The 57,471-nt window shown below is 42.6% G+C and carries 52 protein-coding genes, 2 rRNA genes and 3 pseudogenes; 47 read left to right on the top strand and 10 right to left on the bottom strand.

Annotated elements, in window-relative coordinates:
• The first annotated feature begins 19 nt into the window (after positions 1-19).
• The 4 genes from F986_RS11035 to F986_RS11020 all read left to right on the top strand — a co-directional run bounded on the left by F986_RS11035 (position 20) and on the right by F986_RS11020 (position 4,817).
• Positions 20-2,913 (top strand): 23S ribosomal RNA (locus F986_RS11035).
• Between the two features lie 218 nt (positions 2,914-3,131).
• Positions 3,132-3,246: ribosomal RNA gene (rrf, locus tag F986_RS11030) — 5S ribosomal RNA — on the top strand.
• A 245-nt stretch (positions 3,247-3,491) separates the two neighbouring features.
• Positions 3,492-4,424 carry an IS5-like element ISAha2 family transposase gene (locus F986_RS11025; protein WP_001040037.1) on the top strand — a complete coding sequence of 311 codons (933 nt, stop codon included), beginning with the start codon at positions 3,492-3,494 and terminating at the stop codon, positions 4,422-4,424.
• Positions 4,425-4,505: 81 nt separating this feature from the next.
• Positions 4,506-4,817 (top strand): ankyrin repeat domain-containing protein, encoded by a 312-nt coding sequence (locus tag F986_RS11020; RefSeq protein ID WP_004695027.1) that lies wholly within the window; start codon positions 4,506-4,508, stop codon positions 4,815-4,817.
• Positions 4,818-4,876: 59 nt separating this feature from the next.
• Here F986_RS11020 and F986_RS11015 read toward each other — a convergent pair.
• Positions 4,877-5,432 (bottom strand): annotated as a pseudogene (locus tag F986_RS11015) (DJ-1/PfpI family protein).
• Between the two features lie 325 nt (positions 5,433-5,757).
• On the opposite strand from F986_RS11015, the gene F986_RS11010 reads away from it, so the two are divergent.
• From F986_RS11010 to hisG, 5 genes are all read left to right on the top strand, one after another.
• Positions 5,758-7,212, top strand: coding sequence for an RNA polymerase factor sigma-54 (locus tag F986_RS11010; RefSeq protein WP_004695022.1), 1,455 nt, complete (start codon positions 5,758-5,760; stop codon positions 7,210-7,212).
• A gap of 171 nt (positions 7,213-7,383) precedes the next feature.
• Entirely contained in the window at positions 7,384-7,716 is a 333-nt protein-coding gene (gene hpf, locus F986_RS11005; RefSeq protein WP_004695021.1) for a ribosome hibernation-promoting factor, HPF/YfiA family, read from the top strand.
• A 136-nt stretch (positions 7,717-7,852) separates the two neighbouring features.
• The gene (gene ibaG, locus F986_RS11000) at positions 7,853-8,104 is read left to right on the top strand and encodes a BolA family iron metabolism protein IbaG (protein WP_004695019.1); all 252 of its coding nucleotides are present in this window, start codon (positions 7,853-7,855) and stop codon (positions 8,102-8,104) included.
• Positions 8,105-8,110: 6 nt separating this feature from the next.
• Entirely contained in the window at positions 8,111-9,370 is a 1,260-nt protein-coding gene (murA, locus tag F986_RS10995; RefSeq protein WP_004695018.1) for a UDP-N-acetylglucosamine 1-carboxyvinyltransferase, read from the top strand.
• Complete coding sequence (gene hisG / locus F986_RS10990) at positions 9,367-10,068, top strand: ATP phosphoribosyltransferase (protein WP_004695017.1); 702 nt, start codon at positions 9,367-9,369, stop codon at positions 10,066-10,068. The genes murA and hisG overlap by 4 nt, the downstream gene beginning before the upstream one ends.
• A 73-nt stretch (positions 10,069-10,141) precedes the next feature.
• Here the strand turns inward: hisG and F986_RS10985 are convergent, their stop codons facing one another.
• Entirely contained in the window at positions 10,142-10,486 is a 345-nt protein-coding gene (locus F986_RS10985) for a nuclear transport factor 2 family protein (RefSeq protein WP_004695014.1), read from the bottom strand.
• 175 nt (positions 10,487-10,661) lie between these two features.
• Here F986_RS10985 and hisD point away from each other — a divergent pair, with 175 nt between their 5' ends.
• Both hisD and hisC read left to right on the top strand, forming a co-directional pair.
• Complete coding sequence (gene hisD / locus F986_RS10980) at positions 10,662-11,963, top strand: histidinol dehydrogenase (protein ID WP_162182432.1); 1,302 nt, start codon at positions 10,662-10,664, stop codon at positions 11,961-11,963.
• Positions 11,964-12,137: 174 nt separating this feature from the next.
• Positions 12,138-13,229 (top strand): histidinol-phosphate transaminase, encoded by a 1,092-nt coding sequence (gene hisC, locus F986_RS10975; RefSeq protein ID WP_004695010.1) that lies wholly within the window; start codon positions 12,138-12,140, stop codon positions 13,227-13,229.
• Between the two features lie 71 nt (positions 13,230-13,300).
• Here hisC and pabB read toward each other — a convergent pair whose 3' ends face one another.
• The gene (gene pabB / locus F986_RS10970; protein ID WP_004695008.1) at positions 13,301-14,650 is read right to left on the bottom strand and encodes an aminodeoxychorismate synthase component I; all 1,350 of its coding nucleotides are present in this window, start codon (positions 14,648-14,650) and stop codon (positions 13,301-13,303) included.
• Positions 14,651-14,903: 253 nt separating this feature from the next.
• On the opposite strand from pabB, the gene filA reads away from it, so the two are divergent.
• From filA to filF, 6 genes are all read left to right on the top strand, one after another.
• Complete coding sequence (gene filA / locus F986_RS10965) at positions 14,904-15,872, top strand: putative pilus system protein FilA (RefSeq protein WP_004695005.1); 969 nt, start codon at positions 14,904-14,906, stop codon at positions 15,870-15,872.
• Positions 15,873-16,058: 186 nt separating this feature from the next.
• Positions 16,059-16,892 (top strand): putative pilus system C39 family peptidase FilB, encoded by an 834-nt coding sequence (filB, locus tag F986_RS10960; protein WP_004695004.1) that lies wholly within the window; start codon positions 16,059-16,061, stop codon positions 16,890-16,892.
• Positions 16,893-16,954: 62 nt separating this feature from the next.
• Positions 16,955-18,079, top strand: coding sequence for a putative pilus system protein FilC (gene filC, locus F986_RS10955; protein WP_017396879.1), 1,125 nt, complete (start codon positions 16,955-16,957; stop codon positions 18,077-18,079).
• 12 nt (positions 18,080-18,091) lie between these two features.
• Complete coding sequence (gene filD / locus F986_RS10950) at positions 18,092-19,756, top strand: putative pilus system OmpP1/FadL family transporter FilD (protein WP_004695001.1); 1,665 nt, start codon at positions 18,092-18,094, stop codon at positions 19,754-19,756.
• Between the two features lie 29 nt (positions 19,757-19,785).
• On the top strand, positions 19,786-21,003 hold the full coding sequence (gene filE, locus F986_RS10945) for a putative pilus assembly protein FilE (protein ID WP_004695000.1): 1,218 nt from the start codon (positions 19,786-19,788) through the stop codon (positions 21,001-21,003).
• A gap of 19 nt (positions 21,004-21,022) precedes the next feature.
• On the top strand, positions 21,023-22,942 hold the full coding sequence (gene filF / locus F986_RS10940; RefSeq protein WP_004694998.1) for a putative pilus system protein FilF: 1,920 nt from the start codon (positions 21,023-21,025) through the stop codon (positions 22,940-22,942).
• A gap of 57 nt (positions 22,943-22,999) precedes the next feature.
• Here the strand turns inward: filF and F986_RS10935 are convergent, their stop codons facing one another.
• Entirely contained in the window at positions 23,000-23,548 is a 549-nt protein-coding gene (locus tag F986_RS10935; protein WP_017396881.1) for an NUDIX hydrolase, read from the bottom strand.
• Between the two features lie 123 nt (positions 23,549-23,671).
• On the opposite strand from F986_RS10935, the gene F986_RS10930 reads away from it, so the two are divergent.
• From F986_RS10930 to F986_RS10890, 9 genes are all read left to right on the top strand, one after another.
• Positions 23,672-24,274: an NUDIX hydrolase gene (locus F986_RS10930; protein ID WP_004694996.1), complete on the top strand. Its 603-nt coding sequence runs from the start codon at positions 23,672-23,674 to the stop codon at positions 24,272-24,274.
• Between the two features lie 23 nt (positions 24,275-24,297).
• Entirely contained in the window at positions 24,298-24,828 is a 531-nt protein-coding gene (locus F986_RS10925; RefSeq protein WP_004694995.1) for a gamma carbonic anhydrase family protein, read from the top strand.
• Between the two features lie 129 nt (positions 24,829-24,957).
• Positions 24,958-25,623, top strand: coding sequence for a tRNA (adenosine(37)-N6)-threonylcarbamoyltransferase complex dimerization subunit type 1 TsaB (tsaB, locus tag F986_RS10920; RefSeq protein WP_004694994.1), 666 nt, complete (start codon positions 24,958-24,960; stop codon positions 25,621-25,623).
• A 12-nt stretch (positions 25,624-25,635) separates the two neighbouring features.
• Positions 25,636-26,460: an undecaprenyl-diphosphate phosphatase gene (locus F986_RS10915; protein WP_004694991.1), complete on the top strand. Its 825-nt coding sequence runs from the start codon at positions 25,636-25,638 to the stop codon at positions 26,458-26,460.
• Complete coding sequence (locus F986_RS10910) at positions 26,454-27,272, top strand: class I SAM-dependent methyltransferase (protein ID WP_017396882.1); 819 nt, start codon at positions 26,454-26,456, stop codon at positions 27,270-27,272. Before F986_RS10915 ends, F986_RS10910 begins: the two co-directional genes overlap by 7 nt.
• 123 nt (positions 27,273-27,395) lie before the next feature.
• Positions 27,396-28,772 (top strand): C13 family peptidase, encoded by a 1,377-nt coding sequence (locus F986_RS10905; protein WP_004694987.1) that lies wholly within the window; start codon positions 27,396-27,398, stop codon positions 28,770-28,772.
• Positions 28,773-28,795: 23 nt separating this feature from the next.
• Entirely contained in the window at positions 28,796-29,632 is an 837-nt protein-coding gene (fghA, locus tag F986_RS10900) for an S-formylglutathione hydrolase (protein WP_004694985.1), read from the top strand.
• Between the two features lie 126 nt (positions 29,633-29,758).
• The gene (locus F986_RS10895) at positions 29,759-30,868 is read left to right on the top strand and encodes a YjgN family protein (RefSeq protein ID WP_004694984.1); all 1,110 of its coding nucleotides are present in this window, start codon (positions 29,759-29,761) and stop codon (positions 30,866-30,868) included.
• A gap of 10 nt (positions 30,869-30,878) precedes the next feature.
• On the top strand, positions 30,879-31,934 hold the full coding sequence (locus tag F986_RS10890; protein ID WP_004694981.1) for a M48 family metallopeptidase: 1,056 nt from the start codon (positions 30,879-30,881) through the stop codon (positions 31,932-31,934).
• Between the two features lie 17 nt (positions 31,935-31,951).
• Here F986_RS10890 and F986_RS10885 read toward each other — a convergent pair whose 3' ends face one another.
• Complete coding sequence (locus F986_RS10885) at positions 31,952-32,227, bottom strand: DUF2218 domain-containing protein (protein WP_004694979.1); 276 nt, start codon at positions 32,225-32,227, stop codon at positions 31,952-31,954.
• A 178-nt stretch (positions 32,228-32,405) separates the two neighbouring features.
• Here F986_RS10885 and rpe point away from each other — a divergent pair, with 178 nt between their 5' ends.
• From rpe to F986_RS10840, 9 genes and pseudogenes are all read left to right on the top strand, one after another.
• Positions 32,406-33,092: a ribulose-phosphate 3-epimerase gene (gene rpe / locus F986_RS10880; protein ID WP_004694978.1), complete on the top strand. Its 687-nt coding sequence runs from the start codon at positions 32,406-32,408 to the stop codon at positions 33,090-33,092.
• 430 nt (positions 33,093-33,522) lie between these two features.
• Positions 33,523-33,996 carry a hypothetical protein gene (locus F986_RS10875; protein WP_004694976.1) on the top strand — a complete coding sequence of 158 codons (474 nt, stop codon included), beginning with the start codon at positions 33,523-33,525 and terminating at the stop codon, positions 33,994-33,996.
• Between the two features lie 45 nt (positions 33,997-34,041).
• The gene (locus F986_RS10870) at positions 34,042-35,949 is read left to right on the top strand and encodes a copper resistance system multicopper oxidase (RefSeq protein WP_004694975.1); all 1,908 of its coding nucleotides are present in this window, start codon (positions 34,042-34,044) and stop codon (positions 35,947-35,949) included.
• Positions 35,936-36,229, top strand: a complete 294-nt coding sequence (locus tag F986_RS10865) for a hypothetical protein (protein WP_004694969.1) — start codon at positions 35,936-35,938, stop codon at positions 36,227-36,229. The genes F986_RS10870 and F986_RS10865 overlap by 14 nt, the downstream gene beginning before the upstream one ends.
• Complete coding sequence (locus F986_RS10860; RefSeq protein WP_004694968.1) at positions 36,216-37,142, top strand: copper resistance protein B; 927 nt, start codon at positions 36,216-36,218, stop codon at positions 37,140-37,142. Before F986_RS10865 ends, F986_RS10860 begins: the two co-directional genes overlap by 14 nt.
• 233 nt (positions 37,143-37,375) lie before the next feature.
• Positions 37,376-37,693, top strand: coding sequence for a quaternary ammonium compound efflux SMR transporter SugE (sugE, locus tag F986_RS10855; protein WP_004694966.1), 318 nt, complete (start codon positions 37,376-37,378; stop codon positions 37,691-37,693).
• 82 nt (positions 37,694-37,775) lie between these two features.
• A pseudogene (locus F986_RS10850) lies at positions 37,776-38,082 on the top strand (DMT family transporter).
• Between the two features lie 33 nt (positions 38,083-38,115).
• Complete coding sequence (locus F986_RS10845) at positions 38,116-38,601, top strand: methylated-DNA--[protein]-cysteine S-methyltransferase (protein ID WP_004694962.1); 486 nt, start codon at positions 38,116-38,118, stop codon at positions 38,599-38,601.
• Between the two features lie 121 nt (positions 38,602-38,722).
• Entirely contained in the window at positions 38,723-39,376 is a 654-nt protein-coding gene (locus F986_RS10840) for a nuclease-related domain-containing protein (protein ID WP_026056461.1), read from the top strand.
• Positions 39,377-39,496: 120 nt separating this feature from the next.
• Here the strand turns inward: F986_RS10840 and F986_RS10835 are convergent, their stop codons facing one another.
• Positions 39,497-40,264, bottom strand: coding sequence for a hydroxymethylpyrimidine/phosphomethylpyrimidine kinase (locus F986_RS10835; protein ID WP_004694958.1), 768 nt, complete (start codon positions 40,262-40,264; stop codon positions 39,497-39,499).
• A 93-nt stretch (positions 40,265-40,357) separates the two neighbouring features.
• On the opposite strand from F986_RS10835, the gene F986_RS10830 reads away from it, so the two are divergent.
• Positions 40,358-41,002, top strand: a complete 645-nt coding sequence (locus F986_RS10830; RefSeq protein WP_004694950.1) for an HAD-IA family hydrolase — start codon at positions 40,358-40,360, stop codon at positions 41,000-41,002.
• 98 nt (positions 41,003-41,100) lie between these two features.
• Here the strand turns inward: F986_RS10830 and F986_RS10825 are convergent, their stop codons facing one another.
• Positions 41,101-41,844 carry a sporulation protein gene (locus F986_RS10825; protein ID WP_004694949.1) on the bottom strand — a complete coding sequence of 248 codons (744 nt, stop codon included), beginning with the start codon at positions 41,842-41,844 and terminating at the stop codon, positions 41,101-41,103.
• 84 nt (positions 41,845-41,928) lie between these two features.
• Positions 41,929-42,393 (bottom strand): Lrp/AsnC ligand binding domain-containing protein, encoded by a 465-nt coding sequence (locus F986_RS10820; protein ID WP_004694947.1) that lies wholly within the window; start codon positions 42,391-42,393, stop codon positions 41,929-41,931.
• Between the two features lie 137 nt (positions 42,394-42,530).
• Between F986_RS10820 and F986_RS10815 the strand changes: the two genes are divergently transcribed.
• The 5 genes from F986_RS10815 to F986_RS10795 all read left to right on the top strand — a co-directional run bounded on the left by F986_RS10815 (position 42,531) and on the right by F986_RS10795 (position 48,504).
• Positions 42,531-43,790 (top strand): D-amino acid dehydrogenase, encoded by a 1,260-nt coding sequence (locus F986_RS10815; RefSeq protein ID WP_004694945.1) that lies wholly within the window; start codon positions 42,531-42,533, stop codon positions 43,788-43,790.
• Positions 43,791-43,826: 36 nt separating this feature from the next.
• Positions 43,827-44,924: an alanine racemase gene (alr, locus tag F986_RS10810; RefSeq protein WP_004694943.1), complete on the top strand. Its 1,098-nt coding sequence runs from the start codon at positions 43,827-43,829 to the stop codon at positions 44,922-44,924.
• 37 nt (positions 44,925-44,961) lie between these two features.
• Positions 44,962-45,321, top strand: coding sequence for a RidA family protein (locus tag F986_RS10805; RefSeq protein WP_004694941.1), 360 nt, complete (start codon positions 44,962-44,964; stop codon positions 45,319-45,321).
• Positions 45,322-45,463: 142 nt separating this feature from the next.
• The gene (locus F986_RS10800) at positions 45,464-46,906 is read left to right on the top strand and encodes an amino acid permease (protein ID WP_004694939.1); all 1,443 of its coding nucleotides are present in this window, start codon (positions 45,464-45,466) and stop codon (positions 46,904-46,906) included.
• A 491-nt stretch (positions 46,907-47,397) separates the two neighbouring features.
• Positions 47,398-48,504 (top strand): acyltransferase family protein, encoded by a 1,107-nt coding sequence (locus F986_RS10795; protein WP_004694937.1) that lies wholly within the window; start codon positions 47,398-47,400, stop codon positions 48,502-48,504.
• Between the two features lie 81 nt (positions 48,505-48,585).
• Here the strand turns inward: F986_RS10795 and hemJ are convergent, their stop codons facing one another.
• Positions 48,586-49,038 carry a protoporphyrinogen oxidase HemJ gene (hemJ, locus tag F986_RS10790; RefSeq protein WP_004694935.1) on the bottom strand — a complete coding sequence of 151 codons (453 nt, stop codon included), beginning with the start codon at positions 49,036-49,038 and terminating at the stop codon, positions 48,586-48,588.
• A 23-nt stretch (positions 49,039-49,061) separates the two neighbouring features.
• The gene (locus F986_RS10785; protein WP_004694933.1) at positions 49,062-50,291 is read right to left on the bottom strand and encodes a beta-ketoacyl synthase N-terminal-like domain-containing protein; all 1,230 of its coding nucleotides are present in this window, start codon (positions 50,289-50,291) and stop codon (positions 49,062-49,064) included.
• A gap of 278 nt (positions 50,292-50,569) precedes the next feature.
• Between F986_RS10785 and F986_RS10780 the strand changes: the two genes are divergently transcribed.
• The 6 genes and pseudogenes from F986_RS10780 to F986_RS10755 form a co-directional block, all read left to right on the top strand.
• Positions 50,570-52,027: an EcsC family protein gene (locus tag F986_RS10780; protein WP_004694931.1), complete on the top strand. Its 1,458-nt coding sequence runs from the start codon at positions 50,570-50,572 to the stop codon at positions 52,025-52,027.
• A gap of 154 nt (positions 52,028-52,181) precedes the next feature.
• Complete coding sequence (rpsL, locus tag F986_RS10775; protein WP_002050319.1) at positions 52,182-52,556, top strand: 30S ribosomal protein S12; 375 nt, start codon at positions 52,182-52,184, stop codon at positions 52,554-52,556.
• 177 nt (positions 52,557-52,733) lie between these two features.
• Positions 52,734-53,204, top strand: coding sequence for a 30S ribosomal protein S7 (gene rpsG, locus F986_RS10770; RefSeq protein ID WP_004694929.1), 471 nt, complete (start codon positions 52,734-52,736; stop codon positions 53,202-53,204).
• A gap of 130 nt (positions 53,205-53,334) precedes the next feature.
• Complete coding sequence (gene fusA, locus F986_RS10765; protein ID WP_004694927.1) at positions 53,335-55,470, top strand: elongation factor G; 2,136 nt, start codon at positions 53,335-53,337, stop codon at positions 55,468-55,470.
• Positions 55,471-55,563: 93 nt separating this feature from the next.
• Complete coding sequence (gene tuf, locus F986_RS10760; protein ID WP_004694925.1) at positions 55,564-56,754, top strand: elongation factor Tu; 1,191 nt, start codon at positions 55,564-55,566, stop codon at positions 56,752-56,754.
• 292 nt (positions 56,755-57,046) lie between these two features.
• Positions 57,047-57,376, top strand: a pseudogene (locus F986_RS10755) (metal-dependent hydrolase); the annotation flags it as partial.
• Positions 57,377-57,471 lie beyond the last annotated feature (95 nt).

Genomic DNA, 57,471 nt, shown 5'->3' with positions numbered 1-57,471 from the left:
CGACTGTTTGGGGTTGTATAGTCAAGTAATTAAGTGCATGTGGTGGATGCCTTGGCAGTCAGAGGCGATGAAAGACGTAATAGCCTGCGATAAGCTCCGGGGAGGCGGCAAATATCCTGTGATCCGGAGATTTCTGAATGGGGAAACCCACCTGTCATAAGGCAGGTATCGTATGATGAATACATAGTCATACGAGGCGAACGAGGGGAAGTGAAACATCTCAGTACCCTTAGGAAAAGAAATCAATTGAGATTCCCTCAGTAGCGGCGAGCGAACGGGGAAAAGCCCATTAAGTCATATAAGTTCTAGTGGAATGCTCTGGGAAGTGCAACCATAGTGGGTGATAGTCCTGTACACGAAAGGGCTTATATGATGATGTCGAGTAGGGCGGGGCACGTGAAACCTTGTCTGAATATGGGGGGACCATCCTCCAAGGCTAAATACTCCTGACTGACCGATAGTGAACCAGTACCGTGAGGGAAAGGCGAAAAGAACCCCTGTGAGGGGAGTGAAATAGATCCTGAAACCGCATGCATACAAGCAGTGGGAGCCGACTTGTTCGGTGACTGCGTACCTTTTGTATAATGGGTCAGCGACTTACATTCAGTAGCAAGGTTAACCGCATAGGGGAGCCGTAGAGAAATCGAGTCTTAATAGGGCGTTTAGTTGCTGGGTGTAGACCCGAAACCGGGTGATCTATCCATGAGCAGGTTGAAGGTTGGGTAACACTAACTGGAGGACCGAACCCACTGTCGTTGAAAAGCCAGGGGATGACTTGTGGATAGGGGTGAAAGGCTAATCAAACTCGGTGATAGCTGGTTCTCCCCGAAAGCTATTTAGGTAGCGCCTCGGACGAATACCATTGGGGGTAGAGCACTGTTTCGGCTAGGGGGTCATCCCGACTTACCAAACCGATGCAAACTCCGAATACCAATGAGTACTATCCGGGAGACAGACTGCGGGTGCTAACGTCCGTAGTCAAGAGGAAAACAATCCAGACCGCCAGCTAAGGCCCCAAAATTATAGTTAAGTGGGAAACGATGTGGGAAGGCATAGACAGCTAGGAGGTTGGCTTAGAAGCAGCCACCCTTTAAAGAAAGCGTAATAGCTCACTAGTCGAGTCGGCCTGCGCGGAAGATGTAACGGGGCTAAAACTATATGCCGAAGCTGCGGATTTGCAATTTATTGCAAGTGGTAGGGGAGCGTTCTGTAAGCCGATGAAGGTGTATTGAGAAGTATGCTGGAGGTATCAGAAGTGCGAATGCTGACGTGAGTAACGACAATGCGAGTGAAAAACTCGCACGCTGAAAGACCAAGGGTTCCAGTCCAACGTTAATCGGGGCTGGGTGAGTCGACCCCTAAGGCGAGGCCGAGAGGCGTAGTCGATGGGAAATTGGTTAATATTCCAATACTTCTATGTAATGCGATGAGAGGACGGAGAAGGTTAAGTCAGCCTGGCGTTGGTTGTCCAGGTGGAAGGTTGTAGGCATGTATCTTAGGCAAATCCGGGGTACTCTATGCTGAGAACTGATAGCAAGCTGTACTTGTACAGTGAAGTGGCTGATACCATGCTTCCAGGAAAAGTCTCTAAGCTTCAGTTACATAGGAATCGTACCCGAAACCGACACAGGTGGTCAGGTCGAGTAGACCAAAGCGCTTGAGAGAACTCTGCTGAAGGAACTAGGCAAAATGGTACCGTAACTTCGGGAGAAGGTACGCTGCCGACGGTGATAGGATTTACTCCTTGAGCTATTGGCAGCCACAGAAACCAGGCCCCTGCAACTGTTTATTAAAAACATAGCACTCTGCAAACACGAAAGTGGACGTATAGGGTGTGATGCCTGCCCGGTGCTGGAAGGTTAATTGATGGGGTTAGCGTAAGCGAAGCTCTTGATCGAAGCCCCAGTAAACGGCGGCCGTAACTATAACGGTCCTAAGGTAGCGAAATTCCTTGTCGGGTAAGTTCCGACCTGCACGAATGGCATAATGATGGGGGCGCTGTCTCCAGCAGAGACTCAGTGAAATCGAATTCGCCGTGAAGATGCGGTGTACCCGCGGCTAGACGGAAAGACCCCGTGAACCTTTACTGCAGCTTGACATTGAACTTTGATCTTACTTGTGTAGGATAGGTGGGAGGCTTTGAAGCCGAGACGCTAGTTTCGGTGGAGCCAATCTTGAAATACCACCCTGGTAATATTGAGGTTCTAACTCTGTCCCGTTATCCGGGACGAGGACCATGTCTGGTGGGTAGTTTGACTGGGGCGGTCTCCTCCTAAAGAGTAACGGAGGAGTACGAAGGTGCGCTCAGCGTGGTCGGAAATCACGCGTAGAGTATAAAGGCAAAAGCGCGCTTAACTGCGAGACCCACAAGTCGAGCAGGTACGAAAGTAGGTCTTAGTGATCCGGTGGTTCTGTATGGAAGGGCCATCGCTCAACGGATAAAAGGTACTCTGGGGATAACAGGCTGATACCGCCCAAGAGTTCATATCGACGGCGGTGTTTGGCACCTCGATGTCGGCTCATCTCATCCTGGGGCTGAAGCAGGTCCCAAGGGTATGGCTGTTCGCCATTTAAAGAGGTACGCGAGCTGGGTTTAGAACGTCGTGAGACAGTTCGGTCCCTATCTACCGTGGGCGTTGGAAATTTGAGAGGATCTGCTCCTAGTACGAGAGGACCAGAGTGGACGAACCTCTGGTGTACCGGTTGTGACGCCAGTCGCATCGCCGGGTAGCTATGTTCGGAAGGGATAACCGCTGAAAGCATCTAAGCGGGAAGCCTACCTCAAGATAAGATTTCCCTAGGACTTTATGTCCTCTAAAGAGCCGTTGAAGACTACGACGTTGATAGGTTGGATGTGGAAGCATAGTGATATGTGAAGCTGACCAATACTAATTGCTCGTGAGGCTTGACTATACAACACCCAAACAGTTGGTGTTGTGGTTCAAATCACTGCAAACAACTTGATTTAGTTATAAAGCTAAGTACAATGCGCAATGAGATAAGATAAAGCACTGCTTTAGATTATCGCAAGAAACTCAGATATACCTGTTAATGTATTCTATTTGGAACGAAGTAAGGCATAGACTGTAAGTACAGTTGAAATAAGACCCGAACAAGTCCATAACAGTTGTGCTGGCGACAATAGCAAGAGTGAACCACCTGATCCCTTCCCGAACTCAGAAGTGAAACCTCTTAGCGCTGATGGTAGTGTGGAGTTATCCATGTGAGAGTAAGTCATCGCCAGCTCATTCATTCAAATCCCCCTAACTTAACGGTTAGGGGGATTTTTTTATGCAAGGAATGTTAAAAGGATAATAATGAAAGATGAGGGTAGGAATCTTACGTACTTTGGCGTTTATCTTAATTAAATAAAATGCTCTAAATAGTCATAATTATTATTTAAATTAAAATTTATATTTTTTATTCCTATTTTTAATGGCTTTGTTGCACAAACCTAGCCTATAAGGTTTATTCAGTCCTATAATTTCAAAATGAATAAACCTACTCCTAAAACTTATCGTACAACCAACTGGTCTTCCTATAATCGCGCTCTCATTAATCGGGGCAACATTTCCATTTGGTTTGATCCAAACACTCAGTGGTATGCACAACCACAAAACAAGCAAGGTCGAAATCAAACTTACTCCGATACGGCTATTCAATGCTGTTTAATGATCAAATCTTTATTTAGACTCTCTTTACGCATGGTCACAGGTTTTGTTCAAAGTCTGATTAAACTTTGTGGATTAAATTGGACCGCACCAGATTACAGTACGCTTTGTCGAAGACAAAAACATATTGATATTGCGATTAGCTATCAAAAAAGTAGTGATGGGCTACATCTACTCGTCGACTCAACTGGCTTAAAGTTTCTAGGTGAAGGTGAGTGGAAACGTAAGAAACATGGACCTGAATATCGTCGCCAATGGCGTAAGCTTCATATTGGCATCGATGCTGAAACCTTGCAAATACGTGCAGTACAGCTTACTACAAATAATGTGAGCGATTCGCAAGTACTCGGTGATTTACTTGCTCAAATTCCCTTAGATGAACGAATTGATTCGGTCTATACCGATGGTGCTTATGACACGAAGCACTGCAGACAAGTCATTCTAGATCGAGATGCACATGCGCTCATTCCGCCAAGAAAAAATGCAAAACCATGGAAAGATCAGAAATTGAGATCTTTAGAGCGGAATGAGTTACTGAAAACAGTTAAACGTTTAGGAAGAACGCTTTGGAAAAAATGGTCTGGTTATCATCGTCGAAGTTTAGTTGAAACCAAGATGCATTGCATCAAACTATTAGGTGATAAATTAACAGCAAGGAGTTTTTCTAGTCAGGTGAATGAGATTCATGCACGCATAGCCGTATTGAACAAATTTACAGAATTAGGTCGTCCTCATACCCAAGTTGTCACTTGAATTCTGTTCAAATGAGCAGAGTGTTATCTTTTAAATCTTTGTGCAACAAAGCCCATCTTAATTTATTATGAGATATTTGCTATGAAACTCAACTCATTCTCCCCAATTCCTGAAAACGATGATGAACTGCACTTACCTGAACTGGTGTATTGGGCATCTTTAGGTGAACTTGCTGAAGTGGAAAAAAGTCTCGCCAATGGTGTAGATGTGAACTCTACTGATGATGAAGGTTATAGCGCCCTCCAAGCGGCGGCTGAAAATGGCTATCTAGATGTAGTGAAACTACTGGTTGAAAAAGGTGCAAATGTCCACTACAAAGGTGAATATACTGCGCTTCAACTGGCTGAAATGGCAGAACAAGTAGAAATTATTGAATACTTAAAAAGTCTGTAACTTTTAAAAATGAATAAAAGAGCCTGCTCAATATCAGGCTCTTTTTATTTTATTGCATCTTAAATGGACGAATTGGATTCAAGTTCTTTCAATATTGCTTGATTAAAAGGGGGAAGATCCTCTGAACTACGTGAACTGATGAGTGTCCAACCACCTGCATTACATGTGTGAACGGCTTCATCGACCCATATAGCACCTGCATTTTCCAGATCGAGTCGTATATTTTTATGCGAAGTCAGTTGCTCAGCTTGAATCCGTTCAGCATTAATCAAAACTAAAGGCGCATGACAAATCACAGCTATCGGTTTGGCTTGGTTGCTAAAACTTTGGATAATTTCGAGCGCTTTGGGATGGTGGCGTAATAGATCGGCATTAACTGCACCGCCGGGGATAATCAGCAAATCGTAGTCGTCATAATGAACATGATCCAAATCGACATCTGGAGGATAGCTTGCTGCCGATTCTGAGTCTATTTTAACAGTTCGAACATCGCGAGCTTCAATCGCAGCATAGAATACATTCTATGCCTTTGGACTGTAGAAAATGGAGAGGCTGAATTAGCTCATCATGCTCTACGCCTACATTTGAGGTTATGAACAATACTTTTTGGGTCATGTAAATCACCTAAAAAATGTCTATGCTTTAGCCTAACAAAGCAGAATGATACAGATGTTTTGATTTAACGGACTCTTGTAAGTAAGTGAAAGTAGCCGATGCAGTGTTTCGTGTAATTCTGGACTGTGTGAAGGTATTAATGATCCTTTTCAATAATTGATATGCATTAAGACATTCATAAAGTTCGAAATTGGATAGGAAATGAAAAACAATCTGCTCAAAAAATGTAGGTTTTTTGAATTTTCTATGCTATAAAAAATAAAACGGCACAAAAATTGCTTATAAAGCGTGCTTTAAAAATAGTTGTATTGACGAGTAGGGTTTTATGAAGTTATCGGTTGGATTGAAAGTTTCGAACTCTTTGTCGCTAACCCCCCAATTACAACAAGCTATTCGGTTGCTTCAATTGTCGAGCCTTGAACTTGAACAGGAAATTCAGATTCAACTCGACAGCAACCCGCTCCTAGAAAAAGTAGAAGAACAGTCATCTATCGAAAGCTTATCCAGTGTGCAAGAGCAAGAACAGGATAAGAAAGATTTGACCAACGAACTCAACGCCGACCATTTACCCGATGATTTACCCGTCGATACCGACTGGGATGATGTCTATACGCATCAACCAACCAGTTTGGGCGCGGCAGAATTTGAAGAGCGAGAAGATAATCGCCAAGGTCATTTGGGCTTAAAAGAGCATATGTTGGAGCAAATCAATCTGTTGCATTTTTCGCAAGTAGATATGTTGATTGCTTATTGCATTATTGACTCGTTGGACGATAAAGGTTTTTTAGACAGTGATATTTCAGAAATAACGACTTCAGTTCAACATCTTTTAACCAGCATGGACTATGACGACGAAGTCGAAGATGACGAAGTGGTTGTGGTGCTCAAGCATATTCAGCGTTTAGACCCACTTGGAGTTGGGGCGCGAAATCTTGCAGAGTGCTTAATGGTGCAGTTGGAAGCCTTGCCGATGCAGACTGCTTGTCGAAATGATGCAATGAATCTGCTGAAAAACTATGAACTATTGATCAGCAATGAACTGGCGAAACTGATTAAACAAACGGGTTTAAATCAAGAGCAGCTCAAGTGTGCGGTTGATTTATTGAAAACCCTAAAAGCGCATCCAGGGCTTGAGTTTGAAAATAAAGACTCAGATTATCAAATTCCTGATGTCGTGGTAATGAAGAAAAATGAACAATGGCAAGTGGCTTTAAATCCTGATGTGATGCCGAAACTTCGTGTGAATTCGTTTTATGCCAATATGATTAAGCGTGCTGATCAAAGTGACGATAATCAGTACTTACGTAATCAAATGTTGGATGCAAAAAATTTTATTAAAAGTGTTGATGAACGGCATAAAACTTTACTGAAAGTGGCGACTTGTATCATTGAACATCAACGTGCATTTTTAGAAATTGGTGCTGAAGGGATGAAGCCTTTGGTACTTCGAGATATTGCCGAAGAGGTAGAATTACACGAATCGACCGTTTCTCGGGTAACCACCAACAAATATATGCTGACGCCACGTGGCTTGTTCGAGTTGAAATATTTCTTTTCAAGCCATGTCGGTACAACGTCAGGCGGTGAAGCATCTTCAACAGCAATTCGCGCCAAGATTAAAAAATTGATTGCTGAAGAGAATGCACGTAAGCCTTTGTCTGATAACGCAATTGCCAATCTGTTAAAGGACGATGGAATTGATGTAGCGCGTCGGACAGTGGCAAAGTATCGCGAATCGTTACATATTCCGTCATCTTCTGAACGAAAAGTCTTGATCTAAAATTTAAAATCTGACTATTCTAGAGGTTCATTATGACAACATAATGAACCTCTTTTTTCTTTAAGGAATCGCTAAAATGATTTGATGTTTCTATGCGCGCTGGTTATTTTGCAGTCATTAAATCGTCTTGGCTTTTCCTCATTAATCCTAATGAAGGTGAGGGATAGATATATGCAAATAACAATTCGTGGACATCATTTGAGCATTACCCCAGCTATTGAAGATACCATTCGCTGCAAATTTGCAGAAATGACCAAGCATATTGATCAGGTGAACAGTATGCAGGTGAAATTAACCAAGGATCATCAGGTCGATAAGCATACTAAAAAAGGCAGTAGCAATCATATTGCAGAAGCAATTATCCGTTTACCGGGCATTGAATTTTTTGCTCAGGCTTCAGCAGATGATATGTATACGTCGATTAAAAAATTATCAGAAAAACTAAAAAGACAGCTTGATAAGCACCGTAAAATGCAGCAAGTTTACCAACCGATCGCCATTTAGTTTGATTTTTATGCAAAAAGAGGTTTTTTAAAACCTCTTTTTTTATATATAAAGTGTGCGGGTTTATGATTTATTTTTCAGATTTATAGTAAAATGGCAGGTTTTTACACCGTTGGTCCTATAAGAGGTCTTTGTGATGAATAGTGAACAGCTCACTGAAATTTTAAAAGCTGCTTTTCCTGAAGCTGAAGTTGCAGTTAGTGGGCAAGGCGGAAAGTTTGACTTACGTATTGTCGATGACCAATTCGAAGGCAAACGTCCTGTTGCACGTCAGCAAGCTGTTTATGCACCATTAAATTCTTATATCGCAAGTGGCGAAGTGCATGCGGTGACTATTCGTGCAATGACTAAAGAAGAATGGCGTAAAGCAAGCTTATTCGGAGCTTAAAATTAGATGGATAAATTTTTAATTCAAGGTGGCACTAAGCTCGAAGGCGAAGTTCGTATTTCGGGTGCTAAAAATGCTGCCTTGCCGTTGCTTGCAGCAATGATTTTGCCTGAAACCCCAACCAAGCTTACCAACGTGCCGCATTTAAAAGATGTCAATACTTTGGTGCAGTTGATTGGTGGTCTAGGCATTACCATGACCTACGAAGGCGACACGGTTACTGCGGATACCTCAACACTGGACAATCAGTTTGCACCGTATGAGTTGGTGAAAACCATGCGTGCATCTATTTTAGTGCTGGGCCCATTGGTGGCGCGCTATGGTAGTGCAAAAGTGTCTTTGCCGGGGGGCTGTGCGATTGGCTCGCGCCCAGTCGATCAACACTTAAAAGCTTTAGAAGCTTTAGGTGCAGAGATTGAAGTTGAAGCGGGTTATGTACACGCTAAAGTTGACGGCCGTCTGAAAGGTGGTGAAGTCGTTTTTGATATGGTGACCGTGGGTGGTACCGAAAATATCTTAATGGCTGCGGCATTGGCAGAAGGCGTGACTACGATTCGTAATGCGGCACGTGAACCTGAAATTACGGACCTTGCGAAAATGTTGATCGCGATGGGTGCAAAAATTGAAGGTTTAGACACAGATACCTTAGTGGTAACAGGTGTTGAAAAACTACATGGCTGTGAATACGCTGTAGTTGCTGACCGTATTGAAACGGGTTCGTATTTGGCTGCTGCGGCCATTACCGGTGGTCGTGTAAAAACTACACATACTGATCCAACTTTGATGGAATCGGTCTTAGAAAAGTTTGAAGAAATGGGCGCGGAAGTGACCCGTGGCGATGATTGGATCGAACTGGATATGATGGGTAAACGCCCGAAAGCAGTGAGTTTCCAAACGCTTCCACATCCAGATTTCCCAACCGATATGCAAGCACAGATTATGGCGGTCAATGCCATTGGTCGTGGTTTTGCCACCATTTCTGAAACGATTTTTGAAAACCGTTTTATGCATGTACCTGAATTGTCACGTATGGGTGCCAATATTCAGGTCGAAGGTAATGATGCTGTCGTGACGGGTGTAGAGAAACTTTCTGCAGCACCTGTGATGGCAACAGATTTACGTGCTTCTTTCTCTCTAGTGTTAGCTGCACTTGCTGCGGATGGTGAGACGCTGATTGATCGTATCTATCATATTGACCGCGGTTACGAAGATGTCGAAGCGAAATTACAAGGTATAGGCGCCCAAATTAAGCGAGTAAGTTCATGAGCGATATGAGAAACGATGATCCAAATTTTGACGTAATGGGCAATTTTGATCATGGTTTAACATTGGCATTGAGTAAAGGTCGTATTTTAAAAGAAACCCTGCCTTTACTTGAAACGGCTGGAATTAACTTACTGGAAGATCCCGATAAATCACGTAAGTTAATTTTCCCAACCACCCATAAACAAGTCCGTATTTTAATTTTACGTGCTTCTGACGTACCCACCTATGTGGAAAATGGTGCGGCTGATATTGGTGTTGCGGGCAAAGACGTGCTTATGGAACATGGCGCGCAAAACGTTTATGAACCGCTCGATCTAAAAATCGCAGTATGTAAACTGATGACCGCGGGCAAAGTTGGCATGGAGCGTCCCAAAGGGCGTTTAAAAATTGCCACTAAATACGTAAACTTAACCCGTCAGTACTATGCAAGCTTAGGTGAGCAAGTCGATGTGATTAAGTTGTATGGTTCAATGGAACTTGCACCGTTGGTGGGTTTGGGTGATTACATTGTTGACGTGGTCGATACTGGGAATACTTTACGTGCCAATGGTTTAGAACCTTTGGAAGAAATTTGTAAAGTGTCTTCGCGTTTAATCGTGAATAAGGCAAGTTTCAAACGTAAGCAAGCCTTGTTAAACCCAATTCTTGCACAGTTAGAAACAGCAGTTGCTGAACGTGAAGCGTTAAAAAACCAATAAGTTGATCTTTTTTGTTTAAAGAAACCGCTATCGATGATGGCGGTTTTTTTGTACCTGCTCATTTTTAATTTTTCTATTGGATTGAAATACAATAGGATTGAACCTGAACCAGTTGATTTAAAGTATTAAACGTATAGACATCACAAGCAGAAATTCGGGATGTCTGCTGGGTGTTATGAAATTGCGCTGCACCTTGAACAATCACATGATGACCCGTTTGATGAATTGCTTGAATATGGAACTCATGCGCGACCGTCGTAAAATAATGCTCGATAGACTGGCAATGCTTCAGCACTTGATCAAAACCTGAAAGCTGTTGTTCGCCCACAATTTTCCATGTAATGGTTTCTGAAAAATGCTGTTGGATTCGGCTAAATTGCCCCGTTGAAAAGTAGGTGGCTATGTCCGTGAGGGTCATCTCGTTTTGCCTGTTTTTTAGTCATGTTTAATAATTCTAGTTTAAAAATCATAATCACATTCATTTCCCGATGAAGTTAAAAGTAATTTTTCATTACACTCCGTGTTTAGCTGGAGGATTGTTGCCCACAAAATACAGGAAACAAGGTAAACTAAAGCTTCCCTTTATTTTCATTGTGGATAAATTGATGCGACGTTTATCGACTCAAGATCAGAACTTTAAACAAGTCTTTGCTGATTTGTTGGCTTTTGAAACCGTGAGTGACCCAGAACTTTTAAAAACCGTAGATCAAATCATCGCTGATGTTCGTCAGCATGGTAATGCTCATGTTCTTAAACTCACTCAACAGTTCGATCGACATCCCGCGCATCAATTCTCAGATTTAGAACTGACCCAAGAACAATTAAAAACCGCTTTTGATGGTTTGAGTACCGAAGTCCGCGAGGCGTTAGAGCTCGCTGCAAACCGTATTCGTGAGTTTCACCAAGCGCAAAAACAAGAAGGCTGGACCTATGTGGATGCCTTGGGGAACACACTTGGGCAAAAAGTAACGCCTTTAGATCGCGTTGGTATTTATGTACCTGGTGGTTTGGCATCTTATCCGTCTTCTGTGTTAATGAATGCTGTGCCTGCGCATGTGGCGGGTGTACCTGAAATTATTATGGTGGTGCCTGCACCGAATGGTGAGTTGAATCCTTTGGTATTAGCAGCCGCTTATTTGGCTGGTGTCAGCCGTGTCTTTACCATTGGTGGGGCACAAGCGGTTGCGGCTTTAGCTTATGGTACAGAAACGATTCCGGCGGTGGATAAGATTACAGGACCGGGCAACCGTTTTGTCGCGGCTGCGAAACGTGCAGTATTCGGACAAGTCGGTATCGATATGATTGCAGGGCCGTCTGAAATTTTAGTTTATGCTGAAGGCGTAAATAACGCACAATGGTTGGCAATGGATTTATTGTCCCAAGCTGAACACGATACTGTGGCACAAGCAGTGTTTATCACACCAGATGAACAGTTGTTAAATGAAGTAGAAGTGGCTATTGAAGCGCATTTGCAAGCGTTACCTAAAGCGGAGATTGCACGTACATCGATTGCCAATCGTGGCGCATTAGTGCTTGTGAAAGACCGTGCTGAAGCAGTTGAGCTGATTAATCAGGTTGCACCTGAGCATTTAGAGCTTTGCTTAGATGAAGCACAGGAAATGGCTGAAGATATTCGTCATGCAGGCGCAATCTTCATGGGGCGTTATACCCCAGAAGCGATTGGTGACTATTGTGCAGGGCCCAACCACGTTTTGCCAACTTCAGGTACCGCACGCTTTTCCTCGCCGCTGGGTGTATATGATTTCCAAAAACGTTCAAGTTTGATTATGTGCTCTGAGCAAGGTGTGAAAACTTTGGCGAAAACCGCGGATATCTTAGCGCAACAAGAAAACTTAGATGCGCATGCGCGTTCGGCACGTTATCGTTATCAATAATATAAATTTAGATCCCTCATTTGTTCAGTAATGAATGTTCCTCTCCCTCTGGGAGAGGTTAGGAGAGGGGAAAATATTTAATTCAGTTTGGGACATCATAAACCTCTCCCAAACCCTCTCCTAGAAGGAGAGGGCTTACATAAAAGTAAGTTGAGTGCATAAATGAGATAGACAATGTCTAACATTACTACAGAACAAATGCGTTTTTGGAGTCCTGAAGTACGTGAATTAGAACCGTATGTACCAGGCGAACAACCGAAAATTCAAAATTTATTGAAGCTCAATACCAATGAAAATCCATATCCACCCTCACCAAAAGTGGTGGAGGCTGTTCAAGCAGTCTTGGTAAACTCAGCAGATGTATTGCGTTTATATCCAGATCCAGATGCTTCTGCATTAAAGCAGGCGATTGCGAAACAACAAAATGTTGTGGTTGAAAATGTCTTTGTTGGCAATGGTTCAGATGAAGTCTTAGCACATATTTTTAAAGCATTTTTTGTGCAAGAGCTGCCTGTACTTTACCCCGATATTACCTATAGCTTCTATCCTGTTTATAGCCAATTCTTTGGGGTCAAAACCAAAATTTTGCCACTCAATGATGACTTTGAAATTGTGGTGGATGACTATAAACAAGCCAATGGCGGCATTATTATCACCAATCCAAATGCACCAACCAGTATTGATATTGGTTTAGCTGCAATTGAGGAAGTACTTCAAGCCAATCCAAATTCAGTGGTGGTCATTGATGAAGCTTATGTAGACTTTGGTGCTGAATCGGCAGTCAGTTTGGTGGAAAAATATGAGAACTTGGTGGTGTGCCAAACCACGTCTAAGTCTCGCTCACTGGCGGGTTTACGGGTTGGTTTTGCGATTGCTCAACCGCATTTGATTGCGGCACTTGAAACGGTGAAGAATAGTTTTAACTCTTATCCGATGGATCGTTTTGCGATAGCCGCTGCAGTCGCTTCATTTGAAGATCAAGCTTATTTCGAAGCACAAAATCAAAAAGTGATTCAAAGCCGTGAACATTTGGTTGAACAATTGACTGCACTGGGCTTTAACGTTTTACCATCAAGTGCCAACTTTATCTTTGCATCATTGCCTAGCAAAGATGCTGGTGAATTAGCGGCTGAATTACGTGAACAAGGTATTATTGTGCGTTATTTCAATAAACCGCGTATTAACCAGTTTTTACGTATCACGGTTGGAACTGATGAACAAAATCAACGTTTAGTCGATACATTGAAAAATGATATTTTAAAATAAACTTTCAACAGTTGTGATCTTTGAAAAGTGAACGTTCATTAATATGAAGGTTCACTTTTTTATTTTGGAGGCTATTCAGTGTCCGTTTGTACAAAGGTATTGAGTAAATTAAGCAGTGCTGAGACCTTGTCAAAACATTCTTGGTATTCAGCCTCACACTCTGATGCAATGGTAATTCCACCGCCAGCCCAAAGCGAAACCTCATCTTGGAATTTTTGAATAGAACGAATCAGAATGTTCCAAGAACCCGTACCATCAAAATTAAAATAACCCATTGAGCCACAGTACGCTCCGCGTGGGGCACCTTCGAGTTCTTCAATAATCTGCATCGCTCGAATTTTAGGCGCGCCTGTAATAGACCCGCCAGGTAGTGCCGAGAGTAGTACATGAAAGGGATGAATTTCTGCTTTCAGTGTGGCTTCGACTTCGCTGACCATATGATGGACTTGATTAAAGCTTTCGATATTAAACAGTTTAGGTGTTTTGACTGAGCCCGTTTCTGCATAGACACTCAAGTCATTACGCAGTAGATCGACAATCATCACATTTTCAGCTTGGTCTTTTTCCGAAGCCATTAAGCGTTGTTTCGATTGTTCATCTAAGACTGGATCTGCATAGCGCGGCATGGTGCCTTTAATCGGCTTAGTAATGATTTTTCGATGAGCTTGAAAATCAATAAACAACTCGGGTGAGCAACTTAAGAGTTCAAAATCATCGCTACGGAGATAGCCTGAGTAAGGTGCATCGGTCAATTGCCAAAATGCTTCGACTGCACTTAGGAGTTGGCCGTGTGCCTTGGTAGTGAACTCTTGTGTCAGATTGATTTGATAGCAATCCCCAGCTTTGATGTATTCCTGTACTTGCTGAAAGGCTTGTTTGTATTGGGTTTCAGTCCAGCGTGCTTGGCAGATCGATGTGAGTTGGAGTGGATGGGTTAAGGCAGATGGCTGTAATAAATACGATTCAATTTTGCGATAAATGCGTTCGGCTTGTGAATCACTACTGCAAAATAGCCAGCCTGCATCAGTCCATTGTAGATAACTGCTGTATAAACCTAAAAATAGGCTTGGCTGTGACTTAATTTGAACCGGAACGTGTTGCTGGGCGGCATAATCATAACTGACGAATCCAATGAGTCCGCCACTAAAAGATGCTTCTTTTTGTTCTGAGCTTGGCTGAATATTACTGGAAATGTCTATTTCTTCGTCATCACGGATATAACAAAAATCCTGTGTGCGTTGAAAGAAAAAGTGCTGGTTTTTTTGAAAAACTTGGTAACGTTCAGGTAAAAAAGCAATGACGGGTGCATCGACATTTTGTAAATAGACTAACTGTGTGAGCTCATTCAACGCCTGTAGTATATGAGATACAGAGAGGGTTGAATTACAAATTATCTTTTTAAATGATTGGCTTAGAGTCATGCTAACGCAAATAGGATCAAAAAATTCAGGCTATTTTACCGCATTGTACGTGTACGCATAGAGGAAATACCGTTTATCGGTAAGCTATGGATTGCGACCAACAGCAGTTGATCAAAAAATCACTCAGATATAACGTAGTTCAGGCAATAAAGTCACTCAAGGATAGGTGTTAATACTGCGACAAAATAAAAAAACAGTAACTAACACCGAGTGATCGATATCACAAAAATAAAGCTCTTAGGAGAGGAACACGATGAAAATTATTACTAAACTTGCTTTAGTTTCTTCAATGGCAATCAGTGCAAATGCAATGGCAATGCAAGCAATGGATGACGCTTCGCTCAGTGCCGCTACAGGTCAAGATGGTTTAAATATCGGCATTGGTATTTCTAAGGTCGAAATCGGTAAAGTCTTTATTCACGATAATGATGGTTTAGCTACTGCAAATGGTGGTACTGCTAAGGCTGGTGCTATTGTGATTCAAGGTAATGGGAAAGATAATGCTGATGGTACAGCGCATGTAAATAAAGTTAACGGTATTGTCATTGGTGCAAACTATGATAAAGCTGGGGCATATTTACTTCCTTCTCGTAACTTAGCTGACTTGCAAATTGACACAGATGCAAACAGTGGTAATGCATTTATTAATGTTGCAGCTCAAGTTTCAGGCCTAGATATTAATATTGGTCAAATTGGTGTCGTGGCTTCAGCTGATATGCCTGCAACTGGTGCAACCTCTATCCGTCGTGGTGGTACAGGTACGGTGAATCCGATTTTAAGTGGTTTATCACTGAAAACAGGTCCAATGTCTGCAAACATCCAACTAGGTGCTGCACCGCAAGGCGCAATGGTCCAATTAAGTGCGACTATGGTTGGTGGTTTAGAAATTAAAGATCTCGGTATCTTAGATAACTCAACTAAAACAGCAACACGTGCAGCAGGCGAAATCTTTGTTGAAAGCATTAAAGTTGCAGATGCAAATTCTCTAGATTTAACACTGAATCAAAAAATTAGTGTGATTGGTGAAGAGGGTGCGAATAAGGGCTATATTCGTATGATTAGCACAAGTGGCGCGCACGATACTTATGTTAAAGGTGTACATTTGGGTAGCCGTAATGCTGCATCCATTGGTGATGTAGAGGTTCAAGGTATGCAAACTTACTTTAGCCCAGCTGCTGGTGTATACATGCCAGGTGCTGTGATTACCATTTCTGGTCACTAAAATTAGAGTTTAAGAAAGCGCGTGAATTCACGCGCTTTTTTTCTAAAATATATTCATAAAAAATGCAAAAAAGACTATTTTTTTTAGATAAAACACAGTATCTTCTTGAATGTATGGATATAGAGTATTAACTCTAAAAACAAAAAATGGGCGGGATGCCTATATTATTAAAAAAAGTAAAAAGCTATGTTAGAGATCGCATTGGGCTCAGCAATGATGTATTACTTTGCCACCGAAGCCTTTGATATTAAGAAAAAACCAGCGGAAGCGGTTTACTATACTGAAGTTTTAGACTCTCGAAATGCATCTTTTACCAGAATGCATCATGAACCTGTCCTAATTAACCCTGCTGTAGAAGACCAATTTCGAGGCATTGTCCGTCAAGCTTATGACTATAGTTGTGGTTCAGCAGCACTGACCACCTTAATCAATGGCTATGTCGGTGCTCAACTTACAGAACAACAAACCATGGATGGCTTGCTTCGCTATGGCGAATATGAGCGAATTATTGAGCGTCGTAGTTTTTCTTTATTGGACATGAAACGCTTTGTGACTGCACTTGGTTTAGAAAGTGGAGGCTACAAGGGCGAATTTGAAGATTTGGTTAAGCAAGGTCAACCTGCCATTGTTCCAATCTCCTATGCTGGTTTTAAACATTTTGTGGTGTATAAGGGCTATAAAGATGGACGGGTCTATGTTGCCGATCCTGCCTTAGGAAATATTAGTTTTGATGAACAACGTTTCAAGGATGTTTGGGAAAATAACACGTTGTTTTTAATTAATGTTCCGACTGAAATGCGTAAAAATATGTTGGCTTTACAGGAAGCCGATCTGCGACATGTAGATGATGCTACGGTCAATCGCTATGCACTCGTCGATATTCAATATCCGCAACACTATATGGAAAAAATAGCCGATCGTGCATCTACAATTCGCCTAGAGCGTAATAAAAATAAAGAGTCGGAATATTATGGACAGCCGACATACAATTTTCTCAGGCTTTATTATAAAAACAAATAAAGTGTGAAAAAAAAATAAAACAAGAACAATGGTGTGGGTAAGGGACAATGATGAAGACATGGATGAATAAAACACTCCTCGCAGTGAGTGTGCAGATGATTCTTGGGGTGGCCTATGCTGCGGAAGAACCGAGCTTAGGAGGTTATGAAACAGTCGATGAAACTGTGACACAACAAGCACAAGTCGGATCTGATCAACCTACTGTGTTTGCGCAACCAGAAAAGCCAGCAGCTGTAAACACTGGAAGTGTTGAGCAAGCAGCGTCTTCTGCGTTGCAGCAGCAAAAGGGTGATGCAACTAAAGAGACTAACTTAGAAGAAGTTTTTACCTCAAATGAACGTCAGTATTCATTGATTAAACAAGGTGATATTTCATCTTATTACGACATCGATTATACCTATTACCGAGATACTCAACTTGATTTAGAGATGGCACAGGGTCAGCTCTATCAACTTCGGGTACAAGAGAATGCAACACACAGTCTAACCAATACCTTTACGGCACAGTATGGTTTAAGAGATAACTTGACCTTAACAGCATCATTGCCTTTAGTTGCCAAAACAGACTTATTAAAAGACACCTCTACAGCGGGTCTTGGGGACATTTCATTTGGTGCGCGTTGGGAACCTTTTCCACTCAAAGCTGGCCGTTTGCCTTTGATTTTATTTGGTAACGTTTCCACCAAAACTGGGGATAGTCCTTATGAAATTAATGCCACTTCAGACTTAGCAACAGGCAAGGGGTATTATTCAGCAGGTGTTGGGGCAAGTACGCGTAAATATATTGATCCCGTGGTGCTGTTTGCATCGGTCTCTGCAAACTATGGTTTCAAAGAATCGGGCTTAGATCAGCGCCGCGGTAGCCGTGTGATTGAAGCGTTTGAACCAGGGATTAGTGGTGGTTTTGCCTTCGGCTTTGCCTATTCCTTTAACTATGATGTCTCGATGACGATGTCATACCAACAAAGTTTCAATACTGGGGCTGAATTTACCTATAGCTCGGGGGAAAGCTACTCTCCAGCAGATCAAACCAGTTCAACTTTTGCTATTTCTTTAGGTGTACGCGTCTCACCCGAAACAATTGTGAATGGGACGGTTGGCCTTGGTTTAACAGAAGATGCACCTGATGTGTCATTAGGGTTGTCTTTCCCGTTAGATATTCTTGGTTTTGGAAAAAAGCTTAAATAATAGGGGAGTCGTATGAAAAATATCCGACTTAGCCCTTTGGTGTCTGCCATATTATTAACGGGCTATTCTAGTGTTACATTTGCTGCTTTAGGGCAAAACTTATCAGTTGATATTCGCTCTTTGGCTATGGGCAATGCAGTCACTGCTGATCCACCAGGGATCAGTGCCATTCACTTTAACCCAGCAGCACTGACCAAAATTGAAGGTTTGCAAACGGATGTGCAAGGTATTCTCGCTGATTTTAATATCGAGCGGGAGTTTTCTGTTCCTGCAGGTTATAACGTATTTGGCTATTCAGATGACCCGATTGTTTGTAATGATGGGCCTGAAGTTAATGCCGATATCTGTACCGACTTTAAAGGGCCAGTCCGCGGTGATGTTGAATACCCGAGCTTATATGTACCTGGTTTGAAGAAAATGGTGGACTTGGGTAAAGGTATGCCTGTGGCTGCCCCGACTGCGGGTATAGCATATAATCCGCCGGGGTCTAAAATGACATTTGCAACTGCCATGTATGCGCCATTAATTGCAGGGTTCGGTGCGGAAGATGGCAATCCCGGTAACTTTATGGGACAACAAGTTGCGCTAGAACGGATCACTTATTTATCACCGTCTATGGCCTACCAAATCAATGATCAGCTTTCCATTGGTGGTTCAATTGGGATGTCTTATCAAGCTTTGGCATTAAAAAATGATTTACGTTTTCCCAATGAGTTGATTGGGATGTTGCGTATGATTGATGATGTCGTTTGTACCCCGTTCAAAGAAAACTCAGATGTGATTACCGACATTCTCTTGCTGGGCATGTGTAATGCTGAAGAGGGAATGAATCCTTTTGGGCGCTTTGGTCAACTTGAACTTTCAGCAGAACAGTCTCTAAGCCCAAGCTATAACTTGGGTGTGCTGTGGGAACCGACAGAAGATTTTAGTTTTGGTGTAGTCTACCAAAGTGCTGCCAAAATGCGGATGAAAGGTAAATATCACATAGACAATGCTAAAGCTCCACAAGAACTCATTAAGGGGTTGATGTCCTCCCCAACAGGGCAGATTCTGGCTGCTGTTTTAGGTTTTCCAAGTTCTGTGCCAGCCAGTGAGTCGGGTCTGGTATCAATGGATCTAGAATATCCAGCACATTTCCAAGCCGGGATTAAGTATAAACTTTTACCCGACTTACAAGTCAATGTCGATGTAGGTTGGACCGACTATAAAGCATGGGACAAATTTAAATTTGAATTTGACCGTCAAGTTTCGGCGCTCAAAATTGCAAAATTGCTTTCAGCCAATATTTCAGATAGTAGTTTGGCTTTGCCTTTGGCATTTGAGTCACCATGGAACTACGGTATTGGGATTGAATATTCAGCAACAGATCGTTTAAAACTCCGTGCAGGCTATGAGCCACGGACCAGTGCGATCCCTGATGATAAACGGAATACGATGGTGCCGATTAACAATGCACGCTTGTTTGGTTTGGGTGTTGGTTATCGTTTTGATGCAGATACTGATTTAGATCTATCCATTGGTTTTTTGCAAAGCCGAGATAAAATTCCTGCAAATTCTAGTAGCTTAGCGAACCAAACTGGGGTAAATAATATTTTATTAAACCCGTATGCAGGTTTAAATGTAAAAACTGATACAACCATTACGATTTTAGGGTTGAACTATAGAACACGGTGGTAAGCACATTGAATACAATAAAAAGGATTTTATTGCCCTCATCACTATGCTTATTGGGTTGGATTTCGAATGCAAGTTTTGCGGGAGAGTTTTTTACGATTATTGGTCCAGATGGTAGACCGATGGTGGTACAAGGCAAAGCCAGTGAGTCCCCAGAAAAGCAAGTGAAACAGGGCCGTAAGCAGGAAGAAAAGGAAACGCATGAAGTCTCTGAGGTCAGAGTACCAGTACTAATGCCCGCTCAGGAATTTGCACCACAGCCGATACAGCCTGTAACCGAAATGAAGGCTCGTTTACCAGATACAAAGCCTGCGCCAAAAAAGAAACTTTCTGCTGAGAAGCAAGTCACTTCTTCTACAGTGATTCAGGCTGAGCGTCCATTCAGCAAAACTGAAACCAAAGTGCTGGTTCAACAAAAAGTGATTGAAACCACTCAGCAGATCCCGCAAGCCCCAGTGAGTAGTACTCAAACCATTAAGCCTGCATCAACGCCCCAAAGCATAACGCATACGGATTCGGTAAGTGCAGAGAAATCAACTGCATCCTCAAGCATGTTTAATCAAATGGATGGAACTGATTACGTTCGCAACGAATATTTAGAAGACCGTGAATTTAACTTAGAAGGCAAACGTCGTTTTTATACCATGCCTGAAGGAGTGATTGATCATAAAACTGGAGCGACTCGTTTTCAGGTCATTGAGCGAGAAAAAGGAGTGAGTAAATCTGTCCTTAACGCTATGTTTAAACCCAAGCAAAAAGAAAACTTAGCCCCGATTGCCTTAGCATCGACCTATTACCGAATGTCACAACAAGACACGATCACTAGCTTAGGACAAACTTGTTTTAAGGATAAAAAGCTGAAAAAAGCAAAAAGCTTACAAGCCAATCACGATATTAATGTTTGGCCGAAAAAGCCGATCAAAGAAAATTTTGAATTTGAAATCATCAAAGTGGACAGCAATATTCAAAATATTCAATTAAATTCGTATGCATCTACACAAAATGATCCCACATTTTATTGGCCTTTTGCTGTGTTCTTAGACCAGAATGCTTGTGTGCTTGAAGGGGTAGGAGGGTTTAAAAATGATGAAAACTCACCCTCCATGCTATCGCATGAAATGATTGCAGGTATTTTACATGTACCTGAGCAAAGTCATTATTTATTGTTAACACCACTCTCTTCCGCTGTAGATGTCGAACATAAAGTTCTAACCAATCACGGTCAGTTAAAATTAATCGCAATTCGCTAAAAATAAATAGAGTATGAAAATGAAAAAACAAATTTTATGGCCATTTACCTTGTCGACATTGGTTGTTGCCTTAGCTGGTTGTGGTGGAGAAAGTACCAATGTGAATCCGGAGCCGAATCAAGTGAATTCTGTCAACGGAAGCTGTTTGCTGAAAGATAAAAACTGTGTTGAGTTTGCCTTGGATTATCCAGTTGATGGGATTAACTTTGTCTGTAGTAGCGACCCCGATAATACGTATATGACTCTGATGGAGCCGAAAACCAATGCGGCAACAGGCCGATGCTCTGAAGGGGACAAAATTCACTTCTTGTTGACTGGAAGTTCGGATAAACAAGTCGAACTCGGTACCGTTCCTTTGTCTGAAATTGGCAATGTGAGTACGGTTTCAGCTTCACTGCCACGCCTTAGTATTTTAGATATGGCAAAAGGGTTAAATGGTGGAACGGCTGCAACCAGTTTGAGTCCAAATGATAAGACCGTAAAAATTGCGATGGCTTTGGCGAAAATTTTTCAAGCTTTAGGTCTAGAGCGTGGTGCTGGCGTGGCTGGCGATGTACAACCTTTTGGTATTTTAGCCTCTAAAAAAGCAGACTTATCACTCCTCTTGGCATCAATTAGTGCTGAAGATTATGCATCAGGAGCATACGTAGATAAAATCCGGCCATGGATTGATGTCAGTCAAGTCAGCAATGAGGATGCTTTTAAAGTGGTCCAAACATTGGTGCTCATGAATAACTCTGCCACCTATCAAGCGGACTTCCCGATTTTTGCAAATGCTCTATCGGACAAGACAGGGATTGGTTTACCGCAAGGCTTATATGGTTGTAATGCTACAGACTGTAAGACCAGTCCTGCTAATCTTCGTCATTTAATTGGAAGCTTTATTATTCTAACGGATCGACAAGGTTATACCTTTGGTTCAGGTGTACAGTGGCGTGGACCATTAAAAGAACAATTAGGCAGTGATTTGGCAACCAGTGTGACGGTCGATTTACTGAAAAATATTGAACCTGCCAAAATGAATGCTTTAGCACAAATGTCTTGGATTAATCCCTTAACTAAAAGTATTCAGCAACCGTTTAAGTTTAATCTGACAGATCCAAATTCGGATGATTTCACCATTACCCAAGGCAAATTGTTTAATGATTATTTGATTGCAGGGACGGAAAAATTTTATAAACAATTAACCAAGGATCCGAATGCTAGCCCATCATCCTATGGTTTATGGCAGCAAAACTATGGCACAGATACCTTCAAAGGTTCATTTGATGCCTTTAAAATTTTTCCAATTGGCTATTTAGATAATGATGTATTTAAGTCGAAGAGCAATGTAGTGGCTGGACAGAAGTATATTTTTCCACTGTATGCCAACTTAATTTTTAAGGCAAAAAACTCTAGTGATAGCGTAGCCTTAGGTATTGCAATTGATGAGTCGGGAGATATTCGTACTGATATGCAGTCCGCTAGTAATAAAACGACAGCATGTACACCGCTACTAACAACGGGTGCAACCTTAACGACAGATAACAATCAAGTACAGTACCGAATTGGAACACTGGGTGCGACAGATACTTCAAATAAAGCTGTAACCTTCCGTATCCTCTTGGCAAATCCTATCTTTGATAAAATTGATGGCGCAGTTATTGGCGCAAATACCAATATTGTGAGTGATGTAAATAGTGAAGGAAAACAAACCTCTACAGTGATTGGTGGGGCACGCGTTAATTTAGGCAATTTATTGTCTGCCAATGTTAATGAAAGTGCTTATATTTCCCTCAGTGATTTTTCTGGTGCAGGGGTAAAGTGGACCAATATCTATAAGGCGTATTTGAGTAATTATTATGAAAAAAATAGCATTGCCAATCAAGCAGCCGCAGACTTTCGTGAGGGTGAGGTTTCAATTGACATTGCTGATTGCTATAAGGTGTTAGCAAAATAATATCGTTGTAAACACAAAAAGCCCATCATCGATGGGCTTTTTTGATATTAGGCAACATTAACCTGTATGGTCTAAGCGTGTACCTAGGGTTTCGAGATGAAGATTAAATTGATTACTTTTACGGTCGGCAAAATAGTGACGTAAGGTATGTTCGACACTAGGGAAAGCCAGTTCTGACCAAGGAATTTCATCTTCTTCAAATAAACGAGATTCAATGCTTTCTTCGCCAGCACCGAATTTCCCATCCACTAAGTTCGCTTTAAAGAGCACATAAATTTGACCAATGCGCGGAATATTGTACATGCAATATAGCTGTTCAATTTCAACTTCCGCTTCAGCTTCTTCACGGGTTTCTCGTGCAGCACCTTGTTCCATGGTTTCAAACAACTCCATGTAACCTGCTGGTAAGGTCCATAGCCCATAACGTGGTTCAATGGCACGGCGGCATAACAATACTTTATTTTCCCAAAGTGCGAGTGCACCACAAATCACTTTAGGGTTCACATAATGAATAGAACTACAAGAGGTGCAAACACGACGTAATTGATGGTCGCCAAGAGGGATTTGTTCTGTTGTTTTTTGTCCGCAATTGCTGCAAAAGTCCATATTCATCATCAATGATAAAGTTCAGACTCAGCATAACTTAAAAATTAAATTTTGGCATCATTTCTCTTTTTTCAGTATCAAATTCAGCTATGATGAAAAAAAGAATGATGGGGACGACGTTCAATGGATGAACATTCATTAACACGCATGCTACAGCAACAGTTACGGTTTTCAAGCAAAATTAAATCGGCAGATGCAGCTGTGTTAATCGCGATCACCAATGAAGACAATCCCAAAGTTTTACTGACCCGCCGCTCTGTTTACCTATCTAATCATGCTGGTGAAGTGTCTTTTCCTGGTGGAAAAAGAGATCCGCAAGATACCAGTAATATTGTGGTTGCCTTACGTGAAGCCTATGAAGAAACCGCATTGAATCCTTTTGACGTACAGCTGCTCGGTGATTTACCGATGCAAAAGGCCCGCAATGGGATGCTAGTCAAACCTGTGGTCGGGCTGATTCCGCCTGAGGTTGAACTGGTTGCCCAGCCGACAGAAATTGATCGTATTTTCTTTGCATCACTCAAACAGCTGATGGAAGTGCCTGCGGTGCCTTATGAAGTTCGTTTTGCCCATCAATCTCTCTATTTTCCCAGTATGCGGGTGGAAAATGAAATTGTTTGGGGGCTGACAGCACGGATGCTGGTTGCATTATTTCAATATGGTTTAGGCTACCATAAAGAGTGGCCATTTTTAGTCAATTCACCGACTTTTCGGTTCCCCAAGTAAGTTGAGTATTTTAAGGAAAAAATATGTTGTACAAATTTAAAGGTCATGCACCACAGGCAATGCATCAACCATGGAATGGCTGGGTTGCGGAAAATGCGACAGTGATCGGTCAAGTCGAATTGGGACAACAGGTCAGTATTTGGTTTGGGGCGGTCGTACGTGCAGACAATTGCAAGATTCGATTAGGTGACTTTACCAATATTCAGGAAAATGCGGTTTTACATACCGATGCTGGGATTGAAATGAATATTGGCAATTATGTCACGATTGGGCATCAAGCCATGTTGCATGGTTGCACAGTGGGCGATAATAGTTTGATTGGGATTAATGCCGTAGTTTTAAACAATGCTGTGATTGGGAAAAATTGTATTATTGGTGCGAATGCACTGATTCCGGAAGGTAAAGTCATTCCAGATAATTCTCTGGTTATGGGCTCACCTGGTAAAGTCGTCAAAACTTTGGATGAAATGGCTGAGGCTCGTTTGAAAATGAGTGCGCTGCATTATGCAGAACACTTTAAACAATTTATCGATTTAGAGCCGGCACATTTATAAGCTTATTTTTTCCCATTCAGCCTAGATTTTTCTAGGCTTTTTTAGCTCTGTTCTGAGAACATCTCGCCTAGTGCTTTTGAGTGGAGTATCATAGCCACGTTTTTATAGATTAAATCATTAAGGTTGTGCATGAAAGTGCTGGCATTGGAATCTGCAAATGAGCAGTGTTCCGTCTCTATTGTAGATGAAAATCAAGAACTTTTTTTCCAATTGGATACGCGCGCAAAAGCACAAACGCAAACGATTCTCCCAATGATTGAACAAGGGTTTTTACAGTTGGATATAAAGACAGAAGATTTGTCTTGTATCGCTTTTAGTCGTGGTCCTGGTTCTTTTAGCGGCGTTCGTATTAATGCTGCCGTGGCTCAAGCTTTGGCATGGTCGCATGATTTGCCTGTGGTTCCTGTCTCAACCTTACAAGCGCTCGCACAAGCCGCATATCGCGTGCATGGTCTAACCACAGTCACCGCAGTTTTAGATGCTCGTATGAGTGAAGTCTATATTGCGAGTTTTCAATTAGATACGGACGGCATCATGCAAGCCGTCGATGAAGAACAGCTTTTAAGCTATGCAGCAGCTACTGAATGTGCACCGTTTACTTTAGTTGGTTCAGGTGCAACCTTAATTGATCCATCACAAATACAATACAAAGATTTAAGTGCAACTGCGCAAGATATTGCCACAATTGCGCGCAAGAATGCACAGCAACAACACTGGGTGAGTGCTGAACTTGCACTTCCAGTCTATTTACGTGATAACGCTTGGAAAAAAATCCCGGAACAGGGCAAAGCATAATTAGGGTTTTTTATGGATCTTTTACTGCTGCTCAAAGCGGCAATTATGGGTATTGTTGAAGGTATTACTGAATTCTTACCCATTTCGAGTACTGGACATTTAATTTTAGCTTCAGAACTTATGAATTTCTGGACCAAAGAAAAAAGTGATGTCTTTGTGATCGCCATTCAAATGGGGGCAATTGCAGCCGTCATTTATGAATATTGGGCACGTTTGTGGGGGGCAGCAACGGGGATTTTTAGTGGTGAACCCCAAGGTCGCCGTCTCGGGATTGGGCTAATTTTAGCGTCGATTCCTATTGTGCTGATTGGTCTGACATTTGGTCAAACGGTGAAAGAGCTTTTATTTAATGATATTGCCATTGCCATTGGTTTGATTGTGGGTGGTTTGATTATTATTTGGATTGAAAAGCATCCACCACAAGAGCGCGTGCATGAAGTTGAAGACCTGAGTGTGAAAGATGCGATTTGGATTGGTCTGATTCAAGTGTTGTCTTTAATTCCAGGGACATCACGTTCGGGGGCAACCATTATTGGCGCGATGTTCTTAGGTGTATCGCGTAAAGCGGCGACTGAGTTTTCATTCTTCTTGGGTATTCCAGTAATTATTGGTGCGGGTCTGTTAGATTTGTATCAAAGTGCGCATGTGTTTGACGGACAACAAGATTGGATCGTATTGGCAACAGGCATTATTGTTTCTTTTGTTTCGGCTTTACTGTTGATTCGTGCTTTAGTCGCTTATGTGGCGAAGCGTGATTTTATGATTTTTGCATGGTACCGCATTGCTTCAGGCTTAGTGATTCTACTGTTTGCCTTTACGGGTTGGAAGCTATGGTAAGCCCAATGCGCTTATATGTGGAACAAGAGCACTTAGAAAAAGCACAGCACTATGTTGCTGTGCTTTTTTCTCGTGGTGTCGAGGTCAGTATTGAAGTTGCCGAAAAGTTAAATGCACGTTTCTTCCGATTTCATCCTGAACTGGGTTTGTGTGCCGATGCCGATGGGCTTTGGCTTTGTGCCAATGGCATGAAAATGCAGCCGGATTGGAAAGCTGAAGTTCCACGTTTAAAGCGTGCGTCGTTAAAGTCTGAAATGATTGCTCGTGCTTGCCACTTGACTGAAAAACCTAAGCTCATTGATGCGACGGCTGGGCTTGGGCATGACTCACTGCTCATGGCGTATTTGGGCGCCAATGTCACTTTGGTAGAACGCCATCCCATTTTATTCACCTTGTTAGAGTCAAGTAAGGAACAGGCTTTGCAAGATGCATTTTTAAATACCGTGGTGACTCGAATTGACTTGGTTTTTTCAGATTCCGCACAGTATTTGCAGCAACAAGCAGAGCAGTGCAATACGGTTGATGTGGTTTATCTAGATCCGATGTTTCCACAACGTGATCAAAATCAGCAAGCGGTGAAAAAACAGGCGCAAGTGAAAAAGCAAATGCAGCTTTTACATATGTTACTGCCTGAAGATGGTGAAATGGATCTGGGTGATCATCTGCTTGACTTAGCGCAAAAAGTGGCAAAACGGGTGGTGGTCAAACGTCCTCGCTTGGCCGTATTTTTGGCAAATCAAGAAACCACTCATCAGTGGCTGGGGGATGCATGCCGTTTTGATGCCTATTTTCAGCATGAACGCTTAGACTGAAGTGGAAGATTGCTTCAAAAGTATGCAAAGATTTGTTATATAGTTAAAAACATCATTGATAAAATGCTGATCAAGCATAAACTTAGTGTGTCCCTACGCAAGTCACAATTTAATTAGAATCTTATGATCGACTTCAAACCCTCCATCAACTTTTGGCATGATTTTAAAAGCAACCAAACTGCGGGGATGTGGTTGTTTCTAGGTTCACGACGCTCTTTGCAAATTGTCCATCCTTCGATTATGCAGCTCATCTTCTGGGGAATTTTAGGCGGCTCAGCCAATACTTTATTTAGTTGGTTAAGTGCAGGAGAGATCGGTGACTTTAACCCACAAGGTTTGGTCAGTTATGCACTTTGGCCTTTTATTGCCCTGATTGTCGGGATTTTTTTGTCTCAACGGGTGAATAATCCACGTTTGATGTTGGTGCCAGCACTTCTTTGGCTCGTGTTGGATACGCATATCGCGTTATTACAAAGTTTTATTCAATATTTAGGCATGATTGATGTCCTGCCGTATTTCTTCTACGACTACCTACCGAATGTGTTCATGGTACTGTTTGTTTGGCAGAGTTTGGCTGTGGTGTGGGTGTTTTCGCGTGAGCTGAAATGGCCTTGGTGGGAGCGTGCCCTGATTGTCTTGGCCACGCTGTTTACCCTTGTGGTTTGGCAAATGTCAGTCACCAGTCAGCCGATTTGGAAAGTAGAAGAAACGCCACCAACCTTTGCAGAAGATGCCTTTTATGCACAAAGTCGCTTACTGAATAAAGCACTAGAGTCTGTGCAATATGGTGAATTTGCACAGTCACATTGGTATTTCCTTGGTGTGGCGGGAGCGAGTTATCAAGATGTATTCCGTTCGGAAGTCGAGCGAATAAAAAAACAGTTCGACACGCGTTTTGGTACGTTGGGCCGTTCGATGATGTTGGTGAATAACCCTGCTACACGAACAGAAATTCCGATTGCCTCTAAACACAGTATTGAAATGGCGCTGCGTCGTATGGGACAGCAGATGAACCGTGAAAGCGATGTGTTATTTTTATATATGACTTCGCATGGTTTACCGAACCAGTTCGAAATGGAAAATGCACCTTTAGACTTAACTCAGGTCGACCCGAAATGGTTACGCGAAACATTAGATGCATCGGGCATTCGCTGGCGTGTGATTGTTATTTCATCGTGTTTCTCTGGGAGTTTTGTGCCTGCACTGCAAAATGACAATACCTTGATCATTACTGCTTCAGCGGCAGACCGCCAGTCTTTTGGGTGTACCAATGAAGCCGACTATACTTATTTTGGTCGGGCGTTTTTCGATCAAGCAATGCGTGAACAAAACAGTATAGAAACTGCTTTTAACCAAGCACAAAAAACTGTGAGCCAATGGGAAACAGCACAAGGCTTTGAACCGTCTGAACCACAGTGGTCGATGGGTAAAAATATGGAGCTGATGCTTCCTCAACTTGAACAGCGCTTGTTTCCACCTAAAGCTGTTACAAGCCCTTAATTTGGATCTAAAAAGGAACCCTGATGGAATTAGTACAATCTAACCGTAGTTTTGATGGTGAACAGCGTATTTACCGATTTAATTCCATCAGCCTTCAAGGCGAGAGCAAGTTTGGTATTTATTTACCCGCTCAAGCGTTAGCAGGGCAAGCGTGCCCAACATTATTTTATTTGGCAGGTTTAACCTGTACCGAAGAAACTTTTGCCATTAAAGCGCATGCGCAGCGTTTAGCAGCACAGCTAGGTCTGATTTTGGTAACGCCTGATACTTCACCCCGTGGTGAACAAGTTGCGCAAGGTGATCATTGGGATATTGGGCAAGGGGCAGGTTTTTATATCAATGCAACCCAAGCGCCGTGGGCTGAGCATTTCCAGATGGAAAGCTATGTTGTTGAAGAGTTGTATGATTTAGTGATTCAGCAATTTGCTGTACAAGCAGAGCGTATTGGTATTTTCGGGCACAGCATGGGCGGTCATGGTGCTTTAACCTTGGCCTTGAAATATCCTGAGAAGTTTAAGTCGGTGTCTGCATTTGCTCCGATTTGCGCACCAAGCCAATGTCCTTGGGGCGAAAAAGCGTTTTCAAACTATTTAGGTTCAGATCAAGCTGAGTGGTTGAAACACGATGCAACCGCTTTGGTGCAAACAAAAACAGCTCATTTTGCCGATATTTTAATTGATCAGGGTTTGAGTGATCAGTTTTATAGCCAGCTCAATCCTGCATTATTTCAGCAAGCCTGTCAGGCTGCGGGCCAGCCACTGACGCTGCGCGAACATGCAGGCTATGACCATGGTTATTACTTTATTCAAAGTTTTATTGATGATCACCTGCAGTTTCATGCCGTACAGCTCGAATCTTAAATCTTGATTTGTCATATTTATTCTTAATTTTTGACTAGAAATCATCCAGCACTGGCATTAACATGGTTGGGTGATTGATTTTTTGTTCTTAAAAAATAAAACAGTAAAATAATAGATAGGGTATACATGCAAAATTCAGAGGCATCTTTGCCACCTGTAGAGGCTTCTTTTGAAGCAAGTTGGCCACCTCCACCAGCCGTTCCCACGGATGAGCCAAACGCCTATTTGGGACAGACCTTTCGTTTCCAGTTCCGTGGTAATGCCCGAGAGTACTTTGGCATTTGGATTGTGAATATCTTATTGACCATTGTTACCTTCAGTTTATATGCGCCTTGGGCGAAGGTTAGACGCTTACGCTATTTTTATGGCAACACGGTGTTTTATCGCCGCAAGTTTGATTTTACGGGTGTACCTACACGTATCCTGATTGGTCGAATTATTGCTTTGGGCGTGTACTTTGGTGCTTCAGCTTTGGCTCAGGTATCTTGGCAAGCTTCTTTAATTGGTTTCCTCATCATCTTTTTATTGGTTCCGTGGTTGGTGCGTTCAACCATTCGTTTCCGAGCGCGGAACAGTAAATTTGGCAATAGCCGCTTTTATTTTACAGGCACAACCAAAGAAGCCTATATCTTGGCGCTGAAAGGCATTTTGATTTACATCTTTACCCTTGGGATCTTTTTCCCTGTGCTATTTTGGTATTTTAAAAAATACACGCTGGATAATTTACAACTCGGGCAATTACGTTTTGAGCTACATGCCGATTGGCCTGACTATATGCGTGCCATGTATGTCCCGGTGTTTTTGTTTATTGGAATCGTCTTTGTTTTAGGATTATTCGTTGCCTTCACCCTTCAAGTGGGGAGCAGTTCTCCAACCCAGTTTGGGATCATCGTGGCGGTAATTTATATGATTGCTGCTTTTATGATTTGGCCGCTGATGATGGCTCGTATTTTTATTACCACATGGAATAAAGCCACGTTGGGGCGTAGCCCTTTCCAAACGGACTGTGGTCAGATGCATTATGCATGGATCGTGATGACCAACTGGATTTTAAAAATCCTCTCGCTCGGTTTGTTATCTGCATGGGCTGCGGTGCGTTTGTATCAGTATCAAATTGAGTCATTAACTTTAACCCTAAAAAATGATCCAGATCGTATGTACAATTTGGCTCAAGATGACCCGAATGCTATTGCTGAAGAGCTGAGTGATATTTTTGACATCGATATTTCGCTGTAACGAGGCTTAAATGCAGGAACAAAACATCACCTTTTACGATGGGCAGATTTCTAAGCCTTATCCAGCCACGATTGCACCGATAGACCGAGAAACGGTGTTGATCTGTTATAACCAGCAGCAGCGTCGTTATTACTATGCCGATATGCAGTTGATTGGGGCATTGGGGCAGATTCAACCTGTGATTGAGTTGAAAGATGATGCACGGATTGAATTTCCACAAGCATTGCCTGACTGGTTTGAGCTGAACAAAAAGCATGTACAGCATTCGATTTGGAAATTAGAACGCTCACCAAGTCTCATCTTGTTTAGTGTGGTGTTTGTTGCCGCTTTTATCTTCGCCATTTTAAGATGGGGTATTCCAAGCGCAGCACATTATGTCGCGATGCAACTACCTGCCGATACCATCTATAAACTCGGCGATGAAGCGCAAGAACAAGTGTTTAAGCTGACGGGACCTTCGACTATCCCCCTTGCGCGTCAAAAACAAATCATACAAAGCTATCAAGACCTTGTTGCCAATGGACAACCTGCCAAAGTACTGTTTCGTGCAGGCGGACAAATTGGAACGAATGCTTTAGCGCTGCCAAACAACACCATTATTCTGACCGATGAACTGGTTAATTTAGCCAAAGATGATCATGAAATTATTGGGGTTTTAGCACATGAGCAAGGGCACTTGGTCGAGCGACATAGCTTACAGCAAGCCTTATCGAGTTTAGGTTTTAGTGTGCTGTTGATTGCAGTGACGGGGGACAGTTCGGCCTTATTTACAACTTTGCCTGTGGCTTTGGTTGGTGCCAGTTATTCACGCAATTTTGAAAGTGATGCAGACTTGTATGCCATGCAAGTGCTGGATAAAAACCATATCTCCAGCTTACATTTGGCAAACTTTTTAGCGCGTATGGAAGCCGATGCACGTGCCGAAGAGGAAGAAAAGCAGCCGCAAGGGAAGTCCGAAGAAGAGGAGGAAGCTGGCATTGGTTCATTCTTCCAAAGTCACCCTGCGACCCAAGAGCGTATTGCGGCTATTCGCCAATTTAACCAACAGCAACGGTTATCAAACTAATTCATTCAGCCGCTGACTTAAACTTGTGTCCATGTTGCCGTGAGGGGCGTTTGTCCCATACGGACCAGGTGATCTAAGACCACCTGTTCTAAGTGACTCAGTTTCTCTTCACTGGCCTCAATGCTGACATGTAAATGTTCGGCTTGAGGCCTTAACAGTACGCGTGCTTCAGGCATGATAATGGTAAAACTACTGGGTTCTTGTTCGATTTCAAACTTATGTTTCCAATGATTCACTAGTCGTTTTGCAATTCGAGCCGCATCTGTCGTGACAATATCCGCAGTACTTTTCATATTTACCTCGTCGATTGATCACTTACCATAACAGTTTCAAGCCAAATGAAAAGTTGAATGTTGCAACGCTACGTTGCAAATTTAGAAAGCTTAGCGCTTTCTTTTTTCACAAGTCCCAGTTCAAAAGCTGAATTTGCTATAATGCTTTTATTCCCTTTTGTATAAGCCAGGTACACGCATGTCCAAGCCTTATTTAATTGCACCATCTATTCTCTCTGCTGACTTTGCCCGTTTAGGTGAAGACGTTGAACATGTACTTGCAGCAGGTGCAGACGTGGTTCACTTTGATGTGATGGATAACCACTATGTGCCAAACCTGACTTTTGGTGCTGGTATTTGTAAGGCACTCAAGAACTACGGCATCAAAGCCCCAATTGATGTGCATTTGATGGTCAAACCTGTCGATCGCATGATTGGTGACTTCCTAGAAGCAGGTGCGGACATTATTACCTTTCATCCAGAAGCCTCTGACCATATTGACCGTTCTTTACAGTTGATTAAATCTGGAGGTGCAAAAGCTGGTTTGGTCTTTAACCCAGCAACGCCGTTACATTATTTAGATTATGTGCTCGATAAAGTCGATCAAATTTTGTTGATGAGTGTGAACCCAGGTTTTGGCGGTCAAAAATTTATTCCGATGACTTTAGACAAACTGCGTGAAGCACGCAAAATTATTGATGCTTCAGGGCGTGATATTCGTTTAGAAGTAGATGGCGGCGTGTCGCCTGCAAATATTCGCGAGATTGCGGAAGCGGGTGCAGATATGTTTGTTGCTGGTTCAGCTATTTTTGGAAAACCAGATTATAAAGCTGTGATTGATGATATGCGTGCAGAGCTTGCAAAAGTGGGTGCGGTAAAGGTTTAAGCTCATAGGTATAAATGCTATACATCCTGTGGATAACTTTATGGATAAACTGGTGGATATCTATGTTGATAACGATATGGATAACTTGATTAATATTCAAACGTTTACACAGCAATGGTTTAGTATTTAGACGTTAAATGTATAAAAAGGACTCATTTGAGTTCTTTTTTATGGTGTGAAAGCCTGATTCTTACTGATGCTTTATTCATCTGTACTTAAAAATAGCGCTGTTTAAAAAATAACTTTATTGTTTAAGTGTGCGTGGTGGCTAAACCGTCGCAGTAATTGAATTTAAATTTATAATCTTGTGTATAAGCCATTCTTTGCTTATCCTGTTGATTGGGATCAGCAACAAAAGGTCAGGCATTTACATGCACAGAGCGTTTGTTGCGTTGAAATATCATTCTTCACTGACTAAATAGGATTGATTGTGCGTTCATTGCTCAAGACACATTCTTGGTTTGTCTTACTCATTATTTTGGTAATGGGGTGGAGTGGTATTGCCCAAGCTTCGGCAGCACCGGTGCATCAAATGATGCAGCTCAGTATGCAGGCTGCAACCAGTGAGCAAAGTTCAGCGTATGAAGCAGGTATGCAAAGCATGCTCGACTGTCATCAAACGAAATCATCGAGTCCAGTCTCTGGACATCAAATGCATATAGCTCAGACCGACATAACAGCGAAGAGCAATTGTCATGCCTTGGATATGCTGCAAAATAAGCAAGTTCAGTGTCAGGAGTGTGCACAGTATCACTGCCAAACGACGCTGACGCTTTTAGACGTTGAACCGCTTGCAGTGGTTCAGCTTGAAGCCGCTTTAGTACAATCATCCCCCCATTTTCGTTATCAAGCTCAACATCTAGTGGGCTATTGGCAAGAAATTCTACGTCCTCCTAAAGCCTAATCCTGATTTTTAAAACTTTATTTTTAAAATTATTAGGATTTAGTCATGTCTATTCAATTTAAACAAAGCCTCATCCTTGGGGCATGTCTGATGTCATCTTCTTGGAGCTTTGCCGCAGTCAAAGAATACCAATTGGTGATTGATGAAAGTCCCATCAATTTAACGGGAAAGTCGTTAAAACGCATTAGCGTTAATGGGCAGTTTCCTGCACCTCTGCTTGAGTTTGAGGAAGGCGATGATGCGGTCATTCGTGTTAAAAACAACCTCAAAAAACAGGATTCATCGATCCACTGGCATGGTTTGCTTTTACCTGGGCTGATGGATGGTGTACCAGGTTTTAACGGGTTTAATGGTATTCAGCCGAAGAGCGAATTTGTCTATAAGTTCAAAGTGCGCCAAAGTGGCACTTATTGGTACCATGCGCATTCTAAAGGACAGGAACAAGATGGGCTGTATGGCGCATTGGTTATTTATCCCAAAGACAAAAAGCCTTTAGCTCAGCATGAAAAAGCCGAGCGTGATTATGTGGTGATGCTGTCGGACTTTCATGAGCAGAGTAGTGAACAGATTCAGAAGAATTTGAAAATTTCTGCCGAGTATTATCAAAATCAGCGTGAAACCGTTGCTGACGTGTGGAAACAAGTACAGCGTGAGGGCTTAAAAGCCGCGTGGCAAGACCGTTCCATGTGGAACCAAATGCGCATGCTAAAAACGGATCTGTCGGATGTCACGGGTTATACCTTCCTGATCAATGGTAAAACGCCTGAGCAGAACTGGACAGGTATGTTTAAGCCGAATGAGAAGGTTCGGTTGCGTTTGATCAATGCCTCAGCCATGTCTTTTTTTGATATCCGTATTCCTCATTTAAAAATGACTGTGGTCAGTGCAGATGGTCAACCCGTTAAACCCGTTCCAGTGGATGAGTTTCGGATTGGAACTGCTGAAACTTATGATGTGATTGTGGAGCCGAAAGCAGGGCATTACCAAATTGAAGCAGAGTCGATTGACCGTTCAGGCTACGCCATTGGAACTTTACACAATGAGTTGACTCCAATGGCACAGAGCATACATATGCCTGCGCCACGTCCACGCTCATTGTTGACCATGGAAGATATGGGGCACGGCTCAGAACATTCAGGTATGGATCATTCACAGATGAACCATGAAACAATGCCTGAAATGGATCACTCAAAGATGAGTCATGAAGCGATGCCTGCAATGGATCACTCCAAAATGAACCCTGAAGCGATGCCTGAAATGGATCATTCGAAGATGAATCATGCGGCGATGGCTGGTATGGATCACTCAAAGATGAATCATAAGACCATGTCTGAGATGAATCATACACAGATGGGTCATGCGCAACAGAATACGACAGCAAGTTCGGTACAGAAAGCTGTTACACCAGTGTATGGTTGGGCGAATGCCTCTACCCCTAAAGGTGATAAGGCATTGCAATATAGCGATCTGAAATCCTTAGCACCTCAAAAAGATACCCGTGAGGCGACGAGCGAGTTAGTGATTCGTTTAGGTGGAACTATGGAGCGCTATTTGTGGACCATCAACGGGAAAAAATTTAGCGACGCTGAACCGTTGAAAGTGAAGTACGGCGAGCGTATTCGGATCAAATTTATCAATGACAGTATGATGGCGCATCCGATGCATTTGCACGGTATGTTTATGCAACTGGAAAATGGACAAGCCGCAGTTGATATGCCAAATAAGCACACTTTGATTGTGCCACCGGGCAAAACAGTGACTGCTTTATTGACTGCCGATGAGTTAGGCGAATGGGCCATTCACTGTCATCTACTTTACCACATGAGCTCAGGCATGATGAATAAACTGATTGTGGCTAATGTGAGTGATAGTCAAGTGTCCACAACCCCAATTCAAGAGCAAAAAACAGCAGCTCAAGTTGAACCAAAAGGAGATGAACATGCGCATCACTAATCTTTTTTCAGGTTTTGCCCTAGCTGTTAGTGTCTTATTGAGTTCGTTAGCGATGGCTGCTGAATCTCATGCACAGCATGAAAAACAAAAAGCCAAATCTACAAGTCAAGTTCAGTCCAAAGATATGGCACATGAGCATCATCAGCATAGTGCCGATGAGCATGCCCAGATGCTGAAACAGAAAAATGCGGTGGGTCAGTCTTCATCGGAGAAGCAAGCTCAAACTCAACCAAGCAAGCAGCCGAATGTTCAGAAAGGAGATCATCATGCGCACCATTAATCTTTTTTCAAAAAGCATATTGAGCAGTTCTTTAGTGTTGATGAGTGCTGCGGCTATGGCGCATGAAGGGCATCATATGCCTGCTGAAGCAAATGCAAATATGTCCATGACCACTGAGTCGGTGATGTCACAACATGCACAGCATCAGGCGATGACCACTCCAACTCAAGCTACTCCACAGACTAGCGCACAACATGTACAGCAGATGAATCATGATTCGACAGCACATACGCATGATCACCGCAAAGAGCACGGTGCGCAAATTTATGCGGTCACTACGGTCGATAACAAATGGTTGCTGAATGAAGAAGGCGATGGTGGTTTAAAGTCTGAGTTTGAAACCCGTATCGGGACAGATGAAAATAAGTTGTTTATCAAAGTACATGCGGATAAGCAGGAAGCGCATAAGGCTGAGTATGATGCCAAAGTGCTGTATAGCCGTATGATTTCAGACTTTTGGGATGTACAGGCGGGTGCACGTTACCGAGCTGAAAAAGTGGAGCGTGAACAGCAGGGATGGGATACGGAAGAAAAAGTGGATGGGGTGCTTGGCTTACATGGTTTAGCGCCGTATTTCTTTGAAACTGATGCTTACGTATATGCTGGTGCAGACAATTATGCTGCGTTTAGTTTAGAAACCGAGCGGGACTTGTTACTGACCCAAAAGCTGATTTTTAAACCTTATTTAGATCTGAACATTATTTTCAGTGATGACTCTAAATATGCCAAAAAATCAGGCCTTAGTAATGCAGCTGTCGGTCTTGAGACGCGTTATGAAATCAGCAAAAAAGTCATGCCTTATGTGGACATTGCCTATGAATATAGCAAAGGCAATGAAGCGACGGCTTGGCAGGCTGAAAGTGACGAAGAGAAAGGTTGGCAGTACGGAATGGGTCTCCGCTTTAAATTTTAAGCAAGAAGTTTAGATTTAAAGTGAATATCTAAGATTGCACCAGATTTGTGCTTAAAGAGTGATCTGCTGGTTCGGATCACTCTTTTTTGCGCTTTAATGATTTCTAAGTGTGTAAATCATTCATTTTGGTGCACTCTTTGCTATAATTTGAGGCATATTTAGGAGGAACGACCTCCCTCATATTGAGAAAATTCGTCAGGACGGCCTGACTCTAGTAAAGAGGAGTCAGTAGCATGGCTTGGGTTTTTCTTATCTTTGCGGGTCTGTTTGAAATCGTTTGGGCATATTCAATGAAGCTGTCTGAAGGGTTTAGCAAACTCACACCCAGCATCATCACCATTGTATTCATGATTTTAAGTTTTGGTTTACTGGCCTATGCAATGCGAACATTGCCGCTAGGGACCGCGTATACCATTTGGACAGGAATTGGTGCGATTGGATCTTTCTTGTTGGGGATTTTTATTTTAGGTGAACCCGCAACTGCTATGCGGATGTTTGCTGCGGTGCTGATTGTATCGGGCCTGATTTTGATGAAACTCTCATCAAGCTAAATTCATTCAAATATGTAAAGCTTCAAACGATCCTTCGTTTGAAGCTTTGTTGTTTCTGCTCGGAATAAAAGGTGTTTTGCGTATGGCGTGGGTGATTTTAATTGTTGCAGGTTTACTCGAAGTGGTTTGGACCTATGCAATGAAAGTATCGGATGGTTTTACTAAACTGACACCGAGTATTTTAACCCTCGTATTTATGGTGGCCAGTTTTGCGCTGCTTTCTTATGCCATGAAGACCTTACCTTTGGGCACTGCCTATACGGTTTGGACAGGGATTGGCGCGATTGGTTGGTATTTTGATTTTGGGTGAACCTGCCAATGCCATGCGGATGCTCGCAGCGGTTTTAATCATTTCTGGGCTTGTACTGATGAAACTTTCATCGTCATAATGTTGCATACATAGACAATTTTTGTGGTGAACCATGCGCTTATTTTTTAAATATATGCCATCTCCTGTCGGGGTACTGAGACTGGTGGCACATGATCAAGCTTTGGTTGCCGTATTGTGGGAAAATGAAAACCCCAAACGGGTACGCTTAGCTGAGTTGGTCGAACACAATCAGCATCCGATTTTGTTGGAAACTGAACGACAGTTGAGCGAGTATTTTGCGGCAAAACGTCAAAGTTTTGATTTGCCTTTGGATTTTGCGGGGACAGATTTTCAGAAGAAAGTTTGGCAGGCTTTACTGCAAATTCCGTTTGGTGAAACCCGAAGCTATAAAGATATTGCGCTAGAGATTGGCAATGTAAAAGCCGTTCGTGCAGTGGGCGCAGCCAATGGCAAAAATCCGATTTCAATTATTGCGCCGTGTCATCGGGTTGTGGGAGCGAATGGAAAATTGGTCGGCTTTGCAGGCGGTCTGGACAATAAAGATATTTTATTGACGCTTGAGAAAATTGCGAATTAAGATCATTTTTCGGAGTTTTTATGCTCGTATTTTAGTTTAATAATTTTAAAATCAGTACGTTGTCTTTTAATCTATATTCTTTTAAAGAATCGTGTCTTTAACTCAAATAACGATGAATAATATGATAAGTCAAATTGTGGGGAATGTGTTTTCAGAGCTGTGGTGGATGTTGCTGATCTTGTTCGGGATCGGCCTTTTAAAAGCGTTTAAGCCTTATCTGAAAGGAAAATTCGGCGAGTTCGCAGTTCAAGCGCATGTGAAATTATATTTGGATGAACGTTATATTCTAATTAACGATGTGACTTTGCCTGATGAGCAGGGCGGAACGACTCAAATTGACCATATTCTATTGAGCCCTTTTGGCGTTTTTGTGATTGAAACCAAAAACTATAAGGGGTGGATTTTTGGTGGTGAGCGTCAAAAGATGTGGACACAGAAAATTTATAAAAAGAGCTTTAAATTTCAAAATCCGCTACATCAAAACTATAAACACGTCAAAGTACTGCAAAGTGTGTTGCAAGATATTGTCGATGTAGATTATATCCATTCTGCTGTGGTGTTCATGCCTGAATGTGAGTTTAAAACTGCGATGCCCAGTACGGTATTTAAAGGTAAAGCATGGGTCGATTATATTAAGACCTTTGACATAGAAGTGATTCCAGCGATGAAACTGAAAAGGATTCAGCTTCGGATTGAAAAAGAAGTGTTAGAAAAGTCATGGAAAACCAACCGTGAGCATGTGGCACATTTAAAACAACGCCATCAAGATGGTTAAATACTCCATTCCAAAGGTGACTCATTCATTTTGTGCCGAAAACTAAAATCTAGAATTTAAAAAAAAAAGCCAGTCCATTTCTTCATGGACTGGCTTTTATCTTTGCAGTTTTTTTCTAACTTAAAAACGCTTCGGAATTTTTTGACCGCCTTCAACAGGTGTTTCTGCCTGTTTTAATACGCCAAAGAGCCATGTTTCGGCATGATGTACTGCAACTTTAACACTGTCACCTTGCGCCAAACGACCAGCAATAAAACTCGCCAGCGAACAACCTGAACCGTGATATTCGCCTGCTAAACGCGGGCAGCGAGTTTCAGAAATGAGCTCGCCATTCACAAACAGGGCATTACGAATATAGTCTGGTGTGTCTTCATGACCACCTTTGACCAGTACCGCTTTGGCACCCATTTCAAACAGTTTTTGCGTTGCGGTAGCTAAGTCATCGAGACCCGTTAACGCCCGTAATTCAACTGTATTTGGGGTAATAATGTCCGCCAATGGGATCAGCTCAACAAAGGCTTTGACCAAGGTGGCTTGATCACCCAGTGAACCGCCACTGTTTGCCACTAAAACAGGGTCGAGCACATACTTGTACTCAGGATGTTCACGTAGAAACTCAGCCAGTGCTGCAATATTATCTGTGGTGCCTAACATGCCAGACTTTACGGCTTTAATCGGTAAATCACCGACAACAGCGTTCGCCTGAGCTAACAGCAATTCTTTTGACGTTGCTTCAAAGCCAAACACTTGTTGCGAGTTTTGAACAGTGAGTGCTGTACACGCAATGGCTGCATGCGCACCACTTTGACCAACCGCTTCGATATCGGCCTGTAAACCAGCACCACCTGAAGGGTCTAAACCAGAAAAGCACAGTACGGTTGCGCGCACAGAAATATCCTTGTTGCGAAAATTTGCGATAGTATAGGCAACTTTGGCAGAACTCTCGATAGTATTTTATTTAAAGCCCAAGAAGGATCAGCTGTGATTAAACATATTTTGCTAGATTTAGATGGAACCTTAACAGATCCGAAAGTTGGCATTACCACCAGTGCGCGTTATGGCTTAAACAAAGTCGGACATCCCATTGCTGAAGATCTAAACATTGACTGGATTATTGGGCCACCCCTAAAAGCGTCTTTGGCAAAACTCTTAAATGTTACAGTGGACGATGTTTTGGCAGAGCAAGCTTTATTGGGCTATCGTGAGCGTTTTGCGGTGAAAGGTTTATATGAAAACCATTTATTTGCCGATGTTGAACCGACCTTAAAAAAACTGACCGAGCAGGGCTATCACTTATATTTGGCGACAGCAAAACCAGAAGTCTATGCCCGTCAAATCTTAGAGCATTTCAATTTACTGCAATACTTCGTGCATCCTTATGGCAGTGAGCTGAACGGTGAGCGCACCAATAAAGGAGAGTTGATTGCTTATATTTTAGAAAAAGAGCAGTTAAAAGCAGAAGAATGTCTGATGGTTGGGGATCGTGAGCATGACATTTTGGGTGCACGTCGCAACGGTATTGAAACCATTGCGGTGGAATACGGTTATGGTTCTGATCAAGAGTTGACGGAAGCCACACCTAAAGCACGAATTAAAACCTTTGCTGATATTTTGGACTTGATTTAACGCAGATAGAATTTAATTCGGACAGGATTTAAATAACGTCTTTTTCGATTGCGCACCACTTTTATACATAAAAACAGTCGTGCGCAGTGATTAAAAAATTAAAGTCCCAACATGCGTCTAATTTCATTCACTAACAGTGCCGGATTGGCCTGCTGATGGGGAATGGTAAGGCTGTTGAAGCCATCACCACGAAATTTACGATCCACTTCTAAAAGCACATGGGTTTGATGTTGCTCTGCCACAAAGGACACTTCAACTTCGTTGATGCTGTTGAACAATTGCGTAGGTTTAAATTCAAGTTCTTGATAACAACCAATGCTCGAGTGGAAGCCGTTACCACGTAGTTGACCTTTTTCAACATCGATGCTCATCAACTGAAAACCGCATTGCTGCATGGCTTGAATAAACGCCTGCATAGCCGGTGTCGGTAAAATCTGTAAATAGTCTTTATCAGTTGCATCGAGCCCCCAGTCCACATCTAAATGCGTATGTAACCACACTCGGGTTTTATTGAGGCGGCAAGGCACATCTGTAATTGGCGTTTCAAAGGGCAGTTGAATCGAAAAAGGAAATGCATGTGACTGATGGGCTTGTAACTCAAAAGCCCCGCTAATGTGCCACTCAGCAATACTTAACGCGCTATTGTACTCAGCATCGTCTGACTCAACCTCGGCTGTGGTCATGAGCTTTAAATAAATACCGTTGATAATTTTATTAGACGCCGCACCTTTAAAAATAACCTCACCCTGAATGGTTTGACCCGCTTGTGGCGCGATGGTGTGTAAACGAGTATCGACTTGAATGCCTTGTAAGCCAAGACTAGACATAAGTTTGTTAAACATGGTGTAGAACTTCCAATAGGGAATCGATGGGTTTTAAATATTTAAAGTGAATGCATTTTTAAGATGCATATTTTTAATAAGCTGTTAGCGAATGTCCAAATAAAAACTTTCTTTGACTTCTTCCATCACAATGTAACTGTGCGATGACGCTGAAGAGGGCAGTTTTTTTAGTAAATCACCCAATAGGCGTCGGTAGGCACTCATTTCTTTTAAACGGGCTTTGACCAAATAATCGAATTCACCTGAAATCAGATGGCATTCTAAAACTTCAGGAATTTCGACCAAGTCACGTGCCACTTGATCAAACACATCGCCAGACTTGGCCGATAGCTTAATCTCTAAAAACACCAATAAGTTTCGATCGACCAGTTGTGGATTGAGTCGTGCGTAGTAACCCATGATAATACCGTCGCGCTCTAAGCGTTTGACACGTTCTGAACAGGGGGTGGTTGAGAGGTTGACGCGAGAGGCCAATTCACTAATCGCAATTCGTCCATCACGCTGTAAAATGTCTAAAATCTGCTGATCAATCCGATCTAATTTACGCATTATAAATTTCCTATGTTTAGAATTTTAGCGCGACAAAAATGGCGATTTACCTAGATTATAATATTAAAAACAGTGAAAAAAACTATTAACCTAAAAATATACTAGTGAAATAAACTAGTGTATGTAAGGGATCAGTCATGCGTGTAATTGTCTTAGGTAGTGGTGTCATCGGTGTTGCAAGTGCGTATTACCTTGCACAACAAGGCGCAAGCGTTACGGTTTTAGACCGTCAAGCTGGTCCTGCTGAAGAAACTAGCTTTGGTAACGCAGGGCAAATCTCTCCAGGTTATTCTACACCGTGGGCTGCACCCGGTATTCCGTTTAAAGCCGTAAAGTGGATGTTCCAACACCATGCACCGTTAGCGATTAACATCGATGGTAGCATGTGGCAGTTGAACTGGATGGCGCAAATGTTGAAAAACTGCAATCCACAAAGCTATGCCATTAACAAAGAGCGTATGACGCGTGTTGCTGAATACAGCCGTGACTGCTTACGTGAACTGCGTAAAGAAACAGGCATTCACTATGAGAACCGTGCGAAAGGAACTTTACAGGTTTTCCGTAATGAAGCTCAATTGGATGCCGTACAACGTGACATCCAAGTATTAAAAGAATGTGGCGTCGACTACGAACTATTATTAAAAGATGACTTAGCCAAAGTTGAGCCAGCTTTAGCCTATGCCAAAGACAAACTGGTCGGTGGTTTACATTTGCCGAATGATGAAACAGGTGACTGTTACTTATTTACCAATGCGTTGGCAAATCTTGCCAAAGACATGGGCGTAGAATTTAAATTTAACCAAAATGTTGAAAAACTAGTGGTTGAAGGGGATGAAATCAAAGGCGTGGTGGTTGATGGTCAGGTGCTTACAGCAGACCGTTATGTGCTCGCTTTCGGTAGTTATTCACGTGATTTCTTAAAACCATTGAATTTGAATTTGCCTGTGTACCCTGTCAAAGGCTACTCACTGACCATTCCAATTGTAGATCCTGCATTTGCACCGCAGTCTACGGTGCTTGATGAAACTTATAAAATTGCCATTACGCGTTTTGACCAACGTATCCGTGTGGGGGGGATGGCAGAACTGAGTGGTTTCAACCACGGTTTAAATCAAGACCGCCGTGCAACCTTGGAAATGGTGACTCAAGACTTATTCCCAGGTGGAAATTTAGCTGAAGCAAGTTTCTGGACGGGTTTACGTCCAATGACACCAGACTCTACGCCAATTATTGGTGCGACTCGTTTTAAAAACTTATTCTTGAATACAGGACATGGCACCTTGGGTTGGACCATGGCATGTGGTTCAGGCAAGCTCATTAGTGACTTGGTGATGAACCATCAACCAGACATCAGTACTGAAGGTCTATCGATTCAACGTTATCCTTCAGCAGCCTAATTCGTTTTAGGTCATATTGATTCAAGGAAGAAGAAAATGCCACGTTCAATTACTGCAGTGATTCATAGCCAATCACTGCAGCATAATTTAAATGTTGCTCGCACTAAAATGCCGAATAGCCAAGTCTATGCGGTGGTCAAAGCCAATGCCTATGGTCATGGCATTGAACGTGTCTATCAAGCGTTCAAATCTGCTGATGGTTTTGCGTTGCTCGATTTGGCAGAGGCGAAACGTATCCGTGCTTTGGGCTGGACAGGTCCAGTCCTGTTACTCGAAGGTATTTTCTCAGAGCAAGACCTATTTGACTGCCATGAGTTGGGTCTAAGCTTCAGTATTCATAGTGAATATCAACTCGAATGGTTAGCGCGTTTTCCTTTAGAGGCGCAGTTCGATGTTTATTTAAAAATGAACAGCGGCATGAACCGTTTAGGTTTTCGTCCGGAACAGTACCGTCAAGTGTGGCAGCAGCTTTCCAGCTTGCCTCAAGTTCAACGTTTGACCCATATGATGCATTTTTCGGATGCCGATGGTGAGCGTTTCGGACGTGACGGCATTGCGCATCAATGTCAGTTATTTGATGCCATCACCCATGATCTACCGGGTGCACGTTCAGTCAGTAACAGTGCAGCCATTCTCCGCCATGAACAGTTGCAGTCGGATGTGATCCGTAGCGGCATCATGCTCTATGGCAGCTCTCCAGATTATCCAAGCCACTCCATTCAAGACTGGGATTTGCAACCTGCCATGAGTTTGCGCAGCGAGTTGATTGCCATTCAGCAATTAAAAGCAGGCGATAGCGTCGGTTATGGCTCAAAGTTCATTGCTGAAACCGACATGCGTGTGGGTATTGTGGCTTGTGGTTATGCCGATGGTTATCAACGGATTACCGCAACAGGTACGCCTATTTTAGTTGATGGACAACGCAGCAGCTTGGTCGGACGTGTCAGCATGGATATGTTGGCGGTCGATTTATCTCACCTCCCAAATGCCCAAGTTGGCAGCGAAGTGGTGCTGTGGGGTACATCGAAACAGGGTGCTGTGCTCAGCATTGATGAAGTCGCAGCAGGTTCAGGCACGATTGGCTATGAGCTGATGTGTGCTGTCACTGCACGTGTCAATTTCATCCAAGATTAAATTTTATTTTTATACAGTTTCATACAAGGAAAGACCTATGTCACATTCAGACATTCAAAAATTCAACACCAACGAAGTCATGAGTGCAGTCACTGTGTTTAATCAAGTGGTGTATTTGTCAGGGCAAGTGCCAAAAAATACCGACAATGATGTCGCAGGTCAGACCCGTGAAATTTTAGCAACAATTGATGAGCTTTTAGCTTTGGCAAATACAGATAAATCACGTTTGTTATCTGCTCAGCTTTACATCAAAAATCTCTCTGATTTTTCAACAGTCAATGCGATTTGGATTGATTGGATGAACGGTTGTGTAGCGCCTTCGCGTGCCACGATTCAGGCTGATTTGGTTAATCCAAACTGGTTGATCGAAATTGCAGTGACGGCTGCACAAAACTAATTTTTTAAACTCTCCCCGTGTATATCAGCGCTTGGGTTTCAACCGAAGTGCTGATGAGCGTATAAATGCCGCCCGTTAGGATAACGAGCACTGTATGAACATGGTTTATACGCAAAAAAGGACTTTAACAGGATGTTAAATTATGACGACTACCCCACAAGCTGACGGTGCAAATGCATCATCGCATGAATTACAACGGAAATTATCCAACCGCCACCTGCAATTGATTGCCATTGGTGGCGCGATTGGTACGGGCCTGTTCATGGGTTCGGGCAAAACCATCTCTCTTGCTGGTCCTTCGATTCTGATCATTTATATGATTATCGGGACCATGTTCTTCTTCCTAATGCGTGCATTGGGCGAAATTTTATTGTCAAATTTGCACTATAAGTCGTTTATCGACATGGCTCATGATCTGATTGGGCCGGGTGCGGGTTACTATATCGGTTGGTCGTATTGGCTCGGTTGGGTCTTGGTTGGTATTGCGGACTTGGCAGCCATTATTAACTATCTCGGCTTTTGGCTCCCGCCAGACATGGCCTTTACTCCCATGGGACAGGCTTTAATCAGTGTCGGCTGTGTGCTGTTTGTCCTTGGGTTAAATTTACTGACCGTGAAACTCTTCGGTGAAATTGAATTTTGGTTTGCTTTAATCAAAATTTTAGCCATTTTAGGGCTGATCGTGATTGGTGGCTTTATGGTGTTTAGCCATTTCCAAGCACCGGGTGGTTCAGTTGCAAGCTTTAGTCATGTTTGGTCGCATGGTGGTATGTTCCCTCAAGGTGGTAGTGGCTTTCTAGCAGGTTTTCAAATTGCACTCTTTGCCTTTGTCGGTGTAGAGCTAATTGGAACCATGGCTGCTGAAACCAAAGATCCTGAAAAGAACTTACCGAAAGCAGTGAATGCGATTCCAACCCGTATCATTTTGTTCTATGTCTTGTCATTATTTGTGGTGATGTCGGTGACGCCGTGGAATCAAATCCCTGCGGATCAAAGCCCGTTCGTTTCACTATTTTTACATGCGGGTATTCCAACTTCAGCCATCATTATGAACTTGGTGGTGCTTTCTTCAGTGATGTCTTCAATGAATAGTGGTGTGTTCTCTACATCACGTATGCTGTTTGGTTTGGCAAAAGAAGGGCAAGCACCACAGAGCCTAGCTCGTCTATCAAAACGTTCGGTACCAGCGAAAGGCTTATTCTTCTCATGTGCTTTTATCATGGCAGGTGCGGCGCTACAGTACTTTGTACCGAACACGGTTGAAGCCTTTACATTAGCCAGCTCATTGTGTGTGATTCTGTTCATCAGTATTTGGAGCATTATTATGGTGTGCTATATCCGTTACCGTAAATTGCGTCCTGAGCTCCATGCAAAATCGACCTTTAAGATGCCGGGCGGTGTTTGGATGTCTTATGTGGTCTTAATCTTCTTGTTCTTTACGTTGATTATTTTGAGTTTAGAGGCGGATACGCTTCGCGCATTAATGATTAGTCCATTATGGGTGATTATTTTAGCCGTGACGTATCAACTACTGTACAAACCGCGTATGAAAAAACGTCTGTTAGGACAGCAACTGGATAACTAAGTAACATTTATTCTGTACTCGTGATGTTTGAAAGAAAGCCCTGCATAAGCAGTAATGCCAGTCAGTTTCTTAACTGACTGGCATTTTCTTTTTTAAGTTTGAGGTTTTATTCGATACGTGACTATGTCATCCGCAACCTGTCTAATATTTAAAGTGGACTGTTTTTGCAACGAAAATTTTTAAATACAGAAAGTGAACAGGTTTTGCGGATGACAAATGTTTTTGGTTCTTTTGGCGAAACAAAAGAACAAAACGAACTCCAGCAATTAAAATTTAAAAACAGTAAGACTCCGCAGTAAAGAGCTAAAACTCATTCTGTACTCATGATGTTTGAAAGAAAGCCCTGCATAAGTAGGGCTTTCTTTTGTGCTTAAGCTGAATCAATGGGTTCTAATTCAGTGTTAGATCATTGTATGATTTTATATATAAAAGCTGTCTAAATCAGGCGGTTTCACTTTTAATGAGACACTTTAAAATTTTAATAATGATTTATGCGTAATTATAAAATTGACATCCTGCGTGGCGTGTCCATCCTTTTGGTGCTGATTCACCATTTCAATATTCCGTATAAATTACACGATACCTTTCTCGGTATCCCGATTGGGGGTGAGACCTTAAGTACCTTGATTGCCCGAAACGGTAACTATGGTGTGACCATGTTTTTTGTCATTTCGGGTTTTTTGATTACCCAGCATACCTTGCAGCGTAGTGGATCTTTGGCGCAGATTAAGCTGAAAGATTTTTATATCCGTCGTATTGCCCGAATCATACCGTGTCTGGTGTTATTGGTTGCGATGGTCAGTGTGCTCGGAAGTTTAGGATTGCAACCCTTTCTCAATCAGTCGCCCAATGGCAAAGAGGTGTCCTATGCTGTGACTGTTCTTTCAGCTTTGAGCTTCTGGATGAATCTATTGATTATTGAATATGGCTGGGTGAACTATGCCTTGGGCGTATTGTGGTCTTTATCGGTTGAAGAGGTTTTCTATTTAGCGTTTCCTGTCCTATGTTTAGGGCTTGGTCGAGGCAAGGGGTTTATTGTTTTTTTGTTCGCTGTCATCGCGTATGCACCGTATTTTCGTGCCTTACATTTTGGCGAGGAAAGCGGCGCTTATCTGTATCATTATTTCTCTAGCTTTGATGGAGTTGCCATTGGCTGCCTCACCGCAATGTATGCGCAACATTTTAAAGCTGCAATTTACAATCCAAAAATGATTGTTGCAGTAACAGCGTTTCTAATGACCGCTTTATATTTTTATGCACCCATCAAAGAGGTGAGTACTTGGGGCATCAGCGTATTTGCTTTACTTACGGCTTTACTCATATTGTGTTTTACCCAAGACCCGAAAGTTAAACCTACCTCATCCACGGCACGGAGTTTGGTCTGGATTGGACAACGTAGCTATGAAATGTATCTGTTTCATTTGATTGTTCTCGGCTTAATGAAAGTGGTGTATTTCCCCAAAGAAACTGTAGCGGTTGAAAAGTTGATGTTGTTGCCTGTTTATTTTATCGCGGTGTTTATTTTGAGTTGGGCGATTGAGAAATATTATTCAACCCCGCTCAATTTAAAAATTCGTCAATCTTGGATACGCTCGTAGCGTGGATCTTGAGTTGTACTGTTGATTTTGTACAGACATTAAAAAGCCCCGAATCAATCGGGGCTTTTTAAGTGTGGGATTTTAAAATGTCGGTTTCACCACGACTAAAATCACCACAGCAAATAAAATGAGGGTCGGCATTTCATTAAAGAAGCGCCAAAATTTGTGTGATTTGTAGTGGGCGTTACCAATCAATTTCTTACGGTAATAGCCGCAAACAAAGTGGTAAATCACCAATAGTCCAACCAAACCGACTTTGAGGTAGAACCACAGGGCTTCATGGTAGTGGCGCGTTGCATCACCCCAATCGACCAAGAAGTGTGCCGTGATCAGTGTTGCAATCATCGATGGCCACATAATGCCACGGTACAACTTGCGTTCCATGACCTCGAAACGTTGATGACTGACGGCATCATCACTCATGGCATGGTAAACATAGAGCCGTGGTAAGTAGAACAATGCAGCGAACCAACACACCACGGCAATAATATGTAATGCTTTTACCCATAAGAAAGCATCAGAAGGAGCATCCATCAAGTCACCCTAAAATGGGCGGCTTAGCCTTCCCACTTTTTGAAAATGAGACATGCATTTACGCCGCCAAAACCGAAACTGTTACTCATCACAGTATTCAATTTTGCGTCACGTTTTTCAAGCACGATATCAAATGGTTTTGCGCCTTCATCCAGTTCAGTCACGTTGATGTTTGGTGCAATAAAGTCATTTTGCATCATTAGGACTGAGTAGATCGCTTCTTGTACGCCCGCTGCACCTAAGCTATGACCTGTCATTGACTTAGTTGAGCTCAATGGAGGAACTTGACCTTCGCCAAATGCACGTTCCATTGCTTTCAATTCAGTGATGTCACCAGCAGGCGTCGACGTACCATGCGTATTCACATAGTCAATTTTGTCTACGCCGTGTTGTTTTGCTTCTTCAAGTGCCATCAGTACACAACGTGTCGCACCTTCACCAGATGGCGCAACCATGTCTGCACCATCAGAGTTTGCAGCATAGCCCACAACTTCAGCCAAAATGTTGGCACCACGTGCTTGCGCATGTTCTAAAGACTCAAGCACTACAAAACCGCCACCGCCAGCAATGACAAAACCGTCACGGTCAGCAGAGTAAGGACGAGACGCTGTTTCTGGCGTGTCATTGTATTTTGAGCACAGTGCACCCATCGCATCAAACAACAAGCTTTGAGACCAGTGATCTTCTTCACCACCGCCTGCAAGCATTAAGTCTTGCTTGCCCAATTGAATCAGGTTATAGGCATAACCAATGGCATCAGCAGACGTTGCGCATGCGCTGGTAATGGTGTGTGCAACACCTTGCATTTTAAAAGCAACACCAACGTTTGCCGTAATGGTGTTCGACATATTACGTGGTACGAAGAACGGACCAACTTTACGTGCGCCTTTGGTATCTAACAATTCTTTCATTTCAACTACAGATGCAGTTGAACCACCACCTGAACCGCCCGCGATACCATAGCGTGGATTGCCACCAATTTGCTCTGCTGTTAAGCCTGCATTTTCAACCGCAGCAACTGCAGCATTGTATGCATACATGGCACAAACACCCATAAAGCGTTTTAGCTTACGGTCGATACCATCAAAGTCTTGTTCAGCAGCAGCGCTGATATGACTTTTAAAATTGAGTTCAGCATAGGTTGGGTTAAAACGTGTCCCAGAAATCCCGTTTTGTAATGCATGAGTAACTTCTTCCAAAGTATTACCGATACATGAGTTGATACCCATGCCAGTGATTACTACACGTTTCATTTAAAGATCCCTTATATGGTGGTTTTGCAGAGTTACGCTTAAAGATGAATCAACAATTTATTTCTAAGCCAATTGCAACTCTTATGTTTTCAATGCAGATCATAATAGCAGAAAGAATTTTTAATTCTTATGGCAAATCCTATGCCAATTTGACTTGTCTTAAAATCGGGAGCAGGGCATTTCAACTTTACTAAAAGATACATATTGTTATTGAGATAAATGCGTACTACACCTAGTATTTAGCTAGAAATCAAAGATTATAAAATACGGAGTACGGAATGGCCGATTCAAACAATAAACAGCGCAGTGGTTTCTTTTCAAATGCCTTCGGAGTGGCTAAAAAGCTCAGTCATACAGGTTTAAACATATTAAACCAAGTAAGCCCAGATACGGCCTCAGCACTGACCAATGCTACAACTGGTGATAGTGCGAGTACAAAAACAAAATCGAAAAATAAGCGTTATGAACACCCGCAGCAAGTCTTAAGAGACCATCTGCCGACAGTATCACGTCATTTATTAGGACGTCATTATGTCAACGCAAATCGAGTCGCGCATTTTGTGTCGCCACAACTTTCCGATAAAGCCGCAGATTATTTTTTTAGCCAGCTTAATCAATTTAGCTCGAGTATGAGCTCGGTCGATGCCATTTTAGATGAAGCGGGCGTGCGTGATTTAGAAATGTTGACCCAAGATGTCGACCGTTCAAAACGGATTAGTCAGGCATTGTCCGAACAAAATAAAATTATTGCCATCTTGCAAGGTGCACTGACTGGAGCAACGGGCTTTGTGGGCTCAACCGTAGATGTGCCCGCTTCCTTGGTGATGTCGTTACGTATGATCTACCAAGTGGGGCGTTCTTATGGTTTTGACTTAACTAAAGAATCCGATCAAGACATCGTCCAGTTTATTTTTAAACAGATTGATCTTGGGCTGATTGCGGAAAAACAAACTTTGTTGATGGCGATAAAAGCCATTTCAAGTACCTTGCAAACGCATGATGTCTCTCAGTTACAACAGCTTTTAGGTTCAAGTAATGAGATTGAAGCCTTAAAGAAATGGTTGACCAATGCCGATGGTCAGCTGAAATGGGGACAGTCGATTGCCAATCTATCACTACTGAATAAGCTGGCGAAACTCACACCAATTGCCAGTGCAGGGGTGAGTGCAGCCTATAGTTGGCGCCTTGTTGATGATGTACACCAAAAAGCACAACTGGTTTTTTCACAAGCCCGTCAATATATCATTCAACAAAAAGATACTAGCTTGAGTGCTTTAACAGCATATGAACGCTCACTTGAGCTTTTGGTGAAAGCCTCACCACGACTGCTGTCACAGCACAGTACATCAGACACCGATAGCTCAGATTTGAAGCTTGGGGCTGAAGTGGAGTTAAATGGTCATCAAAGTATTGCTAAGGTAAAAGTTCAGAAAAAGTCCGACAGAGTCACAGCTCCTGTCGCAACCGAAGAGCGTGTTCAACAAGGGCTGGAACAGCTCGCAGATCAAATGGTTGAACCTCACGATGCTGTGGAACCACAGCAACCAGCTCTACACGTGGAAGAGGATCTTGCGGATTTATATCCAATGGATGAGGTTGAAGAGACCACACAGAACAATAGTGAGTCTTTTACGGAAAATGAACCCAATATGGCTTCAAAAGTCACAACAAAACCTGCTGTAGAGCCGACCGAAAAAAAGGTTACAAAAAGACGAAATGCTTCAAGTAAAAAATAAACCCTTTAAAATAGATAGAAATTTGTAAAAGCCCTGATTTGGTCAACATTACATGTAGTTTGAAATGTTGACCATTTTTACGTCTTAGCTTACAATTGCATGCCCTCAAAAAGTCGTCTTTTTTTGGGTTTTTTATTAACGGGAGAATTGCCAAATGGCAACAACAAATCAGTTGATCCGTAAGGGTCGTACGACTTTAGTTGAAAAATCTAAAGTTCCTGCGTTGAAGGCTTGTCCACAACGTCGTGGTGTTTGTACACGTGTTTACACAACTACACCTAAAAAACCTAACTCAGCAATGCGTAAAGTTTGCCGTGTGCGTTTAACTTCTGGCTTTGAAGTTTCTAGCTACATCGGTGGTGAAGGCCACAACCTACAAGAGCACAGTGTTGTTCTTATCCGTGGTGGTCGTGTTAAAGACTTACCAGGTGTACGTTACCATACCGTTCGTGGTTCTTTAGACTGTGCTGGTGTGAAAGATCGTAACCAGTCTCGTTCTAAATACGGTACTAAACGTCCTAAGAAATAATCTTTCGAGATTAACTTCTTAGTTCGCTAGAACTGCAATCCTTTATCGTCTCGCTTGTCTGATTTCTGCATTAATTTTGTGAAATTCAAGCGACGTGTAGTAAGGCCAGCGAAAGCACATGACACTTTGTGCTACGGCTGGATTAACCTGAAGTGTCATATATATAGGTAGTTTAAAATGCCAAGACGTCGCGTAGTTGCTGCTCGTGAAATCCTTCCGGATCCTAAGTTCAGCAGCCAAACAATCGCTAAATTCATGAACCACGTAATGCAAGATGGTAAAAAATCTATTGCTGAAAGTATCGTTTACGGTGCTTTAGACCGCGTTCAAGAAAAAAACAAAGTAGACCCAGTTGAATTTTTCGAGACTACTCTTGAAAAAGTTCGTCCTATGGTTGAAGTAAAAGCACGCCGTGTTGGTGGTGCTACTTATCAAGTACCTATGGAAGTACGCCCATCCCGTCGTACTGCTCTAGCTATGCGTTGGTTAGTAGATGCTGCTGCTAAGCGTTCTGAAAAAACTATGGCTTTACGTCTTGCTGGTGAGTTGCTTGATGCAGCTGAAGGTAAAGGCGCAGCGGTTAAAAAACGTGATGACGTGCATCGTATGGCTGAAGCCAACAAAGCATTCTCTCATTACCGCTTCTAAGCGACTAAAACAGCCCCTATTCAGGAGGGTGACAGCTTGGTTTACGCCAAACTGTCATCGAATCGCTTTAAGCTGTTCGTCAGCTTAAAGCGCCTGTTTTAAACAACAAAATTTAGGAATGCAAGAAATCATGGCTCGTCAAACCCCAATTTCTCGTTATCGTAACATTGGTATTTCTGCGCACATTGATGCGGGTAAAACCACAACTACAGAACGTATTTTGTTCTACACAGGTGTATCTCACAAAATTGGTGAAGTACACGATGGTGCAGCAACAATGGACTGGATGGAGCAAGAGCAAGAACGTGGTATTACCATTACTTCTGCTGCTACGACTACATTCTGGTCAGGTATGTCTAAACAGTTCCCTGAACACCGTATCAACGTAATTGATACACCGGGACACGTTGACTTCACAATTGAAGTTGAACGTTCTATGCGTGTTCTTGATGGTGCGTGTATGGTTTACTGTGCTGTAGGTGGTGTACAACCTCAGTCTGAAACTGTATGGCGTCAAGCGAACAAATACCAAGTGCCTCGTTTAGCATTCGTGAACAAGATGGACCGTACTGGTGCAAACTTCTTCCGTGTTGTTGAACAAATGAAGACACGTTTAGGTGCAGCTCCTGTACCTGTAGTAATCCCTGTTGGCGCTGAAGAAAACTTCCAAGGCGTAATCGACTTGATCGAAATGAAAGCGATCATTTGGGACGAAGCTTCACAAGGTATGCAGTTCGAATACGGTGAAATCCCGGCTGAACTTCAAGCTACTGCTGAAGAATGGCGTGTAAACATGGTTGAAGCTGCTGCTGAAGCTTCTGAAGAGCTAATGGACAAATACCTAGAAGAAGGCGAACTATCTAAAGAAGATATCGTTGCTGGTCTACGTGTTCAAACTTTGGCTTGTCAAATTCAACCAATGCTTTGTGGTACAGCGTTCAAAAACAAGGGTGTTCAACGTATGTTGGACGCAGTAATTGAATTCTTACCGTCGCCTACAGAAGTTAAAGCGATTGAAGGTGTTCTTGACGACAAAGCTGAAACTAAAGCGATTCGTGAAGCATCTGACGAAGCTCCGTTCTCTGCGCTTGCGTTCAAAATCATGAACGACAAATTCGTAGGTAACTTAACTTTCGTACGTGTTTACTCTGGTGTTCTTAAACAAGGTGATTCTGTTTATAACCCAGTTAAATCTAAACGTGAACGTATCGGCCGTATCGTGCAAATGCACGCGAACGATCGTCAAGACGTTGAAGAAATTCGTGCGGGTGATATCGCTGCGTGTGTAGGTCTTAAAGACGTTACTACGGGTGATACACTTTGTGATGAGAAAAATGTCATCACACTTGAGCGTATGGAATTCCCAGAGCCAGTAATTGCATTGGCTGTTGAACCAAAAACTAAAGCTGACCAAGAAAAAATGTCAATTGCTTTAGGTCGTTTGGCTAAGGAAGATCCATCATTCCGCGTTCGTACTGACGAAGAGTCAGGTCAAACAATTATTGCTGGTATGGGTGAACTTCACCTTGACATCATTGTTGACCGTATGAAGCGTGAATTCGGTGTTGAAGCAAACATTGGTAAACCAATGGTTTCTTACCGTGAAACGATCAAGAAGACAGTTGAACAAGAAGGTAAATTCGTACGTCAAACTGGTGGTAAAGGTAAATTTGGTCACGTATACGTACGTTTAGAGCCAATGGATCCTGAATCAGAAAAAGATTACGAATTCGTTGAAGAAGTTGTTGGTGGTGTAGTTCCTAAAGAATTCTTCGGTGCTGTGGATAAAGGTATCCAAGAGCGTATGAAGAATGGTGTCCTTGCTGGTTACCCAGTTGTTGGCATCAAAGCTACATTGTTTGACGGTTCTTACCACGATGTCGATTCGGACGAATTATCGTTCAAAATGGCAGGTTCTTACGCATTCCGTGACGGTTTCATGAAAGCAGATCCTATCTTGCTTGAACCGATAATGAAAGTTGAAGTAGAAACTCCAGAAGACTACATGGGCGATATCATGGGTGACTTAAACCGTCGTCGTGGTATGGTTCAGGGTATGGACGATTTACCTGGTGGTACTAAAGCAATTAAAGCTGAAGTTCCACTTGCTGAGATGTTTGGTTACGCGACTCAAATGCGTTCTATGTCTCAAGGCCGTGCAACATACTCTATGGAATTTGCTAAATATGCTGAAACTCCACGTAACGTGGCTGAAGGCATCATTTCTAAATTCCAGTCTGGCGGTAAAAAAGGTGACGACGAGTAATCTTTCGATTACTATAAGCCCAAACTAATTCATAGTTAAAAACCAAGTGCTCATGCAGTGATCCTGCATGAGTAGTTTAAAAAGGAAGATCTCATGGCTAAGGCTAAGTTTGAACGTAATAAGCCACACGTTAACGTGGGCACAATCGGTCACGTTGACCATGGTAAAACAACTTTAACAGCTGCAATTGCAACTGTATGTGCGAAGAAATTCGGTGGCGAAGCGAAAGACTACGCTGCAATTGACTCTGCACCAGAAGAAAAAGCACGTGGTATTACAATTAATACTTCACACGTAGAATACGATTCTCCAACTCGTCACTACGCACACGTAGACTGCCCGGGCCACGCCGATTATGTTAAAAACATGATTACTGGTGCTGCTCAGATGGACGGCGCGATCCTTGTATGTGCTGCGACTGATGGTCCAATGCCACAGACTCGTGAACACATCCTTCTTTCTCGTCAGGTTGGTGTACCTTACATTCTTGTATTCCTTAACAAGTGTGACCTTGTTGATGATGAAGAACTTCTTGAATTAGTAGAAATGGAAGTTCGTGAACTTCTTTCTACTTATGACTTCCCAGGTGATGACACTCCAGTTATCCGTGGTTCAGCTCTTCTTGCACTTAACGGTGACGCTGGTCAGTATGGCGAAGAAGCAGTTGTTGCGCTTGTTGACGCACTTGACACTTACATTCCAGAGCCAGTACGTGCAATCGACCAAGCATTCTTAATGCCAATCGAAGACGTATTCTCTATTTCTGGTCGTGGTACAGTAGTAACTGGCCGTGTAGAAACTGGTATTGTGAAAGTAGGCGAATCAGTTGAAATCGTTGGTATCCGTGATACTCAAGTAACTACAGTTACTGGCGTAGAAATGTTCCGTAAACTTCTAGACGAAGGTCGTGCGGGCGAGAACTGTGGTGTTCTTCTACGTGGTACTAAGCGTGAAGACGTACAACGTGGTCAAGTACTTGCTAAACCAGGTACAATCAAGCCGCACACTAAATTCGATGCAGAAGTATACGTACTTTCTAAAGAAGAAGGTGGTCGTCATACTCCATTCCTTAACGGTTACCGTCCACAGTTCTACTTCCGTACAACTGACGTAACTGGCGCGATCAAATTACAAGATGGCGTTGAAATGGTTATGCCTGGTGACAACGTAGAAATGTCAGTAGAATTAATCCACCCAATCGCAATGGACCCAGGTCTACGTTTTGCGATCCGTGAAGGTGGCCGTACAGTTGGTGCTGGTGTAGTTGCTAAAGTAACTGCATAATCATCTGATTGTGTGAAAAAAGCGCTCCTTTGGGGCGCTTTTTTTATCTATTCATTTTACTAAGCAAGTAATTATTCTCGGGCAAGATACAGCATGCTTTAGTGTTCATCCTAAAAATAGCGTAGAACATTACGCACACTAAATTGTCTAACAATCCACCCTGAAAACTGTCCTAAACTGATATTTTGCTGACCCTAACTGCACTTATGGGCGGAGCCCAATCACGTAAGATAAAAAGACGAAAACAACTATAAGCAGTGGATGTCTTCAGGATATTCATAGGAGCAAAAATATGAATGCGAAGGTAAAAATCACAAACCGTGCGGGCGCGAGTTTCCCTGTACGTCGGATGAACTTTGAGTTTGAAAGCGTACCTGAATATTGGATGAATGGTTCAGCTGGACTGACCCATTTTATGACCGCACTGTCGGCACTCTTTCCAGCAGGTGAAATGTTTTTTATCGATAGTGTTCGTGCGGTTAGACAGCATCCCTCGATCAAAGACAATGCTGAATTACAAAAAGAAATTTCAGCCTTTATTGGTCAAGAAGCGATGCATACGCAAGAACATGAAGGTTTTAATGCGTCTGCGCAAAAGTATGGGCACGATGTTGCAACACTTTGAACCGTACCGGGTTTGTCGGAGAGTCAATATTCTGAGAGACTATCCCGATGACAAAATTAAAATATACCCCTGAAATCAGAGAAAGATCGGTT

It is taken from the genome of Acinetobacter johnsonii CIP 64.6, from assembly GCF_000368045.1.
Taxonomy (GTDB): Bacteria; Pseudomonadota; Gammaproteobacteria; order Pseudomonadales; family Moraxellaceae; genus Acinetobacter; species Acinetobacter johnsonii.
This window is presented reverse-complemented; position numbering and strand designations above follow the sequence as displayed.

What these genes read in the sequence shown, in the direction of transcription:
- filD (WP_004695001.1), top strand. Translation starts at nt 18,092, where the DNA reads ATGAAAAATATCCGACTTAGCCCTTTGGTGTCTGCCATATTATTAACG.
- pabB (WP_004695008.1), bottom strand. Translation starts at nt 14,650, where the DNA reads ATGACTCTAAGCCAATCATTTAAAAAGATAATTTGTAATTCAACCCTC.
- F986_RS10815 (WP_004694945.1), top strand. Translation starts at nt 42,531, where the DNA reads ATGCGTGTAATTGTCTTAGGTAGTGGTGTCATCGGTGTTGCAAGTGCG.
- F986_RS10935 (WP_017396881.1), bottom strand. Translation starts at nt 23,548, where the DNA reads ATGGACTTTTGCAGCAATTGCGGACAAAAAACAACAGAACAAATCCCT.
- F986_RS11010 (WP_004695022.1), top strand. Translation starts at nt 5,758, where the DNA reads ATGAAGTTATCGGTTGGATTGAAAGTTTCGAACTCTTTGTCGCTAACC.
- F986_RS10915 (WP_004694991.1), top strand. Translation starts at nt 25,636, where the DNA reads ATGGATCTTTTACTGCTGCTCAAAGCGGCAATTATGGGTATTGTTGAA.
- F986_RS10820 (WP_004694947.1), bottom strand. Translation starts at nt 42,393, where the DNA reads ATGCGTAAATTAGATCGGATTGATCAGCAGATTTTAGACATTTTACAG.
- F986_RS10845 (WP_004694962.1), top strand. Translation starts at nt 38,116, where the DNA reads ATGCGCTTATTTTTTAAATATATGCCATCTCCTGTCGGGGTACTGAGA.
- rpsG (WP_004694929.1), top strand. Translation starts at nt 52,734, where the DNA reads ATGCCAAGACGTCGCGTAGTTGCTGCTCGTGAAATCCTTCCGGATCCT.
- F986_RS11020 (WP_004695027.1), top strand. Translation starts at nt 4,506, where the DNA reads ATGAAACTCAACTCATTCTCCCCAATTCCTGAAAACGATGATGAACTG.
- tsaB (WP_004694994.1), top strand. Translation starts at nt 24,958, where the DNA reads ATGAAAGTGCTGGCATTGGAATCTGCAAATGAGCAGTGTTCCGTCTCT.
- F986_RS10925 (WP_004694995.1), top strand. Translation starts at nt 24,298, where the DNA reads ATGTTGTACAAATTTAAAGGTCATGCACCACAGGCAATGCATCAACCA.
- hisC (WP_004695010.1), top strand. Translation starts at nt 12,138, where the DNA reads ATGTCTAACATTACTACAGAACAAATGCGTTTTTGGAGTCCTGAAGTA.
- filB (WP_004695004.1), top strand. Translation starts at nt 16,059, where the DNA reads ATGTTAGAGATCGCATTGGGCTCAGCAATGATGTATTACTTTGCCACC.
- murA (WP_004695018.1), top strand. Translation starts at nt 8,111, where the DNA reads ATGGATAAATTTTTAATTCAAGGTGGCACTAAGCTCGAAGGCGAAGTT.
- F986_RS11025 (WP_001040037.1), top strand. Translation starts at nt 3,492, where the DNA reads ATGAATAAACCTACTCCTAAAACTTATCGTACAACCAACTGGTCTTCC.
- rpe (WP_004694978.1), top strand. Translation starts at nt 32,406, where the DNA reads ATGTCCAAGCCTTATTTAATTGCACCATCTATTCTCTCTGCTGACTTT.
- F986_RS10985 (WP_004695014.1), bottom strand. Translation starts at nt 10,486, where the DNA reads ATGACCCTCACGGACATAGCCACCTACTTTTCAACGGGGCAATTTAGC.
- filC (WP_017396879.1), top strand. Translation starts at nt 16,955, where the DNA reads ATGAATAAAACACTCCTCGCAGTGAGTGTGCAGATGATTCTTGGGGTG.
- filF (WP_004694998.1), top strand. Translation starts at nt 21,023, where the DNA reads ATGAAAAAACAAATTTTATGGCCATTTACCTTGTCGACATTGGTTGTT.
- F986_RS10870 (WP_004694975.1), top strand. Translation starts at nt 34,042, where the DNA reads ATGTCTATTCAATTTAAACAAAGCCTCATCCTTGGGGCATGTCTGATG.
- F986_RS10905 (WP_004694987.1), top strand. Translation starts at nt 27,396, where the DNA reads ATGATCGACTTCAAACCCTCCATCAACTTTTGGCATGATTTTAAAAGC.
- F986_RS10840 (WP_026056461.1), top strand. Translation starts at nt 38,723, where the DNA reads ATGATAAGTCAAATTGTGGGGAATGTGTTTTCAGAGCTGTGGTGGATG.
- filA (WP_004695005.1), top strand. Translation starts at nt 14,904, where the DNA reads ATGAAAATTATTACTAAACTTGCTTTAGTTTCTTCAATGGCAATCAGT.
- F986_RS10860 (WP_004694968.1), top strand. Translation starts at nt 36,216, where the DNA reads ATGCGCACCATTAATCTTTTTTCAAAAAGCATATTGAGCAGTTCTTTA.
- F986_RS10890 (WP_004694981.1), top strand. Translation starts at nt 30,879, where the DNA reads ATGCAGGAACAAAACATCACCTTTTACGATGGGCAGATTTCTAAGCCT.
- sugE (WP_004694966.1), top strand. Translation starts at nt 37,376, where the DNA reads ATGGCTTGGGTTTTTCTTATCTTTGCGGGTCTGTTTGAAATCGTTTGG.
- F986_RS10795 (WP_004694937.1), top strand. Translation starts at nt 47,398, where the DNA reads ATGCGTAATTATAAAATTGACATCCTGCGTGGCGTGTCCATCCTTTTG.
- F986_RS10910 (WP_017396882.1), top strand. Translation starts at nt 26,454, where the DNA reads ATGGTAAGCCCAATGCGCTTATATGTGGAACAAGAGCACTTAGAAAAA.
- fusA (WP_004694927.1), top strand. Translation starts at nt 53,335, where the DNA reads ATGGCTCGTCAAACCCCAATTTCTCGTTATCGTAACATTGGTATTTCT.
- hisG (WP_004695017.1), top strand. Translation starts at nt 9,367, where the DNA reads ATGAGCGATATGAGAAACGATGATCCAAATTTTGACGTAATGGGCAAT.
- F986_RS10785 (WP_004694933.1), bottom strand. Translation starts at nt 50,291, where the DNA reads ATGAAACGTGTAGTAATCACTGGCATGGGTATCAACTCATGTATCGGT.
- F986_RS10895 (WP_004694984.1), top strand. Translation starts at nt 29,759, where the DNA reads ATGCAAAATTCAGAGGCATCTTTGCCACCTGTAGAGGCTTCTTTTGAA.
- F986_RS10865 (WP_004694969.1), top strand. Translation starts at nt 35,936, where the DNA reads ATGCGCATCACTAATCTTTTTTCAGGTTTTGCCCTAGCTGTTAGTGTC.
- ibaG (WP_004695019.1), top strand. Translation starts at nt 7,853, where the DNA reads ATGAATAGTGAACAGCTCACTGAAATTTTAAAAGCTGCTTTTCCTGAA.
- F986_RS10805 (WP_004694941.1), top strand. Translation starts at nt 44,962, where the DNA reads ATGTCACATTCAGACATTCAAAAATTCAACACCAACGAAGTCATGAGT.
- F986_RS10800 (WP_004694939.1), top strand. Translation starts at nt 45,464, where the DNA reads ATGACGACTACCCCACAAGCTGACGGTGCAAATGCATCATCGCATGAA.
- hemJ (WP_004694935.1), bottom strand. Translation starts at nt 49,038, where the DNA reads ATGGATGCTCCTTCTGATGCTTTCTTATGGGTAAAAGCATTACATATT.
- fghA (WP_004694985.1), top strand. Translation starts at nt 28,796, where the DNA reads ATGGAATTAGTACAATCTAACCGTAGTTTTGATGGTGAACAGCGTATT.
- F986_RS10885 (WP_004694979.1), bottom strand. Translation starts at nt 32,227, where the DNA reads ATGAAAAGTACTGCGGATATTGTCACGACAGATGCGGCTCGAATTGCA.
- tuf (WP_004694925.1), top strand. Translation starts at nt 55,564, where the DNA reads ATGGCTAAGGCTAAGTTTGAACGTAATAAGCCACACGTTAACGTGGGC.
- F986_RS10780 (WP_004694931.1), top strand. Translation starts at nt 50,570, where the DNA reads ATGGCCGATTCAAACAATAAACAGCGCAGTGGTTTCTTTTCAAATGCC.
- rpsL (WP_002050319.1), top strand. Translation starts at nt 52,182, where the DNA reads ATGGCAACAACAAATCAGTTGATCCGTAAGGGTCGTACGACTTTAGTT.
- hpf (WP_004695021.1), top strand. Translation starts at nt 7,384, where the DNA reads ATGCAAATAACAATTCGTGGACATCATTTGAGCATTACCCCAGCTATT.
- F986_RS10825 (WP_004694949.1), bottom strand. Translation starts at nt 41,844, where the DNA reads ATGTTTAACAAACTTATGTCTAGTCTTGGCTTACAAGGCATTCAAGTC.
- alr (WP_004694943.1), top strand. Translation starts at nt 43,827, where the DNA reads ATGCCACGTTCAATTACTGCAGTGATTCATAGCCAATCACTGCAGCAT.
- F986_RS10930 (WP_004694996.1), top strand. Translation starts at nt 23,672, where the DNA reads ATGGATGAACATTCATTAACACGCATGCTACAGCAACAGTTACGGTTT.